Source organism: Arthrobacter sp. UYNi723, assembly GCF_054057635.1.
Genome location: NZ_JBSRZM010000001.1, coordinates 284,025 through 340,777, shown reverse-complemented (window position 1 = coordinate 340,777; position 56,753 = coordinate 284,025). Strand labels below are relative to the sequence as shown.

At 65.1% G+C, this 56,753-nt stretch carries 49 protein-coding genes and 2 tRNA genes (2 of these 51 cut by a window edge); 23 read left to right on the top strand and 28 right to left on the bottom strand.

Annotated elements, in window-relative coordinates; all coding sequences use genetic code 11:
- Window positions 1-1,238, top strand: partial view of a hypothetical protein gene (locus tag ACVWY0_RS01545; protein ID WP_485835147.1) — the 3' portion only. 157 nt of this gene lie to the left of the window's left edge; 1,238 of the gene's 1,395 nt are visible here — the last part of the coding sequence; the start codon falls outside the window, past its left edge; the stop codon is at window positions 1,236-1,238.
- Window positions 1,239-1,246: 8 nt separating this feature from the next.
- On the opposite strand, the gene ACVWY0_RS01540 is transcribed toward ACVWY0_RS01545, so the two are convergent.
- Genes ACVWY0_RS01540 through ACVWY0_RS01525 form a run of 4 tightly spaced genes read right to left on the bottom strand, consistent with a single transcriptional unit; the run spans window position 1,247 to window position 5,149 of the window.
- Window positions 1,247-1,984, bottom strand: a complete 738-nt coding sequence (locus tag ACVWY0_RS01540; protein WP_485835146.1) for an HAD family hydrolase — start codon at window positions 1,982-1,984, stop codon at window positions 1,247-1,249.
- The gene (gene gltX / locus ACVWY0_RS01535) at window positions 1,984-3,498 is read right to left on the bottom strand and encodes a glutamate--tRNA ligase (protein ID WP_485835145.1); all 1,515 of its coding nucleotides are present in this window, start codon (window positions 3,496-3,498) and stop codon (window positions 1,984-1,986) included. The genes ACVWY0_RS01540 and gltX overlap by 1 nt, the downstream gene beginning before the upstream one ends.
- Window positions 3,499-3,518: 20 nt before the next feature.
- Window positions 3,519-4,295: a fumarylacetoacetate hydrolase family protein gene (locus ACVWY0_RS01530; RefSeq protein WP_485835144.1), complete on the bottom strand. Its 777-nt coding sequence runs from the start codon at window positions 4,293-4,295 to the stop codon at window positions 3,519-3,521.
- Between the two features lie 56 nt (window positions 4,296-4,351).
- Entirely contained in the window at window positions 4,352-5,149 is a 798-nt protein-coding gene (locus tag ACVWY0_RS01525) for an MBL fold metallo-hydrolase (protein ID WP_485835143.1), read from the bottom strand.
- Between the two features lie 94 nt (window positions 5,150-5,243).
- Between ACVWY0_RS01525 and ACVWY0_RS01520 the strand changes: the two genes are divergently transcribed.
- Window positions 5,244-5,846, top strand: a complete 603-nt coding sequence (locus ACVWY0_RS01520; RefSeq protein WP_485835142.1) for a hypothetical protein — start codon at window positions 5,244-5,246, stop codon at window positions 5,844-5,846.
- A 100-nt stretch (window positions 5,847-5,946) separates the two neighbouring features.
- Here ACVWY0_RS01520 and ACVWY0_RS01515 read toward each other — a convergent pair whose 3' ends face one another.
- The 12 genes from ACVWY0_RS01515 to ilvD form a co-directional block, all read right to left on the bottom strand.
- Window positions 5,947-7,059, bottom strand: a complete 1,113-nt coding sequence (locus tag ACVWY0_RS01515) for a branched-chain amino acid aminotransferase (protein WP_485835141.1) — start codon at window positions 7,057-7,059, stop codon at window positions 5,947-5,949.
- A gap of 112 nt (window positions 7,060-7,171) precedes the next feature.
- On the bottom strand, window positions 7,172-8,224 hold the full coding sequence (locus ACVWY0_RS01510; protein WP_056349215.1) for a 3-isopropylmalate dehydrogenase: 1,053 nt from the start codon (window positions 8,222-8,224) through the stop codon (window positions 7,172-7,174).
- Between the two features lie 43 nt (window positions 8,225-8,267).
- Window positions 8,268-8,948 (bottom strand): class F sortase, encoded by a 681-nt coding sequence (locus ACVWY0_RS01505; protein ID WP_485835140.1) that lies wholly within the window; start codon window positions 8,946-8,948, stop codon window positions 8,268-8,270.
- A gap of 114 nt (window positions 8,949-9,062) precedes the next feature.
- Window positions 9,063-9,890, bottom strand: a complete 828-nt coding sequence (locus tag ACVWY0_RS01500; protein ID WP_485835139.1) for a hypothetical protein — start codon at window positions 9,888-9,890, stop codon at window positions 9,063-9,065.
- A gap of 269 nt (window positions 9,891-10,159) precedes the next feature.
- Window positions 10,160-11,719 (bottom strand): methionine--tRNA ligase, encoded by a 1,560-nt coding sequence (gene metG, locus ACVWY0_RS01495; protein ID WP_485835138.1) that lies wholly within the window; start codon window positions 11,717-11,719, stop codon window positions 10,160-10,162.
- A gap of 34 nt (window positions 11,720-11,753) precedes the next feature.
- Window positions 11,754-12,509: an ABC transporter ATP-binding protein gene (locus ACVWY0_RS01490; RefSeq protein WP_160671852.1), complete on the bottom strand. Its 756-nt coding sequence runs from the start codon at window positions 12,507-12,509 to the stop codon at window positions 11,754-11,756.
- Entirely contained in the window at window positions 12,506-15,301 is a 2,796-nt protein-coding gene (locus ACVWY0_RS01485; protein ID WP_485835137.1) for an ABC transporter permease, read from the bottom strand. Before ACVWY0_RS01485 ends, ACVWY0_RS01490 begins: the two co-directional genes overlap by 4 nt.
- 204 nt (window positions 15,302-15,505) lie before the next feature.
- Window positions 15,506-17,095 carry a phosphoglycerate dehydrogenase gene (gene serA / locus ACVWY0_RS01480; RefSeq protein ID WP_485835136.1) on the bottom strand — a complete coding sequence of 530 codons (1,590 nt, stop codon included), beginning with the start codon at window positions 17,093-17,095 and terminating at the stop codon, window positions 15,506-15,508.
- 124 nt (window positions 17,096-17,219) lie between these two features.
- Window positions 17,220-18,245, bottom strand: a complete 1,026-nt coding sequence (gene ilvC / locus ACVWY0_RS01475) for a ketol-acid reductoisomerase (RefSeq protein WP_459308906.1) — start codon at window positions 18,243-18,245, stop codon at window positions 17,220-17,222.
- A gap of 99 nt (window positions 18,246-18,344) precedes the next feature.
- The gene (gene ilvN / locus ACVWY0_RS01470) at window positions 18,345-18,857 is read right to left on the bottom strand and encodes an acetolactate synthase small subunit (protein WP_160671864.1); all 513 of its coding nucleotides are present in this window, start codon (window positions 18,855-18,857) and stop codon (window positions 18,345-18,347) included.
- Window positions 18,858-18,859: 2 nt separating this feature from the next.
- A complete protein-coding gene (locus tag ACVWY0_RS01465) occupies window positions 18,860-20,767 on the bottom strand; it encodes an acetolactate synthase large subunit (RefSeq protein WP_485835135.1) in 1,908 nt (635 codons plus the stop codon).
- 378 nt (window positions 20,768-21,145) lie between these two features.
- Window positions 21,146-22,867 (bottom strand): dihydroxy-acid dehydratase, encoded by a 1,722-nt coding sequence (gene ilvD, locus ACVWY0_RS01460; protein WP_485835134.1) that lies wholly within the window; start codon window positions 22,865-22,867, stop codon window positions 21,146-21,148.
- Between the two features lie 208 nt (window positions 22,868-23,075).
- Between ilvD and ACVWY0_RS01455 the strand changes: the two genes are divergently transcribed.
- The 3 genes from ACVWY0_RS01455 to ACVWY0_RS01445 all read left to right on the top strand — a co-directional run bounded on the left by ACVWY0_RS01455 (window position 23,076) and on the right by ACVWY0_RS01445 (window position 25,431).
- Window positions 23,076-24,098 carry a sunset domain-containing protein gene (locus tag ACVWY0_RS01455; RefSeq protein WP_485835133.1) on the top strand — a complete coding sequence of 341 codons (1,023 nt, stop codon included), beginning with the start codon at window positions 23,076-23,078 and terminating at the stop codon, window positions 24,096-24,098.
- Window positions 24,052-25,239 carry a PQQ-dependent sugar dehydrogenase gene (locus ACVWY0_RS01450; RefSeq protein WP_485835132.1) on the top strand — a complete coding sequence of 396 codons (1,188 nt, stop codon included), beginning with the start codon at window positions 24,052-24,054 and terminating at the stop codon, window positions 25,237-25,239. The genes ACVWY0_RS01455 and ACVWY0_RS01450 overlap by 47 nt, the downstream gene beginning before the upstream one ends.
- 116 nt (window positions 25,240-25,355) lie before the next feature.
- A tRNA-Lys gene (locus ACVWY0_RS01445) sits at window positions 25,356-25,431 on the top strand.
- Window positions 25,432-25,893: 462 nt separating this feature from the next.
- Here the strand turns inward: ACVWY0_RS01445 and ACVWY0_RS01440 are convergent.
- The 3 genes from ACVWY0_RS01440 to ACVWY0_RS01430 all read right to left on the bottom strand — a co-directional run bounded on the left by ACVWY0_RS01440 (window position 25,894) and on the right by ACVWY0_RS01430 (window position 28,368).
- A complete protein-coding gene (locus tag ACVWY0_RS01440; RefSeq protein WP_485835131.1) occupies window positions 25,894-27,588 on the bottom strand; it encodes a family 16 glycosylhydrolase in 1,695 nt (564 codons plus the stop codon).
- A 3-nt stretch (window positions 27,589-27,591) separates the two neighbouring features.
- The gene (locus ACVWY0_RS01435) at window positions 27,592-27,756 is read right to left on the bottom strand and encodes a hypothetical protein (protein WP_485835130.1); all 165 of its coding nucleotides are present in this window, start codon (window positions 27,754-27,756) and stop codon (window positions 27,592-27,594) included.
- Window positions 27,757-27,912: 156 nt separating this feature from the next.
- Window positions 27,913-28,368, bottom strand: coding sequence for a MarR family winged helix-turn-helix transcriptional regulator (locus ACVWY0_RS01430; RefSeq protein ID WP_252565262.1), 456 nt, complete (start codon window positions 28,366-28,368; stop codon window positions 27,913-27,915).
- A 95-nt stretch (window positions 28,369-28,463) separates the two neighbouring features.
- Here ACVWY0_RS01430 and bcp point away from each other — a divergent pair, with 95 nt between their 5' ends.
- The 8 genes from bcp to ACVWY0_RS01390 all read left to right on the top strand — a co-directional run bounded on the left by bcp (window position 28,464) and on the right by ACVWY0_RS01390 (window position 38,524).
- Window positions 28,464-28,937 (top strand): thioredoxin-dependent thiol peroxidase, encoded by a 474-nt coding sequence (gene bcp / locus ACVWY0_RS01425; RefSeq protein ID WP_485835129.1) that lies wholly within the window; start codon window positions 28,464-28,466, stop codon window positions 28,935-28,937.
- A gap of 160 nt (window positions 28,938-29,097) precedes the next feature.
- Window positions 29,098-29,179: transfer RNA gene (locus tag ACVWY0_RS01420), tRNA-Leu, on the top strand.
- A gap of 249 nt (window positions 29,180-29,428) precedes the next feature.
- On the top strand, window positions 29,429-30,100 hold the full coding sequence (locus tag ACVWY0_RS01415) for a fasciclin domain-containing protein (protein ID WP_485835128.1): 672 nt from the start codon (window positions 29,429-29,431) through the stop codon (window positions 30,098-30,100).
- A gap of 196 nt (window positions 30,101-30,296) precedes the next feature.
- Window positions 30,297-31,919, top strand: a complete 1,623-nt coding sequence (locus ACVWY0_RS01410; protein ID WP_485835199.1) for an ABC transporter substrate-binding protein — start codon at window positions 30,297-30,299, stop codon at window positions 31,917-31,919.
- A gap of 79 nt (window positions 31,920-31,998) precedes the next feature.
- Window positions 31,999-33,501 carry a malate:quinone oxidoreductase gene (locus ACVWY0_RS01405; protein WP_485835127.1) on the top strand — a complete coding sequence of 501 codons (1,503 nt, stop codon included), beginning with the start codon at window positions 31,999-32,001 and terminating at the stop codon, window positions 33,499-33,501.
- A gap of 79 nt (window positions 33,502-33,580) precedes the next feature.
- Complete coding sequence (locus ACVWY0_RS01400; RefSeq protein WP_485835126.1) at window positions 33,581-36,832, top strand: efflux RND transporter permease subunit; 3,252 nt, start codon at window positions 33,581-33,583, stop codon at window positions 36,830-36,832.
- Between the two features lie 112 nt (window positions 36,833-36,944).
- Complete coding sequence (locus tag ACVWY0_RS01395; RefSeq protein ID WP_485835125.1) at window positions 36,945-38,054, top strand: LLM class flavin-dependent oxidoreductase; 1,110 nt, start codon at window positions 36,945-36,947, stop codon at window positions 38,052-38,054.
- On the top strand, window positions 38,054-38,524 hold the full coding sequence (locus ACVWY0_RS01390; RefSeq protein ID WP_485835124.1) for a MarR family winged helix-turn-helix transcriptional regulator: 471 nt from the start codon (window positions 38,054-38,056) through the stop codon (window positions 38,522-38,524). The genes ACVWY0_RS01395 and ACVWY0_RS01390 overlap by 1 nt, the downstream gene beginning before the upstream one ends.
- Before the next feature lie 75 nt (window positions 38,525-38,599).
- On the opposite strand, the gene ACVWY0_RS01385 is transcribed toward ACVWY0_RS01390, so the two are convergent.
- Both ACVWY0_RS01385 and ACVWY0_RS01380 read right to left on the bottom strand, forming a co-directional pair.
- A complete protein-coding gene (locus tag ACVWY0_RS01385; RefSeq protein WP_485835123.1) occupies window positions 38,600-39,406 on the bottom strand; it encodes a transglutaminase-like domain-containing protein in 807 nt (268 codons plus the stop codon).
- Between the two features lie 70 nt (window positions 39,407-39,476).
- Entirely contained in the window at window positions 39,477-40,292 is an 816-nt protein-coding gene (locus ACVWY0_RS01380; protein WP_485835122.1) for a hypothetical protein, read from the bottom strand.
- 94 nt (window positions 40,293-40,386) lie between these two features.
- On the opposite strand from ACVWY0_RS01380, the gene ACVWY0_RS01375 reads away from it, so the two are divergent.
- Genes ACVWY0_RS01375 through ACVWY0_RS01365 form a run of 3 tightly spaced genes read left to right on the top strand, consistent with a single transcriptional unit; the run spans window position 40,387 to window position 42,463 of the window.
- The gene (locus ACVWY0_RS01375) at window positions 40,387-41,049 is read left to right on the top strand and encodes a DUF1684 domain-containing protein (RefSeq protein WP_058932062.1); all 663 of its coding nucleotides are present in this window, start codon (window positions 40,387-40,389) and stop codon (window positions 41,047-41,049) included.
- A 54-nt stretch (window positions 41,050-41,103) separates the two neighbouring features.
- Window positions 41,104-41,952 carry a fumarylacetoacetate hydrolase family protein gene (locus ACVWY0_RS01370; RefSeq protein WP_485835121.1) on the top strand — a complete coding sequence of 283 codons (849 nt, stop codon included), beginning with the start codon at window positions 41,104-41,106 and terminating at the stop codon, window positions 41,950-41,952.
- Between the two features lie 19 nt (window positions 41,953-41,971).
- A complete protein-coding gene (locus ACVWY0_RS01365) occupies window positions 41,972-42,463 on the top strand; it encodes a GtrA family protein (RefSeq protein WP_485835120.1) in 492 nt (163 codons plus the stop codon).
- Between the two features lie 129 nt (window positions 42,464-42,592).
- Here the strand turns inward: ACVWY0_RS01365 and ACVWY0_RS01360 are convergent, their stop codons facing one another.
- The 6 genes from ACVWY0_RS01360 to ACVWY0_RS01335 all read right to left on the bottom strand — a co-directional run bounded on the left by ACVWY0_RS01360 (window position 42,593) and on the right by ACVWY0_RS01335 (window position 49,183).
- Complete coding sequence (locus tag ACVWY0_RS01360) at window positions 42,593-43,750, bottom strand: cysteine desulfurase family protein (RefSeq protein WP_485835119.1); 1,158 nt, start codon at window positions 43,748-43,750, stop codon at window positions 42,593-42,595.
- Between the two features lie 7 nt (window positions 43,751-43,757).
- Window positions 43,758-44,630 (bottom strand): carboxylating nicotinate-nucleotide diphosphorylase, encoded by an 873-nt coding sequence (nadC, locus tag ACVWY0_RS01355; protein ID WP_485835118.1) that lies wholly within the window; start codon window positions 44,628-44,630, stop codon window positions 43,758-43,760.
- Window positions 44,623-46,464: an L-aspartate oxidase gene (locus ACVWY0_RS01350; protein WP_485835117.1), complete on the bottom strand. Its 1,842-nt coding sequence runs from the start codon at window positions 46,462-46,464 to the stop codon at window positions 44,623-44,625. Before ACVWY0_RS01350 ends, nadC begins: the two co-directional genes overlap by 8 nt.
- Before the next feature lie 52 nt (window positions 46,465-46,516).
- Window positions 46,517-47,839: a quinolinate synthase NadA gene (gene nadA / locus ACVWY0_RS01345; RefSeq protein WP_485835116.1), complete on the bottom strand. Its 1,323-nt coding sequence runs from the start codon at window positions 47,837-47,839 to the stop codon at window positions 46,517-46,519.
- On the bottom strand, window positions 47,836-48,546 hold the full coding sequence (locus tag ACVWY0_RS01340) for an NUDIX hydrolase (protein ID WP_252565260.1): 711 nt from the start codon (window positions 48,544-48,546) through the stop codon (window positions 47,836-47,838). Before ACVWY0_RS01340 ends, nadA begins: the two co-directional genes overlap by 4 nt.
- A gap of 157 nt (window positions 48,547-48,703) precedes the next feature.
- Window positions 48,704-49,183: an Lrp/AsnC family transcriptional regulator gene (locus ACVWY0_RS01335; protein WP_485835115.1), complete on the bottom strand. Its 480-nt coding sequence runs from the start codon at window positions 49,181-49,183 to the stop codon at window positions 48,704-48,706.
- A 175-nt stretch (window positions 49,184-49,358) separates the two neighbouring features.
- Here ACVWY0_RS01335 and ACVWY0_RS01330 point away from each other — a divergent pair, with 175 nt between their 5' ends.
- The 7 genes from ACVWY0_RS01330 (at window position 49,359) to ACVWY0_RS01300 (ending at window position 55,934) form a co-directional block, all read left to right on the top strand.
- Entirely contained in the window at window positions 49,359-50,738 is a 1,380-nt protein-coding gene (locus ACVWY0_RS01330; protein WP_485835114.1) for an amino acid permease, read from the top strand.
- A gap of 197 nt (window positions 50,739-50,935) precedes the next feature.
- Window positions 50,936-51,985, top strand: a complete 1,050-nt coding sequence (locus ACVWY0_RS01325; RefSeq protein WP_485835113.1) for a thiamine pyrophosphate-dependent enzyme — start codon at window positions 50,936-50,938, stop codon at window positions 51,983-51,985.
- Window positions 51,986-52,091: 106 nt separating this feature from the next.
- Window positions 52,092-53,075: an alpha-ketoacid dehydrogenase subunit beta gene (locus ACVWY0_RS01320; protein ID WP_485835198.1), complete on the top strand. Its 984-nt coding sequence runs from the start codon at window positions 52,092-52,094 to the stop codon at window positions 53,073-53,075.
- The gene (locus ACVWY0_RS01315; protein ID WP_485835112.1) at window positions 53,068-53,397 is read left to right on the top strand and encodes a biotin/lipoyl-containing protein; all 330 of its coding nucleotides are present in this window, start codon (window positions 53,068-53,070) and stop codon (window positions 53,395-53,397) included. The genes ACVWY0_RS01320 and ACVWY0_RS01315 overlap by 8 nt, the downstream gene beginning before the upstream one ends.
- 4 nt (window positions 53,398-53,401) lie before the next feature.
- Window positions 53,402-54,229 (top strand): alpha/beta fold hydrolase, encoded by an 828-nt coding sequence (locus tag ACVWY0_RS01310; protein ID WP_485835111.1) that lies wholly within the window; start codon window positions 53,402-53,404, stop codon window positions 54,227-54,229.
- An 84-nt stretch (window positions 54,230-54,313) separates the two neighbouring features.
- Window positions 54,314-55,195: a serine hydrolase gene (locus tag ACVWY0_RS01305; RefSeq protein WP_485835110.1), complete on the top strand. Its 882-nt coding sequence runs from the start codon at window positions 54,314-54,316 to the stop codon at window positions 55,193-55,195.
- Between the two features lie 91 nt (window positions 55,196-55,286).
- Window positions 55,287-55,934: a phosphoribosyltransferase gene (locus tag ACVWY0_RS01300; protein WP_485835109.1), complete on the top strand. Its 648-nt coding sequence runs from the start codon at window positions 55,287-55,289 to the stop codon at window positions 55,932-55,934.
- A 104-nt stretch (window positions 55,935-56,038) separates the two neighbouring features.
- Here the strand turns inward: ACVWY0_RS01300 and ACVWY0_RS01295 are convergent, their stop codons facing one another.
- Window positions 56,039-56,753, bottom strand: partial view of an MFS transporter gene (locus tag ACVWY0_RS01295; RefSeq protein ID WP_485835108.1) — the 3' portion only. Its footprint extends 620 nt past the window's final position; only the last 715 of its 1,335 coding nucleotides appear in the window; the start codon falls outside the window, past its right edge; it ends in the stop codon at window positions 56,039-56,041.

The following is a 56,753-nucleotide window of genomic DNA, read 5'->3' as shown; positions in this document are numbered from 1 at the left end:
CGGGCCAGGCCTCGGCCGGCGCTGAGCAGCTCAAGGACGGCGCCGGTCAGCTGGCGGCCGGCGCGGGCATGGCAGACACCGGTGCCGGCAAGCTCTCCTCCGGCGCCGACAAAGTCTCCCTGGGTGTCAGCGAGAAGCTGGCCCCGGGCGCTGAAAAACTGCAGTCCGGTGCAGACCAACTCGCCGCTGGCGCTGTCAAGATCGAAACTGACGTCAACAACAAGCTCGCGCCCGGCGTGTACAAAGTGGACGATGGCGCCCGAAAGCTCGCCGCCGGAGCCACCCAGCTCGCCGCGGCACTGACGCCTTCGGCCGCCGGAAACGCCGAGAACAACCTGGCGGACGGCGCGACTGCACTGAATGCAGGTGCGGGCCGTCTGGCCTCCGGAACCGGCGAGCTGGCCGCCGGAACGGCCCAGCTGAAAGGCTACCGGGGAGCGAACAACTCCCCCGAGGCAGGCACCGGCACGGCGGCCTTGGCACAGGCCCTTGAGCTGCTGGAAGCGGCAGCGTCGGACCCGCTTCAGGGGCTGGTTCCACTGTCCGTTGTCAAGGACAAGATCGCCAAGATCACCGCTGGAGCCCACAAGCTCGACGCCGGAGCGCAGCAACTGCAGGCTGGCGCGGGGAAGCTCAATGACGGAGCGGCACAGTTGCACACTGGAACAGGGCGCCTCACCGCCGGCTTCGCCACTCTGGGTGAAAAGCTCAACAGTCGCGATCCCAACAACCCTGGTGTTGTGCTCGGTACCGAACTGCTGGCCGCCGGAACTGCCCAGATCCGCACCGGCATGGACGGCGTGCCCGGCAATGCCGACCGCCCGGGCCTGATCAATGCCGTCGCCAAGATCACGGAGGGCAGCTCACGGCTGGCGGACGGCACGGTGGCGTTGAATGCCGGGATCAAGGGCGATCCGGCCGATCCGTCAAACCCCGGCCTGCTCCACGGCTCCCAGGCACTGGCTGCGGGCGCTTCGGAGCTGGCCACAGGCAACACCAAGCTGGCCTCGGGATCGACAGAGTTGGCGACCGGTGCCGAGAAACTTGCTGATGGCAATGCCCGGATTGCGGATGGCACGGACACCCTGTACTCCAGCGCAGCGGCCATCTCGCCCACCAGTATGGTGGGGAAGTCGGATACCGCCGTTGCCCTCGGCCTGGTTGCTGTGCTTGTGTTCGGATCCGTGGGCATCTACATGGTGCTGTGGAACAGGCGAAGGCTGCAGTCTGCGGAGTAAGCGGACGGTCAGCCCAGCAACTGCCCCAGCGAGGTGATCTTGTGACCGGTGAAATCCGGCGCCGGCTCCCCCACCCTGTCGAGCCAGACCCCTATCAGGCCCGCCGCCGTCGAACCTTCAGCGTCCAGCATCCTGTTGTCCCCCACATAGAGGGTCTCCTCCGGGACAGTCCCCAACAGGCGGACGCCTTCGAGATAGATGGCCGGCTCGGGCTTGGCCACTCCGACGGTGTCCGTGCCAACCAGGCGCATAACGCGTTCCAGGCCGGCGCCGTCGAGCTTGGCCCGCTGGTAGTCGTGCACGTTGTTGCTGACGGCACCGTAGGGGATGCCGGCCGCGTCCAGCAGGTCCAGGAGCGGCAGCACGTCCTCAAAGGCACGAACATACGTGGGCTGCAGCCGGCTGTAGGCCGAGAGCCACCGGTGCGACTCTTCGCCGTCGGCAAGATCCACCCCGAAGTGCCCCAAGGCCGCCCGCCCCCGCAGGAGGCGCTGGTCGTTAAAGGTCAGCTCCCCCGCCAGGTACCTGTCGTAATAGTGGGTGGTCTCATGCGTGAAGATCCTGCCGAAACGCTCCCACGAGGTCTGGTCCAGGCCGGGCAGGAGGTGCTCGCTGACCTCGCGCAGGGCTGTGGTCATGGCGTATTCGAGGTCCACCAGGGTGTCGTCGATGTCGAACAGGACGCCCCGGATGGTCCCGAAGCGCGTCTTCAGGACTCCGTCAGCGGTGGTGCCCGTGGCAGACATCAGCCGCGGAAGGTGCGGAGCCGGCTCAAGGACGAGTCCTTGCCCAGGATCACCATGGATTCGAAAAGCGGCGGCGAGATCCGGCGCCCGGAGATGGCCGTGCGCACAGGACCGAAGGCCAGCCGCGGCTTCAGCCCGAGGTCCTCCACGAGTGCCTGCTTCAGTGCCGTCTGGATCTCCTCCGGGTTCCAGTCCCGAATGGGCTCAAGGGCAGCAAGGGCGGCGTCGAGGACTTCGGTCAGGTTGGCGGGCAGGCCTTTGCGGGCGTCGTCTGCGACGTCGATCGCGTCGTCGGCCTTGAACAGGAAGGCGAGCATTTCCGGGGCCTCCCCCAGCAGGGTGATCCGCTCCTGGACGAGGGGTGCGGCCTCGGTGAGGATCTCTTCCTCCCGGTCCGTGAGGATCTCCCCCACCAGGTCCGCGGCCCTGAGGTACGGCACCAGGCGCGCACGGAAATCGGCCGCCTCAAGCAGCCGGACGTGCGTGCCGTTGATGGCCTCTGCCTTTTTCAGGTCAAAACGTGCCGGGTTGGCCAGCACATCGTGGATGTCGAAGTGCTCCACGAGCTGCTTGACGGTGAAGATGTCCTCGTCGGCGCTCAGGGACCAGCCCAGAAGGGACAGGTAGTTCAGCAGGCCTTCGGGAATGAAGCCGCGTTCGCGGTGCAGGAACAGGCTGGATTCGGGGTCGCGCTTGGAGAGCTTCTTGTTGCCCTGGCCCATGACGTAGGGAAGGTGGCCGAACTCCGGCATGTACTCGGCCACGCCGATGGCGTGGAGGGCACGGTACAGGGCGATCTGGCGGGGCGTGGAGCTGAGCAGGTCTTCGCCGCGCAGCACGTGCGTGATTCCCATCAGGGCATCGTCCACGGGATTTACCAGCGTGTACAACGGCGCGCCGTTGGCACGGACCACCGCGAAGTCCGGCACGGAGCCGGCCTTGAACGTGATCTCGCCGCGGACGAGGTCCTTGAACGTGAGGTCCTCGTCCGGCATCCGCAGGCGCAGCACGGCCTGGCGGCCTTCTGCCTTGTACTGGGCCAGCTGTTCCTCGGTGATGTGACGGTCAAACCCGTCATAACCCAGCTTGGGGTCGCGGGAAGCCGCACGGTGGCGGGCTTCGATTTCAGCCGGCGTGGAGTAGGACTCGTAAATGTGGCCGCCGGCCTTCAGCCGAGCGATGACATCCTGGTAGATGTCGCTGCGCTGGGACTGGCGGTACGGCTCGTGCGGGCCTCCCACCTCGACACCTTCGTCCCAGGTGATGCCCAGCCACTTCAGCGCATCCAGCAGCTGGTGGTAGCTTTCCTCGCTGTCCCGCGCCGAGTCCGTGTCCTCGATGCGGAAGACCAGGGTGCCCTTGGTGTGCCGGGCATAGGCCCAGTTGAACAGCGCCGTGCGGATCAGGCCCACGTGCGGGGTGCCCGTGGGTGACGGGCAGAACCGCACCCGGACCGGGGTTTCGGCAGTGACGGACGGGATGGCGGCAGGGTTCAGCGCGGAGGCAGTAGTCATAATGGTTCCAACTTTACCCGTCAGCGGCGGACCACCGGGTTGGACAGGCGGCCGATGCCCTCGATCTCCACGTCATACCGGTCCCCTGCGGTGACGACGTCGACGCCGGCCGGGGTGCCGGTCATGATGACGTCCCCGGGGAGCAAGGTGAAGGCCTGGGACACGATGGAAACGATTTCCCGGACGCCGCGGATCATCTGGCTGGTGCTGCCGTCCTGGCGCAGTTCGCCGTTGAGCCAGCCCTTGATGGCCAGGTCTTCGGTGTCCAGCTCGGTCTCGATCCACGGTCCGAGGGGTGCCGACGTGTCGAAGCCCTTGGCCCGGGCCCACTGCAGGTCCGTTTTCTGGACATCGCGGGCGGTGAGGTCGTTGCCGCAGGTGTAGCCGAAGATGACGTCGTCGACGCGGTCTTCCGGGACGTCCTTGCAGATCCGGCCGATGACCACACACAGCTCGGCCTCGAACGAAACTTCGTCGGAGAATTCCGGCAGCACAATGGGGTCGCCGGGGCCGATGACGGAGGTGTTCGGCTTCAGGAACAGCAGCGGCTGCTGCGGGACTTCATTGCCCAGCTCGGCGGCGTGCTCTGCGAAGTTGCGGCCCACGCCGATCACCTTGCTGCGGGGAATGATCGGCGCCAGGAGCCGGACGTCTTCGAGCTTGTGCTTGACGTGGGTGCGCTCCACGCCGTTGAAGAAGGGGTCGCCGTTGATGACAGTGATTTCCTCACTGCCGGGCTCGCCTTCAACAACGCCGTAGAGGGGATCGGAATCGACTACAAACCTGGCAATACGCATGGTGGCTAGCCTACCGTCTTGAGCGGCGGCAGCTGCCCTTGCGTCACGCCGTACTGTCAGGCGCCCGGGAGCCCACGGAGGTAGTCGAGCTGCGCGGCCACGGACATTTCGGCTGCCCGCCGGACGGAAGGGTCGACGTCGGCGTACACGGCGTCTGCCACGTCCGCCACCGCGGCGTCCCCGCCGAGCCGGACCAGCGCTGCGCGGATCTGTGCCAGCCGCTCCTGCCGGTGCTCGCGGTAGGCGCGGGTAATGGCTGCAAGGGAGGGAAGCACCGGCCCGTGGGCCGGCAGGACGGTGGCCGGGCCGAGGGCTTCGAGCCGGTCGAGGGACCGCAGGTAGTCCCCCAGCCTGCCGTCCGGGTAGTCCAGCATGGTGGTGCCGCGGCCCAGAATGGTGTCGCCGGTCAGCAGAGAGCCATGCGGGCCGTCGTCGGGTAGGAAGAAGCAGACCGAATCCGAGGTGTGGCCAGGCGTGGCCAGGACCTGGACCGTCACGCCGGCCGCCTGGATGGTTTCGCCGTCCTGCAGGGGCTCGCCGCCGCCGTGGCAGTGCCGGGGATCGGCCGCGCGGACCGGGGCGCCCGTGAGCTCGTGGAGCCGCTGGGAACCCGCCGTGTGGTCGGCGTGCCGGTGGGTCACCAGAATAAATTCCACGGGGCCCACGTCCGCGAGGCGGCGGAGGTGGGCCTCGTCGGCAGGGCCCGGATCCACCACCACGGATGTACTGGCGCCGGGGGCGGAGATGACATACGAATTCGTGCCGTCCAGGCTCATGGGCCCGGGGTTGGGTGCCAGGAAGAAGGCCGTCAGTGGACTGGCAGCGAGTGGAGTACCGCTCGAGGTGAAGTTCACTGCACCATCTTCGCATTAGGCCGGCACGGAATAACCTCACCCCCGCGGCAGGTTATGGCTGCTGAAACCACCGCCCAGAGAGACAGGCACACCCATGAGCACTTCATCCAGCATCTCGTTGTCCGACCTGTTGTCCGGCGCCGACGCCGTGGGGCACGACCACGCGCTGACGGAGAAGAACAGCGGCCTGCAGCACATCCACAACCACGCGACCGGCGCCATTGTCTGGTTTCCCACGTGGCGGAAGTTCCGTGAAACCACCGACTGGCGCGAGGAAGTCGATGCTTTCGCCGAGGACTTCAGGTCGGGTTCACGTCCGGTGGAAAAAGGGGCGTCCAATTTCCTGGCCGCAGACCTCGACTCACTCCTCAAGCGCGCCGCTGCCTCCAGCGACGCAAACATTTTTGTCCAGGCGAACCTTACGAAGCACCTGACCCGGACCTGGGCTGTGGCCGACGCCGTTGCGGAGGCAGCGGGGACGGATCTGCCCACCGGCGGCAGCAAACAGTCCATCTTTGCCGACTATCCCTACGACGTTTACGCTCAGGACGGCGGTGCCTTCGCCACCGCACTCTGGAACGACGTCATCGATGCCCGCCGCAACCGCGCCCTGGCCGACGAAGCGGCGCGCAAAGCCCTGAAGCCGGTCTCGCGCAAGGCCCTCAAGAATGCGGCCCGGAAGGCCGCCCGCCGCTGAGGGTGCCTGGAAACAGCAACGCGGGGTCACTTAACGCCCATCCCGATGCGGTTATTGGGCGCTAGGTGACCCCGCGTTGCGGTGGTCAGGGTTGTGGCGGTCAGGCCAGGCGGGTCAGCCAGCCGTGGGTATCCGGCGCGGTTCCGGTCTGGATGCCCAGGAGCTGTTCGCGGATGGCCATGGTGGTCTCGCCCGCCTTCGCGTCCTCGGAGCCGATGAATTCGGTGGTGTCCTTCAGGACACCGATGGGCGTGATGACCGCTGCGGTGCCGCAAGCGAAGACCTCGGTGATCTCGCCGGAGGCCACGCCCTCGCGCCATTCATCAAGGGTGATCTTGCGCTCGGCGACCTCGCGGCCCATGTCGTTGGCCACCTGGATAACGGACATCCTGGTGATTCCTTCCAGGATGGTTCCGGTGAGTGCAGGAGTCACGAGGGATCCGTCCTTCATCACAAAGAACACGTTCATGCCGCCGAGCTCTTCGACGGCGTTGTCGTTGAACTGGTCCAGGAAGAGGACCTGCTTGCAGCCGTTGGCTTCGGCTTCCTGCTGGGCGATCAGGGAGGCTGCGTAGTTGCCGCCGCACTTGGCCGCACCGGTGCCGCCGCGGCCTGCGCGGGCGTACTCGCGGGAGATCCAGATGGACACAGGCTTGAGCTCGCCGCCGAAGTAGTTGCCGGCAGGAGAGGCGATCACACGGAAGGACACCTCACGCGCTGCCCGGACACCCAGAAAGGCCTCGGTGGCGATCATGAAGGGGCGCAGGTACAGGGCCTCGCCGTCACCGGCGGGAACCCATGCCTTGTCCGCCTGCACCAGTTCCCGGATGGCGCCGAGGAAGTATTCCTCGGGCAGTTCCGGAAGTGCCAGGCGTCGTGCCGACTTGTTCAGGCGGGCCGCGTTGGCCTCCGGACGGAAGGTCCAGATTGAGCCGTCAGCGTGGCGGTATGCCTTGAGGCCTTCGAAGATCTCCTGGCCGTAGTGCAGCACCGCGGCAGACGGGTCCAGCGAGATGGGTCCGTAGGCCTCAACGCGCGCGTTGTGCCAGCGACCCTCACCTTGCTCGTCCACACTGTAGTCGACGACGGCCGTGTGGTCGGTGAAGTAGTTGCCAAATCCTGGGTTGGCCAGGATGGCTGCACGCTCTTCAGCTGACTTCGGGGTTGCCGAGAGCTGCTGGTTAAATTCGACGCCATGGGCGGTCTGAGTCATGGTTCCTCCACGATCGGCTGCCTTCCGAATGCGGTTCAGCACTGAACCGCAGGGCAGCATTTGGTGATTCGAAACTAGCTTACGCCGGTTAACCGAGTCTCAAGAGCACGGTTTAGAGCGCTGCGGCGATGGCGTCCCCGACGGCGCTGGTACTGCGGGCGCCGCCGTCGCGGGTTTCGACGTCGGCGATCACCGCAGCTTCGATCCGGCGGGCCGCGGCGGTGTAGCCGAGGTGGTCCAGCAGGAGCACCGCCGACAGGATGGCCGCGGTGGGATCTGCCTTCTGCTGTCCGGCGATGTCCGGGGCCGAACCGTGGACAGGTTCAAACATGGACGGGGCCGTGCGGTCCATGTTGATGTTGCCGGACGCCGCCAGCCCGATGCCGCCGGTGATGGCTGCAGCGAGGTCAGTGAGGATGTCGCCGAAGAGGTTATCGGTGACAATGACATCGAAGCGTGAGGGGTCGGTGACCATAAAGATGGTGGCCGCATCAACGTGCAGGTAATCGTGGGTGACCTCGGGGAATTCCTGGGCCACCGCCTCGACGGTGCGCTTCCACAGGTGGCCGGCGTAGACCAGGACGTTGTGCTTGTGCACCAGGGTCACATGCTTGCGTTCCCGGGCGCTGGCGCGGCGGAAGGCATCGCGGACAACGCGCTCCACGCCATATGCCGTGTTCAGTGAGACCTCGGTGGCCACCTCGTGGGGTGTGCCGGTGCGAAGCGAGCCGCCGTTGCCCACATATGGACCCTCGGTTCCCTCACGGACGACGATAAAATCGATGGTGCCGGGATTGGCCAGCGGACTCCCGACTGTTCCGTACAGCCGCGACGGCCGCAGGTTGACGTAGTGGTCCAGGCTGAAGCGGAGCTTGAGCAGCATCTCCCGCTCGATGATGCCGGACGGAATCCGGGTGTCGCCGGGGGCGGCGCCGACAGCACCGAAGAGGATCGCGTCCCGTGTACGCAGGTCGGCGAGGACCTCGTCCGGAAGGGTCTCGCCGGTGGCCAGCCAGTGCTCGGCACCGAGCTGGTAGTGGGTCTGTTCTAGGACAACGCCTTCAGCGGCGACAGCCTTTTCGAGTACCTTCAGTGCCTCGGCAATGACCTCTGGGCCAATGCCGTCACCGGGAATGACAGCGAGATTGATCGTGGATGCGCTCATGGTCCAAGAATATTAAGACGATCCGCATGGCGGACAATCAGTCTCATTTGCTGAGACGCAGGAGTGGGTCCTCCGGTGAGGCCACCACCACCACGTTGGTGCCCCAGAAATCATCCGTATAACAGGAAATCAGGACCAGCCTGTTGGGTGCCACTTGCCAGATGGGGCTGTCCTTGAGGCCGGACTTGACGTAGGTAGTCACCGAATCCACCACGTAGGCCACTTCGCCCGTGGCTGTGGCCACTGTCAGCCTGTCACCTGCCGCCGCCTTGGTACTCAGCCGGTTGAACGGCGCGTCCCTGTCCACCCAGCTATGGCCGGCGATGTAGGTGGTATTGACCGAGCCCGCTCCGGGCACACCGTAGGGCGACAGCCAGTAGCCGTCCATGGTGGGCGGCGGCACGATAGTTTGAGTGGCCTGGTCCTCGCCGGTGGGTTTGAGCGGATGGACCACCACATCGATGTCAGCGGCCGGGTACACCAGCCGCTGCGGCGGCGACGCTGCCGGACCGGCCGGGACGGGCGTGCCGGTATCCACCGAGGGTGTGGGGGTGGCTGGCACTGGAGTCGGGGCCGTCGGCTGCACAGCAACCCCGGTCACCGTCGGCGACGCTCCCGGCCCGGCCAGGAGTGGCAGAAATGCGAACGCCAGGTAGGCCAGCACTCCACACAGCGCCACAAAGACAATGCTCTTGGCGGTGAAGAGCCTTCCATCGCTGTCCATCGTTACCCGCTGTCAGTCGGATTTGCCCGGTTTGCCGGCAGGCGCCGTGCCCTTTGTGGCCACGGCGCCTGCCGGTGATTCAAACAGCGCCCCTGCGGGCGCCAGTAGCCGGCGTCATTCCTTCCGGTGCCGGGATACGGTACCGCTGGCTGCCAGGGTCTTGCGGGCAGCCACTCCCGCTGCAGCGAGCAACATCACGACGATGCCAGCGGCCCAGGGGGCGATGGAAACGTCAGTCGAACCTGCCATTGCAGTCTGGACATTGAAGCCAGGGTTGTTGGCGGCTACGGCACCTTGACCCGCCGGAGCACCCACAACAGCACCTCTGGGAGTTTCGCCCGGCGTCACCGGCGTAACAGCAGGCGGGACCACCGGAGGAACAACAGGCGGCACGTCTGGCGGTACTATTGGCGGCACCGTTGTGGGAACGCAGCCGTTGTTAAAGGTTGCCTGCCCCTTAGCCGTCCAGTTCTGGCCTGCAGGCAGCACGTTGCCGTTGTTCGGCGGGATGATGTCTTCAGTGTGCTGGTGGTTGGCGTTGGCGTGGCCGTTGAGCCCCTGCAGGGCGATCGTAATCGGCCGGTACGGGTTCGTGTCGGAGCCCGTGGCGTGGCAGATGCTGATCTTGTGATCGCCGTGGCCGTTACCCTCGCCTGGTGCGGCGCAGCCTGCATTCCAGATGCTTGCCTTGTCAAGGTTCTGGCCTCCGGGTAGGACTTTCCCGTCGTTGGCCGGAATGATGTCCTCCTCGTGCTGGTGGCCCACGTGGGCGTTGAGCGCGTTGAGGCTGATGGTCACCGGCCTGTAGGGATTGCTTTCCGAGCCGGTGGCGTGGCAAATGGTGATCTTTTTCTCGTCCTCAGAAGGCGACGCGGTGGCCGGCGCAGTGGCACCCAATAGCGCAAGACCCGCGACACCAAAAGCGGCAAGGATCCGTTTCATTTCCGTCTCCATCCATTGTCTGGTCCAAACTGATCAGACAGGTGGAAGAACGGCGCCATCCCCGACACGGAGGGCTAAAGGCAAACGGACAGCATCGGGGCGACGGTTCTCCCAGATGCGAATCATCAGTTTGCTAACCAGATAAGGCTAGACAGACGGACACCGTCATGTCTCCAGTACTCAGTACCCGCCTTACAAGGCGGGCCCTACTGACCGGCCCCGGAACCGTACTCAGTCCGCGTACCGGCAAGTAGCCAGCAGGGACATACCTAGGCTTCGGCCGGCTCCTCGTACTTGGGGAAGACGGGCGCCGGGGCCGGCAGCGGCGTTCCGGCGACAATCGGCGTGGTGAGCGAGGAGAACTGGCGGGATCCGCCGTCGGGCTGTCCCAAGGTGTCCAACAGCGCGGCAGTGGCGGTGGGCATCACTGGCTGGGCCAGGATGGCCACGATGCGCAGCACTTCCAGCGTCACGTACAGCACGGTGTTCATGCGTTCGACGTCGGTCTTCCGCAGCACCCAGGGGGCCTGATCGGCGAAGTAGGCGTTGGTGTCCCCCAGGACGCCCCAGATGGCCTCGAGTGCGCGGCTGAATTCCTGCTTTTCGAAGGCGGCCCGTGCCGTCTCGAGGAGCCCGTTGGCCTGCGCCAGGATCGCGGTGTCTTCAGCCGTGAACGCACCCGGAACCGGGACCCGGCCCTCACAGTTCTTGGCCACCATGGACAGCGAACGCTGCGCCAGGTTGCCGAAGTTGTTGGCCAGGTCCGAGTTCATGCGGCCCACGATGGCCTCATGGTTGTAGCTGCCGTCGGCGCCGAACGGGACCTCGCGGAGGAAGAAGAACCGTACCTGGTCCAGCCCGTACTGCGCCACGAAGTCCGCCGGCGCCACCACGTTGCCGAGGGACTTGGACATCTTCACGCCGTTGTTGTGCAGGAAGCCGTGGATCATGACGCGCTTGGGCAGTTCGATGCCGGCGCTCATCAGGAACGCCGGCCAGTAGATGGCATGGAACCGTGAGATGTCCTTGCCGATCACATGCACATCGGCGGGCCAGAACTTCTTGAAGGACTCCGAGTCGACGTCCGGGTAGCCGACGCCGGTCAGGTAGTTGGTGAGCGCGTCCACCCAGACGTACATTACGTGCTTGTCGTTGCCGGGGACGGGGACACCCCAGTCGAACGTGGTGCGGCTGATCGACAGGTCTTCGAGGCCGCGCTTGACGAAGCTGATGACCTCGTTGAAGCGGGACTGCGGTGCACCGAACTCCGGCTGGGCCTCGTACAGCGCCAGCAGCCGGTCCTGGTAGGAGGACAGCCGGAAGAAGTAGCTCTCCTCAGCCGTCCACGTCACCTCGGTGTCCGTCTCCTTGGAGTACCGCACGCCGTCGTCCTTGACCAGGGTGTCGTCCTCCACGTAGAAGGCCTCGTCCCGGACGGAGTACCAGCCCTCGTACTTGGACAGGTAGATATCGCCGTTGGCTTCCATCTTCTTCCAGATGGCCTGCGACGCTGCGTAGTGGTCAGCGTCCGTGGTCCGGATGAAGCGGTCGTAGGTGATCCCCAGCGCGGCGTGGGCAGACTTGTAAATTTCCGCGTTGCGGTCCACCAGCTCCTTGGGCGTGACGCCTTCCTTCTCGGCCGCCTGCGCAATCTTCATGCCGTGCTCATCTGTGCCCGTCAGGAACATCACGTCAAAGCCATCGAGCCGCTTGAAGCGGGCCATGGCGTCGGTGGCGATGTACTCGTAGGCATGCCCGATGTGCGGAACACCGTTCGGGTAGGTGATGGCCGTGGTGATGTAGAACGGGGTTTTGGCTGTTGCGCTCACGTGCGGACGTTACCTTTGGTGCGAAGGGGCAGGGCTAGATCAGTTCAGTCAGCGTGTCGCTCAGGCGGACCAGTTCGTGGTCGTGTGAAGCGACCAGTACTGCGATGCCGTCCGAGGTGGTGTCCTTAAGGATGCTGATGATGCGGTTGGCCGAGGCCCTGTCCAGGCTGGCTGTGGGCTCATCAACCACCAGCACACGCGTGCCCAGAATCAGGGCCCGGGCGATCGCCACACGCTGGCGTTCACCACCGGAAAGCTGGGCCGGACGGTGCCGCATCCGGCGGCCCAGGCCCACCAGGTCCAGGAGGTCCTTGGCCATGTCGCGGCGCTGGTCCACCTCGCCGTCGGGCACGGCCGGCAGGAGGACGTTCTCGAGGGCGCTCATGCCGTCGATCAGGGCGCCGCCCTGGTCAACGTAACCGATCAGGGCCCGACGGCGGTCGGCGATTTCGTCGTCGCCCATGCTTTCGAGGGAATCACCTTCCCAGAAAACACGGCCCGACGTCGGCAGGGTCAGTCCCGCGCCCACTGTCAGGATGCTGGTCTTGCCGGATCCGCTTCGGCCGGCGACGCAGTGCATCTCGCCGGCGTGCAGCGTGAGGTCGAAGCCCTCCACAACACTGACGGCTTCGGCACCGCCCTTGCCGCCGCCGTAGCGGATGGTGATGTCGCTCAGTTCCAGCGGGGTCCCGTGGTCCGCGGCCTTGACGATGGTGTTGGCACGGGTCTGCAGGGGCGCCTCAGCCAATCCGGACCTCCGGCTCCGGTGAACATTCGTCTCGTTTGTCATTGGACCACTTTCGTTGCAATCGGTATCCAGCAAAGTACAGCCACGAGGCCGGCGACGCCGGCCCATAGCGCGGCATACGGGGCAAGGAGGAGCCCGATGCCCAGCGCGCCCAGGACGCCCAGCGGCAGGGCCACCGTGCCCACCAGCGCGTTTTCGAAGAGACGGACCTGGCGGAGCATGTCCGGGTTCCAGCCCATGGCCTCAAGGATGCCCAGGTACTGGCGTTTGGCGTTGAGCTCAAACCGGCCGGTAACCAAGGTCAGGACCAGCCCCACTGCGACGCCGGCGAGTGCCAGGAGCATGCTGGGCATCGCCACGCTTGCTGCGGCCAGCCCGCTGAGGGCGCTCGCTCCGGCGGCACGGGGGATGTCGATGAGCAAGGCAACCAGTCCGCCCACCGCGGCTCCGAACACGCCGACTGCGACGGCCAGGGACAGGGTGTTGAACTTGTTCGTGCTGAGCTGCCGGTTGGCAAAGGTCAGCGGGGAGTCCACCGGGATCAGCCGCTCGTCGTGCTGCGGTTCCTGGTCCACCTCATCACGGTGACGCAGCTGTTGGGCGGCGAAGAAGGCCGCTGCCGCATACAGGACCAGGACGGAGGCCGAGACGATGGCTGTGGTCACGCTCCAGCTCACCAGGCTCAGGACGATCCCGGCTACCGCGAGCAGCGCAGCGCCGACACCGAATTCCTCGAGCACCCAGTTCCTGATGCGCACCTGGGTCCAGCCCATGGCGCGGAGGGTCCCGGCTTCACGTTTGCGTTTGCGGATGTAGCTGACGGTGGAGGCGCCGGTCAACAGCGCGGCTCCGCACAGCGTGAGGAAGAGCAGTGTCACGTTGGTCCCTGTCAGGGAGCCGGAGACTGCGTCCGCTGCGTTCTGCCGGACCCAGGACTGCTGGACAGTGCCCAGCGCTGACTCCTTGCCGGCGTCGTCCTTTGAGTATCCGGGGACAAAAATGCTGGCGTCCTCACGGGCGGAACCGGCCACAACAGTAGCCTCAAGACCCATGTCGCGGATCTCGCTGGCGAGCTTTTCGACGTCGGGCTGGGCTTCCTTCCAGCTGCCAGGAGCCTTGGCGCGGACACGCACAGCATCGATCACTGCCGCGTTGTCCTTGTAGCCGCGGGCTGCCGCCAAGCCGTAGAAGTCGGTGATGGCGCCGGCCGACTGGCTCGCCAGTCCGGTGGCACTGAGTGAAGGCTTGAGTCCGGTAGCGGAGACCGACTTGCCTTCGGCGTCCTTGGTGAGGGTAAACGGAGTGGGGTCGTACCCACCCAGCGGAAGGCGGTTGACGTCGCCGGCGGCCTTCTCGACAGCCGCGGGGTCGAAAGTCCCGTAGACCATGGCCAGCGGAGCCGCGAGCTTCTCCCCTATGGCCAGGTCTTCCCGGTAGGACCGTTCATCCACGGGTTCACGCTGCGTCTGGTCCACCGGGGCGCCGTTGGCACCCTTCTCCGGCAGGCGGTTTACGGTGACCCAGTCGCCGGGAACGGCGGTCTTCTGGACCGCACCGTTGGCCGCGGCCTCGCCGTCGGTGTACTTCGGCGCGGCAGCGAAGTCGGTGCTCCACGTAGCCGGAGTGTAGAGCCCCTGGTTGAAGTTTCCGGCGCTGCCCAGGAGACCGGAGTGATCGGTGGAACCGGGCCAGGACAGAGCGAACGGGTCCTTGGACACAAACGGCAGGTAGTCCTTACCGAGGGAACGCGTGGCGGTGCCGACGTCCTTGACAACCTTGCCCGCGGCGTCGATCTCCTCGATGTTCACGTTGTACTTAAGGTCCAGGGAGGTGCCGGAACGGACAACCAGGGGAATGGCCTGCGAGTCAGCGGTCAGCTGTCCGCTGCGCTTCGCCTGCTGGTACTGCGTCATGAGCGGTGCCCAGTACTTGAGCTTGACGCCGAGGAAGTCAGGGCCCTCGTTGAGCTCTTCCAGGCTGATGCCGTTGGTGAAGAGGCTCTCGAAGTGGCGGCCGATCGCTCCGGCGTTCCGCGCGTCAGCGGGCGGGGCCTTCTCCAGCGGGGCGAGGAAGTCGCCCGCCGAGCCAAGCAGTGCGCGCTCGGAGACGGGGTCGACGGCGACCACGGACTCGGTCACTTCGGGAGACAGCGGCAGTGACACCGAAAGGTTGAACAGGTTATGTTCGGAGCCGCCGGCTGGAGCCGGGAATTTGATGCCCGTCTCGCCTGCGGGAGGTGCGATCCGGATGCTGGTGCCCCCGGCCGTCTGCTCTTCGATCAGGCGGGCCTTGCCCAGGCTGCCCTCGGCGGTGGACTTGAACAGGGTCTGCTCGGAGACACCGTCGGAGCTGACGGCGCTGGCGGTCAGGCGGTACTTCTTGGGGGTGTCGCCGAGAACGGACTCAGCAGCGGGCCATTTGCTGGGATCTGTGGCGCCGGCGGCCTGGTCCGTGGTCGCTGTGCCTGCCAGCCCGGAGTTGTAGCCCAGGTAGTCCATGGCGTCGAGCCGTGGCGCTTCCAGGTTCTGCGTCACGCGGGACACCAGGCTGATGGGGGCCGCCACGGACGTTCCGGAAAGCTTCCGGATGTTCTCGAGCTGGTCAAAGCCGATGCCGCCGCCGCCGTTGGCGATCTCCGGCTGCATCAGCGCCCCAGAGCCTGCCTTGGCCTGGACCAGGACGTCGTAGAGACCCCGCGAGTTCTCATCCACCGTTCGGTTGAGTGCGGCCTGCGACTGGCCTTGGACGAGGACCGACAAGCACATGGCTGCGATCAAGATGGCCGCGGTCAGCAGCAGCACTTTGCTTCTGATGAACCTCTGGACGGCGTTCATTGGGCTCCCTGAAACCTGGATTGCGTGCGCACACCGGGATCCGCAGGCGGCGGATATATAGGATTTCCTGCCTGGTGTGCAAAAAGTATTGGCCGGTCTGCCGGCGTGGTCCTGAAACAGGACCTAGCCATTGTAAGCAGACCGGCCAATCATACGTGGCCGACGTTAAGGTTCGGTCACGCGTAGTTGATGGCGGTGCGGTTCTTAGTCCTCGAGGTCCACTTCGCGGACCATTTCGGCGCCGATGCCTGCCTTGATGGCGTCAAGCACCTGCTGCGGAACGGAACTGTCGATGGTCAGCAGTGCCAGAACCTGGCCGCCTTCCGCCTGCCGTGCCACCTGCATGCCGGCAATGTTGATATTGTTCATGCCCAGGATGTGTCCGATGGTTCCGATCACACCCGGCCGGTCGGCGTAGGCCACCACCACGAGGTGCTCGCTGATGGGGATCTCAACGTCGTAGCCGTTGACGCCGACGAGCTTCTGGATCTGCTTCGGACCCGTGAGCGTACCTGCCACGGAGATCTGGCTGCCGTCGCTCAAAGCACCCCGGATGGTGAGGACGTTGCGGTAGTCCTCCGCTTCCGCCGTCGTGATGAGGCGGACGTTGATGCCGCGCTGTTCGGCGATGACCGGCGCGTTGACGTAGGAAACCTGCTCGGTCACCACATCGGCAAAGATGCCCTTGAGCGCGGCAAGTTCCAGGACCTTGACGTCCAGCGCCGCGATCTCGCCGGCCACCTCGACGTCGATCTGGGTCAGGGAGGCGTGGGTCAGCGCGGTGAAGATCCGGCCCAGCTTTTCGATCAGCGGGATGCCCGGACGGACATCGGAGGCGATCACGCCGCCGGCCACGTTCACGGCATCCGGTACGAGTTCGCCGGCCAGCGCCAAACGCACGGACCTGGCAACCGAGACGCCTGCCTTCTCCTGGGCTTCATCGGTGGATGCACCCAGGTGCGGGGTGACCACCACGTTGTCCAGGGCGAAGAACGGCAGGTCCGTGCTGGGTTCCTTGACGAAGACGTCCACGGCTGCGCCGGCGATCTGGCGGTCCTGCAGGGCCGCGTAGAGCGCCTCTTCGTCCACGAGGCCGCCACGGGCCACGTTGACCACGTAGGCGGTGGACTTCATCTTGGTGAACGCGTCAGCGCCGAGCATGCCGACGGTTTCCGGCGTCTTGGGCATGTGGATGGTCACGAAGTCCGACTGGCTCAGCAGCTCATCCAGGGTGACGAGCTTGACGCCGAGCTGCGCGGCGCGGGCAGAGGTGATGTACGGATCATAGGCGAGGATCTCGGTGTCGAAACCCTGGAGGCGGGCAGCAACGAGGGCGCCGATGCGGCCCAGGCCGATGATGCCGATCTTCTTCTCGAAGAGTTCAATGCCGGTGTACTTGGAGCGCTTCCATTCACCGTCTTTCAGGGCGGAGCTGGCCTGCGGGATGTGGCGTGCAAGGCTCAGGATGTGGCCCACCGTCAGTTCCGCTGCCGAAATGATGTTCGACGTCGGGGCGTTGACCACCATCACGCCGGCCTGCGTGGCGGCTTTGATGTCGACGTTGTCCAGGCCAACGCCGGCGCGGGCGATGACCTTGAGGTTCTTCGCGGCGGCAATGGCTTCGGCGTCCAGGTGGGTGGCGGAGCGGACCAGGATGGCGTCCACGTCCGCGATGGCGGCGAGCAGCTGGGACCGGTCGGAGCCGTCAGTCTGGCGGATCTCGAAGTCCGGGCCGAGGGCCTCGATGGTGGCGGGCGAAAGTTCTTCGGCGAGCAGTACTACGGGTTTTGACACGAGTGATCCTCTGCGTTGCAGTCCTTGGGATGGAACAAGTCTAGGCGGACGGAAAGGCCGGGCTCACATTGTTAAGTGAACCCGGCCTCATGATGGCACCCCGAGGGGCACCCGCACAGCAGACTTAGCGGGCTGCGGAGCCCTCTACGTAGTCCTCGTCCGTCTGCTGCCAGGCGAACAGGGAGCGCAACTCGCGGCCAACGGCCTCGATCGGGTGCTGCTCAGCCTTGGCACGCAGGGCCTTGAACTCTTCGCCGCCGTTGTCCTGGTCGTCGATGAAGCGCTTGGCGAACGCGCCGCTCTGGATGTCGGCGAGGACAGCCTGCATGTTTTCCTTCACGTCGGGGGTGATGACGCGCGGGCCGGAGACGTAGTCGCCGTACTCTGCGGTGTCGGAAACGCTCCAGCGCTGCTTGGCGATGCCGCCTTCCCACATGAGGTCAACGATGAGCTTGAGCTCGTGAAGAACCTCGAAGTAGGCGATCTGCGGCTGGTAGCCGGCTTCGGTCAGGGTTTCGAAGCCGTACTGGACCAGCTGGGACACGCCGCCGCAGAGGACGGACTGCTCGCCGAAGAGGTCGGTTTCGGTCTCTTCCGTGAAGGTGGTCTTGATGACGCCGGCGCGGGTGCCGCCGATGGCCTTGGCGTAGGACTTGGCCAGGTCCCAGGCTGCGCCGGTGGCGTCCTGCTCCACGGCGATGATGTCCGGGATGCCTCGGCCGGCTTCGAATTCGCGGCGCACGGTGTGTCCCGGAGCCTTCGGGGCGATCAGGATGACGTCAACGCCCTCCGGTGCCTCGATGTAGCCGAAGCGGATGTTGAAGCCGTGGGCGAAGGCCAGGGCCTTGCCCGGGGTCAGCTTGTCCTTGATGGAGTCGTTGTAGATCGAGCGCTGGTACTGGTCCGGCGCCAGGATCATGATGACGTCGGCCCATTCGGCGGCGTCGGCAACGGTCAGGGCCTTGAAGCCGGCTTCTTCGGCCTTGGCGATCGACTTCGAGCCTTCCTTGAGGGCGATGACAACCTCGACGCCGGAGTCGCGCAGGTTCAGCGCGTGGGCGTGGCCCTGGGAGCCATAGCCAACAATGGCGACCTTGCGACCCTGGATGATCGACAGGTCGGCGTCGTCGTCGTAGAACATTTCAGTCACTTGGGTAACTCCTCTTGAGTGGATTCACTGGGTACTTCGTCTGTGGGTGTTGCGGTACTGCACGGGCATTGCGCCGCGGTGGGGCCACGCCCCGCCTTGCTAAGCGCTGCGCAACGCCCTGTCACTCATGGAGCGGGATCCCCGTCCAACGGCCAGGGTGCCGGACTGCACAATTTCGCGGATGCCGAAGGGCTCCAGCACTGAAAGCAGCGCCGTGAGCTTTTCGGGATGGCCTGTCGCTTCAATGACCACGGAGTCTGTGGAGACGTCAACCACTGAAGCGCGGAACAGGTCTGCAGCCTGGGTCACCTGCAGACGAGTTGCGGCATCCGCACGTACCTTAACCAGGATGTGGTCTCGCTGTACGGAAGATTCGGGGGTGAGCTCAACAATCTTGATCACGTTGACCAGCTTATTGAGCTGCTTGGTGACCTGTTCAATAAGGTCACCATCGGCGTCGACGACGACGGTCATCCGGGACATGCCCGGAACTTCCGTCGGGCCCACGGCCAGGGAGTTGATGTTAAAGGCGCGCCGGGCGAAGAGGCTCGCGACGCGGGTTAGTACACCGGGCTTGTCTTCAACCAGAACGGACAGTGTGTGGCGGGTCATGTTCAGTCCTCCTCTTCCCATTCCGGGGTCATGTTGCGGGCAACCTGAATCTGGTCGTTGCTAACGCCGGCGGGCACCATCGGCCACACCATGGAGTCGGGGCTCACTACGAAGTCGATGACCACGGGGCGGTCATTGATTTCGAGGGCCTTCTGGATGGTGGCATCGATATCCTCGTCCCGCTCACAGCGGAAGGAAGCACAGCCGTACGCATCGGCCAGCTTGACGAAGTCCGGGATCCGGACGGTTTCGTGGCCCGTGTTCAGGTCCGTGTTGGAGTAGCGGCCCTCATAGAAGAGGGTCTGCCACTGGCGCACCATTCCCAGCGAGGAGTTGTTGATGATGGCAACCTTGATGGGGATCTTGTTGATGGCGCAGGTGGCCAGTTCCTGGTTGGTCATCTGGAAGCAGCCGTCGCCGTCGATGGCCCAGACCACGCGGTCCGGTGCCCCCACCTTGGCGCCCATGGCAGCCGGTACGGCATAGCCCATGGTGCCGGCGCCGCCTGAGTTCAGCCAGGCGTGCGGGCGCTCGTACTTGATGAACTGTGCCGCCCACATCTGGTGCTGGCCAACGCCGGCAACATAGATGCCTTCGGGACCCGTCAATGCGCCGATGCGTTCGATGACGCGCTGCGGGGCGCTGAGCCCGTCCTCCGGCTCGGTCCAGCCCAGCGGGTAGGTTTCCTTAAGGTTATTAAGGAACGCCCACCACGTGGTCAGGTCCGGTGTGCCGGCGGATTCAAACTGTGAGCGGACCGCTTCGGTCAGTTCGGGGATGATTTCCTTGACGGATCCCACGATCGGCACGTCGGCGGTACGGTTCTTGGAGATCTCGGCGGGATCAATATCCGCGTGGATCACCTTGGCGTTCGGCGCGAAGGACTTCAGGATGCCTGTCACACGGTCATCGAAGCGGGCTCCGAGCGTGATGAGCAGATCGGACTGCTGCAGCGCGGTCACCGCAGAAACGGTGCCGTGCATGCCCGGCATGCCCACGTGCTGCGGGTGGGAATCGGGGAAGACGCCGCGTGCCATCAGGGTGGTGACTACCGGGGCGCCGGTCAGTTCAGCCAGCTCGCGGAGTTCCGCGGAGGCATGAGCCTTCACCACGCCGCCGCCCACGTAGAGCACGGGTTTGGTGGCCGCAGCGATCAGCTTGGCTGCTTCGCGGACCTGCTTGTTATGGCCGCGCGTCACCGGGCGGTAGCCGGGGAGGTCGATTTTCGGCGGCCAGGAGAAGGTCATCTGACCCTGCTGGGCGTCTTTGGCGATGTCCACCAGGACGGGTCCCGGACGTCCGGACGAGGCCAGGTGGAAGGCCTCCGCCATAACGTGCGGGATGTCGTTGGGGTCGGTCACCAGGAACGAATGCTTGGTGATCGGCATGGTGATGCCAACAATGTCGGCTTCCTGGAACGCATCGGTGCCAATCACACCGCTGGAGACCTGGCCGGTGATGGCCACCAGCGGCACGGAATCCATGTGGGCATCCATGATGGGGGTAACGAGGTTGGTGGCACCGGGGCCCGAGGTGACGATACAGACGCCCACCCGGCCGGTAACCATGGCATAGCCTTGCGCGGCGTGGCCGGCTCCCTGTTCGTGACGGACCAGTATGTGATTCATGCTGGAGGCCATCAAGGGGTCATAGGTAGGCAGGATAGCGCCACCAGGCAAACCAAAAATATCGTCGACGCCGAGTTCTTCGAGCGATCGGACAATAGCTTGCGAGCCGGTCATCACCGTTGGGGGTACAACGTTGTTCGGCCCAAGGACAGGAGAGACAGCGGCAAGATCAGCGACGACGGCGGCCTGGTCAGCCGTTCGGTCGGCGCGTTCCGGAGCCTTGGGGGCTCCAGCGGACTTAGTAGCCATCAGCGAGGGGCTGATCGGCGATCCTTTGCTCATCGGACTCTTCCTTGTGGATCATCTGTGTACTTGGAAATGCGGAAATAAAAAAACCCCTCAGCCTGGCGGCTTTTCGAGGGGTTGCGCGTGACGGTTCGTTACCAGTCGGGCTAGTGAGCCACGCGCTTGGTAAGGACGACGGCTGCATCTGCAGCGGCGCAGCTGGTAACGAATGCGATCATGCGTTCAGTTTTCCCTCTGTGTGAGATACATGTCAACGAGGACTGTGCGCATCTCACAGTGTGGACACCATTGTCCACTGGTTGGCCACGTTCCCCAACTGGGTCGCAGTAACTGTCGTTATGAGCGCTCATAACGACAGTTACTGCTACCCAGTTGGGCTCAACCAGCGGCCGGAGGTTGAGGAACGAAACCGTGCTACCCGCAGTATGCGCCGGTGGAGGCGCTGTGGACCAGCTTGGCGTACTTGGCGAGCACTCCCTTGGTGAACTTGGCCGGAAGGGGCTCCCAGCCGATCTTGCGGGATTCGAGCTCGGCCTCATCAACCAGCAGGTCGAAGCTGCGGGCTGCGATGTCCACGCGGATCCGGTCCCCGTCCTTGACGAAGGCGATGGGGCCGCCGTCGACAGCCTCCGGTGCCACGTGGCCGATGCAGAGGCCGGTGGTTCCGCCGGAGAAGCGGCCGTCGGTGAGGAGCAGGACGTCCTTGCCCAGCCCCGCGCCCTTGATGGCGCCCGTGATGGCGAGCATCTCGCGCATGCCGGGGCCGCCCTTGGGGCCTTCGTAGCGGATGACCACAACGTCGCCGGCCTTGATCAGGCCCTCATCCAGGGCGGCCAGGGCACCCTGCTCACGCTCGAAGACGCGGGCGGTGCCCTCGAAGACGTCGGCGTCGAAGCCGGCACTCTTCACCACAGCACCCTCGGGAGCCATCGTGCCGTGCAGGATAGTGATGCCGCCGGTCTTGTGGATCGGGTTGTCCATGGCACGGAGGATCTTGCCGTCCAAATCCGGCGGGTTGATCGCGGCGAGGTTCTCGGCCACGGTCTTGCCCGTGACGGTGAGGCAGTCGCCGTGCAGCAGGCCGGCGTCGAGCAGTGCGCGCATGATGACCGGCACGCCGCCGATCCTGTCCACGTCGGTCATGACGTAGCGGCCGAAGGGCTTGAGGTCTCCCAGGTGCGGGATCTTGTCGCCGATGCGGTTGAAATCGTCAAGGGTCAGCTCGACTTCGGCTTCGCGGGCGATGGCCAGCAGGTGCAGGACGGCGTTGGTGGAGCCACCGAATGCCATGGTGACGGCGATGGCGTTTTCGAACGCCTTCTTGGTCATGATGTCCCGGGCGGTGATGCCAAGGCGGAGCAGGTTGACCACCGCTTCGCCGGACTTGCGGGCAAATTCATCACGACGGCGGTCGGCCGACGGCGGGGCGGCGGAGCCGGGGAGGGACATGCCCAGGGCTTCGCCGATGCAGGCCATGGTGTTGGCGGTGTACATCCCACCGCAGGCGCCTTCGCCGGGGCAGATGGCCTTTTCAATACGGGTCAGGTCTTCGAGGCTCATCTTGCCGGCGGCACAGGCCCCGACGGCTTCGAAGGCGTCAATGAGGGTGACTTCCTTTTCGGAGCCGTCCTCAAGCTTGACCCAGCCCGGCATGATGGAGCCGGCATACAGGAACACACTGGCGAGGTCCAGGCGGGCGGCAGCCATCAGCATGCCCGGCAGGGACTTGTCACAGCCGGCGAGCAGGACCGAGCCGTCGATCCGCTCCGCCTGCATGACGGTTTCCACGGAGTCGGCAATGACCTCACGGGAAACGAGCGAGAAGTGCATGCCTTCGTGGCCCATGGAGATGCCATCGGAGACGGAAATGGTGCCGAACTGCATGGGGAACCCGCCGCCTGCGTGGACACCTTCCTTGGCGCCCTGCGCGAGGCGGTTCAGGGAGAGGTTGCAGGGAGTGATTTCATTCCAGGAACTCGCAACGCCGATCTGGGGCTTCGCGAAGTCGTCATCGCCCATGCCGACGGCGCGGAACATGCCGCGCGCAGGCGCCGCGTGGATCCCGTCGGTGACGACCCGGCTGCGGGGCTTGATGTCGATCTTGTTCTCGGTTGCTGTTTGGGTGTCCTCACTCATGGGTCAAAGTCTATGACTCCGATCGGGACGCCAACGACCCGAACAGCCCGTTTGGCCCATTTTCAGGAATATTTCGATCAAATGGTGGACTCTCGTCTCAAATTTTGAGACGGGCCCTTACCGGTCCGCCGGAACCTAGACAGTCCCGTTCGCGCCGACGTACCGTCAGGGAACGGCAACCTTGCCATCCGGACTGAAGGGCCCTGCTATGGATTTTGTCTTCTGGATTATCCTCATTGTGCTGATCGTAGGCGTTGTGTGGTGGCTGCTGAACCGCAGCAGCTCCTCGAGTACCGGCGACTCCACGCCGATCCGGACGGACGGCGCCCTCGCCGGCGGAAGCGCAGCCGCCTCGGCGGAAGCCGCCGGCACGGCGGGCATCCCCAGTGCTGCGGGCTTCGGCGCTGCTGAGCCAGCGCCACCGACGACGGCGGACGAGGCGCCCGTGCGGTCCAGCACGGAAGAATCCCAAGAAGCCGGCGGTGGGCACAAGGCCGGTGGTGAAGAAGTCAGCATTGAAAAAGACACCAGCGTCGGGCAGAACGTCGTCGCTGAACCCGACGTTGCCGGTTCCACGCATACCGCCTCAGCTGCTGCATCGGAACGCGTGTCCTCCGAGGAACTGTCATCCCCTAAGGAGCAGGCTGGCCCAGAGGAAGTGTCTTCCCCTGAAGAGCCGGCTGGCCCTGAGGAGCTGACAACCCAGGAGCCCGGCAGCCAGGAAAGCGCGGGCCGGCAGGCAGACGACGCCGAGTGGGAAACCCAGTGGTCAGAGGCAAGCGCGCCAACCCAACCCGACGCCGGTCACCGGCCGCCTAGCGAGGGCTCTACCGTTATCGCGGACTCCCCGCTGGCGGAGGCGTCACCGGCCCAGGACGCCGGATACGTCCATCACACGGAATACACCGACCCCCACGCTCCTACGCTGCCCGGCGCCGAAACGGCTGCTGCCGAAGCCGTTGAAGCCGGAGCGGAAGCGGAGACCTCCGACTCAGCACCGGAACCGACCGGGCATCTGGCCGCGGACCAGCCCTACGGCGCAGGTTCCGCGTCGCCCGGCCCGGATGGAAGCGGTCCGGCGGATTTCGAGGTCAAGGCCGACGCCGGAACAATGGTCTATTACGAGGAGGGGCATCCGGACTATGAGCAGACGAAAGCCGACGTCTGGTTTGAGTCGGCGGCCCATGCGGAAGCTGCCGGCTTCCGCGCCCCGCGGCGGACGCGAATCTGACCGGACGCAGGCGGACTTTCGGGCCTTCGCGGCGGCCAAGCCCACTGCGGGCGCCTTCGCAGTGTGCCTGGCCGTGCTGCTGTCGGGCTGCACGGGGGACGCCAACGATGCCCCCACCGGCAGTATCACAGGAACCGGGACCAGCACAGGAAACGGGATCGGGACCGGCCCGGGTAACGCCACGCCACCGGAGGTTGTGGCACGCCTCGATCTCCAGCTCGACATTCCCTGGGCCGCGGTATTCCTGCCGAACGGAACCGCCGTCGTCTCCGAGCGTGACTCTGCGCTGCTGAAAGCTGTCCGGGATGGCAGGGCGACCACCATCGGCCAGGTCCCCGGCGTGGCTCCTGGCGGTGAGGGAGGCTTGCTGGGACTAGCCCTCTCCCCCGGCTTTCCGTCCGACAACTACCTTTACCTGTACTTCACCTCGGCACAGGACAACCGCATCGCCCGGCTGAAGCTGACGGAACAGCCTGACGGATCCCTGGACCTTGGCGACCCTGAGGTGGTCTTTTCCGGAATCCCGAAGGCATCAACCCACAATGGCGGCCGGATCCGCTTCGGCCCGGACGGGTTCCTGTACGTGGGCACAGGCGACTCCCAGCGCCGCGAACAGCCACAGGACCGCAACGCCCTGGGCGGGAAGATCCTGCGGCTGACTCCGGAGGGTGACCCCGCACCTGGCAACCCTTTCGACAATGCCGTGTACAGCCTGGGGCACCGAAACGTCCAGGGACTGGCCTGGGACAGTGCCGGCCGGCTCTGGGCCAGCGAATTCGGCCCCGACGTCAACGACGAGCTCAACCTCATCGAGCCGGGAGGCAACTACGGTTGGCCCGCAGTAACCGGGGCACCGCACCGGGATGGCTACCGGGACGCGAAGGTGGTGTGGCCTTCGACGGCGGACTCCTCACCCAGCGGCTTGGAAATTGTCGGGTCGACCGCCTACCTCGGCGCCCTGCGCGGCCAACGCCTCTGGACGGTGTCCCTGTCCGGTGAGGAGGCAAGCGCTCCTGTGGCCTATTTCACACGGGAATACGGCAGGATCCGGGACGTCATCCGGACTCCCGACGGCGGCTTCTGGCTGCTTACTAACAACAAAAACTCTGATTTTGTGCTGGTTCTGGCCCCTCCCGGCTGAACCTGGGGAGCATCGGGGCCTCGATTTCACATGGGTCGGAAGTTCGTGTAGAGTTTCATGTCGTTGCGGAGATCAACCGGGAAAGAAAAAGCCCGGAAGGTCACCACATAAGAGATGCACCTCTAGCTCAATTGGCAGAGCAATTGACTCTTAATCAATGGGTTCCGGGTTCAAGTCCCGGGGGGTGCACCAAAGAAACCCCGTCTTCACTGGCCACAAGCCGTGAAGACGGGGTTTCCTTTTGCCCCTCGATCGCTGTGGGGCATTTACGGGCTGATTTACTCCCTGCTGCTCCGGGGAAAGAGCTGGGACACGCCGCCTTCACAGCCGACTGCCGCGAGACTCCGAATCCAACCACCTTTGGCTTCCTTGGCACCACGTATGTCCGCCAAAGAGCCACTCAATCCTTCCGGAATACGCCATTATCGCGGCCGAGTCGGATCGATAGAGCAAGCCAGCACCGCAACGGTGGCCCCGAAAGCCTCCCCCGGAGTGGGTCCCCGCCAAGGCCTGGGCTTCCGCAAAGCCAAGTCAGCGGACTATCTACTGGGCAGGATGAAACGCAAAGAAACCACTTACACGGAACACTAGCGTGCGGAATGTGGCGGTACGTCCCTCACGGTGCCCGAACCGGCGGTGATCGGAACCGAGGAATTAGCCAGGGCTTCGGGACCCGCTGTCAGTCTGCATTCCGCCAGAAACGGGACGGAATTCCCACGTATAAGAGCCGTCAGCCTTGAGGCTCATCCGTAGGTGACCCCATGTGTCGCTAAACTTCCGCTGCACATATGAGGGGTTGCTGGTGAACGCCCGGAGACCGATTCCACCAGTGGACACCTGAAATTGTTGCATCCCGTCCGCAACGCACTGGTCCGCGTTGTTAATCGGGCAGGTCCGCTCATAATTGTGCTGTGAGCCGGACAGCAACACACGAACGCGGTTCGCCCAGAACACGTCAATCCACGGCTTCGCCTTAGAGAAGCGGGTATGGCTCGACGTGTTGCTGGTGAAATACGGATCATGGTAGATAACCGCCAGATGCTTTCCAGCGGCCTTCGCCGCTTTCAGGTCGGCATCCATCTCCGAGGTCATCGCTTGCGCCCGCGTAGCGTTATAACGCCATGTGGCCGTAGGCGCTACAAGAATGTGCCAGTTGCCCTTGTCGAACGAATACCAATCAAGAGCGTCTTGGAACCGTACAACATCGGAGCTAGTCGCGCTCTTCACCGTGGACACGCACTGCCCATCCATGTAGCGGTCAACGTCGTCATTCTCGCCGGATTCAACATCATGATTCGGGCCAGCGGTCCAGTACGTCTTGGCCTTAGCGGGACCCCACAACTGGTTGTAAGCCTCGAGCGCGGTACAGGTGCCCTTGTCATACTGGAAATCGCCCAGCGCAAGGAAGTTGTCCAGCGAACCGTCGTTGAGACCGGCGATGATACTAGCCGCGTTCTTACCACTGTGCGACGTGGCCGACGTGTTACCCGCAGGGTTTATGTCCCCGGTGGCGGCGAACTCAAACGACTCATCGGATGGCGGCGGCAGGGCAGCGGGAGTTGGATCGCCTGCCGCATAGACGCGAACCCAATCCACTCGCATCTCGCCAGCGCCGTTATCAGTGCTGTCTGGCTCCCAGTCCAGTTGTAGCGTCTGGTGCATCGAACCGGGAGGCTGGTGCGCGGGGTCGTTGTCCTCAAACCACTTCACCCCATCGATGTAGCCGACGATCCCATTCGGAGACCAGTCCACTGCGTAGTTGTGGAACTGTGAAATGTCCAGAGCCTTGAACGCCGACGTCTGCGAGTTCGAACATCCGTAGTGGTAGAAGAACTTGATGACGTTCCAGTCACCGGTCTTCTCTGCGTAGTTAACTTCGCCCTCACACGGCCAAATCCCACTATCCGGCCACAGGAGCGACACCATACGGTACTCATTGTCACCCGAACCCGCCGCGCGGACCTCCCACCGGCCGTACTTCTGGCGTCCAAACTTCGCGCTCATTCCAGCGGTCGTGCCGTCCGGTGTTCCAGTCATGACCATTTTGGAACCGTCTACCGTGACCTGCTGGGGACTCCGAATGCCATTCCCCGCGTGCCCGGCACTGTTGTACACGGACCACTTCGCGGCGTCCGGTGCGCCGGTATAATTGAACTCGTCGCCAGCGGTCGGCGTGCCCCAGTTCAGATCTGTCGCGGCCGAGCCTGTCGTTGGCGTAGCAGGCGTCGGCGTGGCTGATGCTGATGTGGCGGCCGGCGCCGCCGTCGTTACTGCCGGCTGAGCTGAAGGGGCCGAGCAGCTAGCCAGGAAGATTGCCGCCACCCCAAGCGCGACCAAGTGTTTCCGCATACGTCAGATGATAAGGGCATCGCGCGCGGAGACCAATGGCCAGATGCCGCTGGTGATGTTGAAGAGTTCATCAAGGAACTCCCCCGAGTCAGCGGTTTCCAGGACAAGGTCCTGGAGGCGGGAGACGATCCAGCCCTCAGCCGCTGCAGGACTTTGTAAAGCGACCATCGATGCACCTCCTGAAAGTGCGCCCTGAACCGCTGCAAAATCACGCGGCCAAGACGCCCCCTTCTGGACGTTTCAGGGTACAACCTAAAAAGGCACCACCACTGCGGAATTTTGCAGTAATGGTGCCAGTCAGATTTACCGGATACCCGGGATTTCCTAGCCCAGCGGGGCGCCGTCCACCAAGGCCCGGGTTGACGGCGAGGCGAACTGGCTGGCCAGCTCCCGGACCACGGCCTGGAGCTCCTGCCGCAGGGCGTCAGGGTCAATGGTTGCCGCGGCGAGCACCGAGCGTTCCATCTCAACGGCTGCGGCTGCGGCTTCCCGGCCACTGTCCGTGAGGGACACCACCTGGCTGCGGCGGTCCGAGGTGCTGCGGACGCGGGCAATGTGGCCGTGGGACTCCAACCGGCTCAGGGTTTTACCCATGGTCTGGGCCTGAACGCGCACATATTGGGCGAGTTGGGCCTGTGTCATCGGCCCCTGTGCTGAGAGGACTTCGATAGCGATCACGCCGGCGTGCGTCAGTCCGATGGCGCTTAGCTTTTCGTTCCAGGAGTGTTCAACGAGGCGTGCCGCAGTGGACAATAGGCGCCCAGTGGGCCAGCGATCCATGTCAGGCATACCAGCAAGTATAGCTAAGGCTGGTTAGCACCGGTCCTGGATGCTTACTAAAATGGTGTGTTCCGCCTGCAACGAGGAGATTAACAGTGGCTGACAGACTCTTGACCGGTGACGTAGCGCCCGGCTTCATCCTGAAGGACTCGTCGGGTAAGGACGTCAGCCTTGCTTCCCGTCACGGCGGCAGCACCATCGTCTATTTCTACCCGGCCGCCGCCACCCCCGGCTGCACCAAACAGGCATGCGATTTCCGCGACAGCCTGGCGTCCTTCACGTCGGCCGGCTATCGGGTCCTGGGCGTCTCCCCCGATTCTGTGAACAAACTTGCTGCCTTTGCCGCCAAAGAAGACCTTAGCTTTCCGTTGCTTTCGGACAAGGACCACGCCGTGGCCGAGGCCTATGGCGCCTGGGGCGAAAAGAAGAACTACGGACGGACCTATGAGGGACTGATCCGCAGCACCGTGGTGATCGATCCCGACGGCAAGGTGGCTCTGGCCCAGTACAACGTCCGGGCCACCGGCCACGTGGCAAAACTGCGGCGCGACCTCAAACTGGACGCGTAGGGCACTACCCCGGGGGAACAGGCGGCCGGAACAGTCGGCAGGAACCGGCTGACCGGAACCCCGCCTGCCCGAGGCTACAATGGAAACTGGCATCCGCCGTCGTACGTTTTTATCCTTTGGCCAACTGGCCGATGGCGAAGACAGCGGCAGCAACTGCCAAGCGCGAGTGGTGAAATTGGCAGACACGCAGGATTTAGGTTCCTGTGCCTTCGGGCGTGGGGGTTCAAGTCCCCCCTTGCGCACACTGATACAGAGATCCCGGGCCCATGGGCCCGGGATCTCTGTCATTTAACTGCCGCCGGCCAGGGCGTTCTCCCCGGTTTGGCATGAAATTAAAAAACTCTTGGTGATCCACCCATCCGCTTCCGCGCGCCGGCCGAATACCCATTGAGACACCAGCCAAGGGCAGGTGCCCAACAGTCGGAAAAGGCCACGCGGCAGGCACAACGTCTGCGGCAGGCAAGAAATCGGCACAAACAAGGAGAACCGAAATGCAGTCATTCAAGCGCACATCCTTCACCGTCGCAGGCGTTGCAGCTGCAGCCCTGCTGAGCCTCACAGCCTGCGGTGGAACCACAACGACGGCCCCGAGCTCCTCCGCTCCGGCCGCCACACCGTCGGCGACCAAGATGGCTCCGTCACCGTCCGCCAGTGCTGCTTCCATGGATCCGGCCGCAAACCTCGTTGGCGCAGGCTGCGCCGGCTACGCCGAGAAGGTCCCCACCGGGGCAGGATCGGTTGCCGGGATGGCCCTTGACCCGGTAGCTGTCGCGGCATCCAACAACCCCATCCTGACCACCCTCACGGCAGCTGTCTCCGGCAAGCTGAACCCGAAGGTTGACCTGGTTGACACCCTTAACGGCGGCGAGTTCACGGTCTTCGCTCCGGTGGATGACGCCTTCGCCAAGATCGATGCCGCCACCATTGAGACGCTCAAGACGGACGATGCCCTGCTCAGCAAGATCCTGACCTACCACGTGGTCCCCGGCCAGATCACCCCGGACAAGATCGCCGGCACACACGCCACGGTCCAGGGCGGATCAGTCACCGTGACCGGCAGCAAGGATGCCCTCATGGTTGACGGCGCCAGCGTGATCTGCGGCGGCGTCCAGACCAAGAACGCCACCGTTTACCTGATCGACTCGGTGCTGATGCCCAAGTAGTCCGGCTTTCAAGCCCAGGGGCCTGTTCCGCAACCGGAACAGGCCTCTGGCGTGTGTCCAGGGAGCACCGGGGTGTGTCAACTAGACTGTGTCCTTGGCCCGCAGTCCGCGGCGCCGGCCAGAAGCAGCCAGAGGTGATAGACGAGTGCCCAGCAGTACTTCGCGGCGAACGGTCATCAAGACCGGCGCCGTTTTTATGGCGTTAGGCCTGACCTCCTGTACCGGCAACCCACCGCCTTCGCCCTCGGCAACGTCTCCTTCGACGGCGCCCGCCGGCGCTGAACCCACCGAAACGTTCACGTTCGGCACGGCGTCCCAGCCCCTCGGCCTGGACCCCGCGCTCTCGAGCGATGTGGAAAGCTACCGGATCACCCGGCAGATCCTCGAAGGCCTGGTGGGTGTGGACCAGACCACGGGCAAGCCCACGCCGCTGCTGGCAACGGAATGGTCCGAGGAAAACGAAGGCCGCTCCTACACGTTCAAACTCCGCAGCGGCGTCTCGTTCCAGGACGGCACGCCCTTCAACGCCGACGCCGTGTGTGCCAACTTCAACCGCTGGTTCGCCTTCTCGGCGGAACTGCGGCGGCAGGCGCCGGGAAGCTCTTTCAAGAGCGTGTTCAAGGCACATTCCGACGATCCTGCGCTCTCCATTTTCAAGAGCTGCACGGCCCTTTCCGCTGACACTGTCCGGATCGACCTGACCCAGCGCTTCACCGCGTTCCTCCAGGCGCTCACCCTGCCGGCGTTCGCCATCGCATCCCCGGCCGCCCTGACAGCGGGCACGGCGGATGTCCTGGATCAGACCCGTGGCGGAAACCCGGTCTCCCGGTTCGCCACCAACCCCGTTGGCACAGGACCGTTCAGCCTGGCCGCCTGGGACGAGGCGAGTGTCCGGCTCATCAGCCACAAAAACTACTGGGGTGACCGCGGGCAGATCTCCACCATTAATTTCGTCACGTACGACCACCCCCAGACGCGGCTTCAGGCCCTCCTGGACGGCAAGATCGACGGCTACGACGCCGTCACTGTGGGCAATTTCGATCAGCTGGTCAAGCGGGGCATGCAGATCGTCCAGCGTGATCCTTTCTCGGTGATGTACCTGGGCATCAACCAGGAAATTCCGGTCCTGCAGAACGAAAAAGTGCGGCAGGCCATTGAGCTGGCCATCGATAAGGAAACCCTGATCCGCAAGTTCTTCATCGACAACACCGCCAAGGCCTCACAGTTCGTTCCTCCGAAGATCAGCGGTTTCAATAATGACGCTCCCGCGCTGGGCCACGATCCTGTCAAGGCCAAGGCCTATCTGACCGAAGCCGGCTACATCGGGGAAGAGATCAGGTTCTACTATCCGCTTAACGCCACCCGCCCGTATCTGCCCACGCCGGAGAAAATCTACGCAGAAATCAGCAGGCAACTGACCGCCGTCGGGTTCAACATTAAGCCTGTCCCGGTGGACTGGTCCGAGGGCTACCTCCAGAAAGTGCAGTCACCCGGGGACCACGGGCTTCACCTACTCGGCTGGAACGGCGCGTATGCGGATGCCGATAACTTTGTGGGCCCGCTGTTCGGCGAAAAGAACGGCGAATTCGGCTACCAGGACCCGCAGGTCTTTTCCAAGATCAACCGCGCCCGCGGCCTCCCTGCCGGCAAGGAACGCGACGAGCAGTACCACACCATCAACGCCCAGATCGCGGCCACTGTGCCGGCGGTTCCCATCGCCTTCCCCATCTCGGCACTCGCACTCTCGGACCGCGTCAGCAGCTACCCGGCGTCCCCGGTCCTGAGTGAAGTTTTCACAAAGGTACAGCTAAAGCCTTGACGGCCCGGCCCAATTTCAGTATGCGGGCCGCCCGGGGATATTCTTTGACAGCCAGAGCCGCTGCTATCGGAGACTGATTGTGACCTTCATATCCAAGACCCAACATGCCGACGTCGTACTGATTGGCGGCGGCATCATGAGCGCCACGCTCGGGGCATTCATCAAGCAGCTTGAACCGAACTGGACCATCTCCCTGTTCGAACGCCTGGATCAGCCCGGGCTGGAAAGCTCCGACCCCTGGAACAACGCCGGAACGGGACATGCCGCCCTGTGCGAGCTCAACTACTCCCCCGCAGCCAAAGACGGCTCGGTGAACCCGGCCAAGGCCCTGCTCATCAATGAACAGTTCCAGCTGTCCCGCCAGTTCTGGTCCCATCTTGTGGAAGAATCCCTGATCGGCTCGCCGAAGGGCTTCATCAACACCGTCCCGCACATGAGCTTTGTCATCGGCGAGGACAACACCAAATTCCTCAAGACCCGCTACGAAGCGCTCAAGCCCCACACGCTGTTCCGCAGCATGGAGTACTCCGAGGACCACGCCCAGATCGCCAAATGGGCGCCGCTGATCGTCAAGGGCCGCGACCCCAAACAGCGCATCGCCGCCACCCGGGCAACGGAGGGGACCGACGTCGACTTCGGGGCACTCACCCGTGAGCTGACCACCTATCTCGGGAACAACGGCGTCGAAATCAATTACGGCCATGACGTCAGCGGCATCTCCAAAGCGGCCGACGGCGGCTGGGACCTTTCGATCAAGCACCCGGCTTCCGGGGAACACGGCAAGATCCACGCCAAGTTTGTGTTTGTGGGCGCCGGCGGCGGCGCGCTGCACCTCCTCCAGGCCTCCGGTATTCCCGAAAGCAAGGGCTACGGCGGGTTCCCTGTGTCCGGCCAGTTCTTCCGCTGCACCGACGAAAAACTCTCCGCCCAACACAGCGCCAAGGTCTATGGCCAGGCTTCGGTGGGCGCGCCGCCCATGTCGGTCCCGCACCTTGACACCCGGTACGTCGACGGGAAGCGTTCGCTCCTGTTCGGCCCCTATGCCGGCTTCTCCACCAATTTCCTGAAGAACGGCTCGTACCTTGACCTGCCGTTGTCCATCCGGCCCAGCAACATCATCCCGATGCTTGCCGTGGCCAAGGACAACATGGACCTCACCGCGTATCTCGTTAAAGAGGTGGCCAAGCGCCACGGCGACAAGGTGGAAGCGCTGCGCGAGTACTACCCCGAAGCCAAGGACGGCGACTGGGAGCTGATCACCGCCGGCCAGCGTGTACAGATCATCAAGAAGGACCCGAAGAGGGGCGGCGTGCTGCAGTTCGGCACGGAAGTCATCGCCGGCCGCGACGGCACCATCGGGGCGCTTTTGGGTGCGTCGCCGGGCGCGTCCACAGCGGTGCCCATCATGATTGAACTGCTGCAGAAGTCCTTCCCCAAGGACTTCAAGGGCTGGCAGGGCAAGCTCAAGGACATGATGCCGGGCTACGGTGTGAAGCTGGATGAGAATCCGGAACTGGCTGCCGAACTCGAGACGGCAACGGCCAAGGCATTGCAGCTGGAGAGCATTTCCGCCAACCACTGACGCCCGGCATTCCGGCCGGCAGGCCCGGCTGGACGGTCCGGTCCGCAGGAGTCCGTCAACACCACAGGAGAGACCCGCGATGTTCCGGCTGGCACAACTTTCATTGGCAAACCGGGCGCTGATCGCGCTGATCACCGTCTTCGCGACGGTGTTCGGCGTGATCACCATGTCATCGCTGAAACAGGAACTCATCCCCTCCATTGAGTTCCCCCAGATCACCGTCCTCTCCGCCATGCCCGGCGCCTCGCCCGAAGTGGTGGACAAACAGGTCAGCGCACCGCTGGAAACTGCCCTGAACGGCGTCGAAGGCCTGGAGTCCACCTCCTCGACGTCACGCAACGGCGTCTCGCAGATCTCCATGGTGTTCACCTACAGGACAAACCTCGACCGCGCCCGGAACCAGATCGACCGCGCCATCTCCAACGCCAAGCGCTCCCTGCCGGAGGACGTGCAGCCGCAGGCCATCGCGGGCAGCATCAGCGACTTCCCCATCGTGTTCCTGGCCGTGTCCTCGGACAAGCCGTTGAGCGAACTGAACGCGGACCTGGCACGCCTCTCCGTTCCCCGGCTCCAGAAGATCGACGGCGTCCGGGGAGCCGACGTGACCGGCGGCGCCACCCAGCACATCGAGATCCTCCCCCGCCCCGAGGCGATGGCTGCCAAGGGCGCCACGATCGAGTCCATCCGGAACGCCCTCGGCAACAACGGCGCACTGATCCCGGCCGGGACCATCCAGGAGCAGGGCAAGACGCTCTCCCTCCAGATCGGCAGCCCGGTGGATTCCCTGGACGCCATCAAGGCACTCCCCCTGGGCGGAGCGAAGGATGCCGCGACGATCGGCACGGTGGCCGAGGTCAGCCTGCAGGACAACGAACGGACCTCCATCACCCGGACCAACGGCCAGGAAACACTGGCGGTGTCCGTGACCAAGAAGCCCGAGGGCGACACCGTGGGAATCTCCCACGCCGTGAACGACTCGTTGGCGGCCCTTGAGGCCGAGCTGGGGTCCAACGCAAAGTTCACCGCCGTGTTCGACCAGGCCCCGTTCATCGAGAAGTCCATCAAGGACCTCACCACCGAGGGCCTGCTCGGGCTGGGCTTCGCCGTCGCCGTTATCCTTGTTTTCCTGATGTCAGCCCGCTCCACCCTTGTTACGGCGGTCTCCATTCCGCTCTCGCTGCTGATCACGTTCGTTGGCCTGTCCGCGACCGGCTATTCACTGAACATCCTGACCTTGGGCGCGCTGACCATTGCGATCGGCCGGGTGGTGGACGACTCGATTGTGGTGATCGAAAACATCAAACGCCATCTCAGCTACGGGGAGGAGAAAGTCCCCGCGATCCTCACCGCTATCCGGGAGGTGGCCGGCGCCATCACCGCCTCCACCTTGACCACCGTGGCGGTCTTCCTGCCCATTGCCTTCGTGGGTGAGCTCGCCGGCGAACTCTTCCGGCCCTTCGCCCTGACAGTCACCATGGCGCTGCTGGCATCCCTGCTGGTATCGCTGACCATCATTCCGGTCCTGGCCTACTGGTTCCTCAAGAGCCCCGCCGGTTCCGCCGCCGCCGGTTCGCCCGTTGCAGGTTCGCCCGCCGCCCGCGAAGCTGCCGCCCGTGTTGCCGCCGCCGCCCGTGCCCAGGCTCAGGAAGCCGAACAGAAGAGCAGGCTGCAGCGCGCCTACCTGCCCGTCCTCAGCAAGACCCAGAAGCACCCGGTGCTGACCCTGGTCGCCTCCGTTCTGGTGCTCGGCGCCACGGCCGCCATGACGCCGCTGCTGTCCACCAACCTCCTCGGCGATTCCGGCCAGAACAGCATGACTGTCCGCCAGTTGATGCCGGCGGGCACAAGCCTGGCCGACACCAGCGCAGCGGCCGTCAAGGTCGCGGACGTCCTCCGCGGCATCGAGGGTGTCAAAAATGTCCAGCTCACCTCCGGAAACGCGCAGGCGGGCTTTGCCGCCCTGACGTCCTCCGGCGCCGCCAACTCCACGTTCACGGTGGTGACGGATGAAAAGGCCAACCAGGCAACGCTCCAGGAAACGGTCCGGACCGAAGTAGGCAAGGTGGCCGGTTCCGGGAAGATTACCGTGGGCACCCAGCAGGGAGGCTTCGGGACATCCTCCACGGTGGACATCACCATCAAGGCGGCAACGTCCGAGGACCTCCGCACAGCCAGCGAGGCCATGGTGGAAGCAATGGCTGGCGTGCCGGAAACCAGCGAGGTGACAACCAACCTCGCTGCCAGCCAGCCGGTAGTCCAGGTCAAGGTTGACCGGGCCAAGACCGCGGCGGCCGGATTGAACGAGGAACAGGTGGCCGGCGTCCTGGCTGCCACCATCAGCCCCATCCCCGCCGGTACGGTCCGGATCGACACCAACGATTTTCCGGTCCAGATCGGCAAGGGCACCCGGTTCACCAGCATCGACGCGGTGCGCAACATCGCACTCCCTGCATCCGGCGCCCCCGTCACGCTGGGCAGCATCGCGTCCGTGGAACAGGTGGACGTGCCGGTCTCCATTACCGCCAGCAACGGCCAGCGGACCGCCAAAGTGTCAGTCACGCCGTCGGGCTCCAACCTCGGTGCGGTGAACGCGGAGGTGCAGAAGCGCCTCACGGAGGTCAGCCTCCCCGCAGGGGTCACCGCCGAACTCGGCGGCGCCACCACCCAGCAGGCCGAGTCCTTCCAGCAGCTGGGCCTGGCGCTCCTCGCCGCGATCGCGATTGTCTATGTCATTATGGTGGCCACCTTCAAGTCGCTGATCCAGCCCCTGATCCTGCTGGTGTCCGTTCCCTTTGCCGCCACCGGCGCCGTGGCCCTGCTGCTGGCCACGGGCGTTCCCCTGGGCCTGCCGTCGCTGATCGGCATGCTGATGCTGGTGGGCATTGTCGTCACCAACGCCATTGTGCTCATCGACCTCATCAACCAGTACAGGCAGCCACGGGACGGCCGCGGCGGGATGAGCGTGGCGGACGCAATCACCCATGGCGCCAGGCAGCGGCTCCGCCCCATCTTGATGACCGCGCTGGCCACCGTTTTCGCCCTGACACCCATGGCGCTTGGCCTGACCGGGGGCGGCGGCTTCATTTCCCAGCCGCTGGCCGTGGTGGTGATCGGCGGCCTGGTCTCGTCCACAGCGCTGACCCTGGTGCTGGTTCCCGTGCTGTACCGGCTCGTGGAGGGACGGCGGGAAACAAAAGCACTGCTCCGTGCCATGCAGCAGCGCCCGGAGTTTGCGGCAGCGGACGACGTCGATGCCGAGTTCCGCGACTGGACCACCGGCATGGTGCCCCGCGTCAGTGGCCGCCGTGCCGCTCCGGGCGACCCCCTGTAACACCTGGAATATTCTCGTCGGGGAGGCGTTATACCCGTTGATACATGCAAACGCATGAAAATCGGGTATAGTGGAATCAAGCCCGGAGAGTCCAGGAAACGGAAGGCACACCATGCAGATCGGCGTATTCAGCGTCAGTGACATCACCACTGACCCCACCACCGGCCGGACGCCCACGGAGAACGAACGCATCAAAGCAGCCGTGGCAATCGCTAAAAAAGTCGAGGAAATCGGCATGGATGTCTTCGCCCTCGGCGAGCACCACAACCGCCCGTTCTTCTCCTCCTCGCCCACCACCACGCTCGCGTACATCGCCGCGCAGACCGAGCGGATCACCCTCTCCACTGCCACCACGCTGATCACCACCAACGATCCGGTCAAGATCGCCGAAGACTTCGCCATGCTGCAGCACCTGGCCGACGGCCGCGTGGATCTGGTCCTTGGCCGCGGCAATACGGCTCCGGTGTACCCGTGGTTCGGCAAGAACATCCAGGACGGCGTGGAACTGGCCATCGAGAACTACAGCCTGCTGCGCCGGCTGTGGGACGAGGACACGGTGAACTGGTCAGGCAAATTCCGTACGCCGCTGCAGAACTTCACCTCCACCCCACGCCCGCTCGACGGCGTGGCCCCCTTTGTATGGCATGGCTCCATCCGCACTCCGCAGATCGCCGAAGTGGCCGCCTACTACGGCGACGGCTTCTTCGCGAACAACATCTTCTGGCCGAAGGAGCACTACCAGCAGCTGATCAGCCTCTACCGTGAGCGCTACGAGCACTACGGCCACGGCAAGGCGGACCAAGCCATCGTGGGCCTCGGCGGCCAGTTCTTTATGCGGAAGAACTCCCAGGACGCCGTGAAGGAATTCCGGCCTTACTTCGATAACGCGCCCGTCTACGGCCACGGCCCGTCGCTGGAGGACTTCACCTCCCAGACACCGCTCACCGTGGGCAGCCCGCAGGAAGTCATCGAAAAGACCCTGACGTTCCGCGAGTACTTCGGCGACTACCAGCGCCAGCTGTTCCTGATCGACCACGCAGGCCTGCCCCTGAAGACAGTGCTGGAGCAGCTTGACCTGTTCGGCGAGGAAGTCCTCCCGGTCCTCCGCAAGGAATACGCTGCCCTCAAGCCCGCCCACGTGCCGGATCCGCCCACGCATGCCGGCCGCGTTGCCGCCCTGATGGCTGCACCGGCGCCTGAGACCGCCCCTTCGGAGGCGTGATGGCTGCCGACGGAAACGAATCACCCATCCGCCTGGCGGCGGAAACCTGGGAATCCCTGTTCCGGGCGCAGGTTGCGGTCATGCGCAGGCTGCAGGCCGGTCCTGCCTTCCGAAAGGTGGCCATCAACGAGTACGACGTGCTGTTCACGCTCTCCCGGTGTCCGTCCGGCTGGCTCCGGCTCAATGAACTCAATGACCATGTCCTGCTGAGCCAGTCGAGCCTCAGCAGGCTGGTTGAGAGGCTGGAAAAGCGCGGGCTTGTGGTCCGGATGGCGGCCCCCGACGACGGCCGCGGCGTGCTGCTGAAGCTCACCGAGGAAGGGTCCGCCCTCCAGAAGGAGATCGGCCGGGAGCACGTGCGGGACATCTCCAGCCTGGTGGGGCCGGCCCTGACGGCTGCCGAGCAGAGGGAACTCCAGCGGCTGACCGAGAAACTCCGGCATTCCGTGGGGGCGCGGCCGGCAAAGTAACTGCCTGGGAAATACCTTGCCGGGAAGTAACTGACCGGGAAGTAACTGACCGGCCGAGGCCGGGCGCTACGGGAACTAGCCCAGCATGACCAGCTTGGCCGGATCTTCCGGCGGCAGCTGGCCGTTGACCACCGCGCTGACGCGCAGCTCTTTCAGCGTGAGGCGCCCGCCCACGGTGGACAGGAATGCGGTGTCCGAGGAGTCCCGGCCGGCGGTGATTCGCAGCATCGACTCCCGCGGGGCCAGCCCCGTGGGATCGATGACGTGCCAGGCGCCATTGACATGTGCCTCGGCTACCGCGTGGAAATCCATGGGGCTCAGCCCCGGCGCGTACACGGCGGTGAGCCGGGCCGGGACGTCCTTGGAACGCAGCAGGGCGATGGCCAGGTGCGCGAAGTCCCGGCACACTCCCCTGCGGTGCAGGAGGGTTTCCACGGCGCCGTCAGTTCCCCTGGAGGACCCGCTGATGTACCGCAATTCCCCGAAGACCCAGCTCCGCACGGCCTGGAGCAGTTCGGCGCCGTGCAAGCCGCCGAATTCGGCATAGGCCGTGGGCAGGAGCCGGTCCGACTCCGCATAGCGGCTTGGCCGCACGTAGCGGATGAGCTCAGCCAGGGTGGCTTCTTCGGGAACGGCCTGCCCGGCCACCGCCGCTGAGTACTCAACGGTGACCTCGGCGGGTTCAGTGAGCTCCATGTAGTGCAGGCGGCCGCCATGATGGTCCGCGAGTTCCTGCAACGGAACCGGCTGCCCGTCGGCCGTGACAGTCAGGGATTCATCAAACGAGGTGTAGCCGGGATTCCTGGCTACAGCGATGGCCAGGGCTGCCTTCGTGTCGGCGATGGTCCTAAAAACCATACGTGCTGAAACGGTGCGTTCCATGTATCTCCGGGGTGTGGGGTAGTGGCAGAACTTCCCGCGCTGGCCCGGGGTGGAGGGGCAAGGGGCAGGACTAGTTTTTGATCTCCAGAGACATTAGCATCCGTTGGACGTTCGCGAATTCCGAGCTCTCGTCCACGTACTTTTCGGCCTGGCCCAGGGTGTCAAACGCCTTCGCCGGGGCCACCTTCTCATCCGGGGCGAAGGCCTTCAGGACTCCGAGGTCACCGAACGAGTAGTCCCCTTGTCCTGCCGGGCCACGGACCACATTCCGCAGTTCGCAGGCCTGGCCGTCAGCCCCGCCCACAATGTTGGTGAGGCCGTAGGAACCGAAGTAGCGGTAGCCCTGGATGACGCGGAACACCACGTGCGGGGCGATGGTGCCTTCCCCCGTCAGGCTGGGAAGCTCCACCGGCACGCTGCTGATCACAACATACGGTTTCCGGGCAGTCTCGGGGCACTCGGACGACGACGGCGGCAGTCCTGTCCGCAGCGTGGCCACCACCGTGCCGTCCTGCTTTTTCACCTCGATCTTCAGGGCACCCGGCAATGTCCCGTCCTCGGGCGTGACGGATTGGGCGATCCATTCCTCCGGCAGATCGAAGCTGACGGTCTTCGCCGGATCGGTAAAGGTCTTCCAGGCAGCAGCTGTTGCGGCCGGGCCGGGTGCTGCGGACGTCGACGCACCCGCTGTGGCAACAGGATCCGACGACGGGGAACCGGTAGCGCCGGCGGTTGAGCTCGTACTGGCGCCTGGGCTGGCCGATGTGTCCGGCTGCGCCGTCCACGCTGAATCGCTGTTACCGGGCGCGCTGCAGCCGGCCGCCAGGCCACCGGCCATCAGCAGCGCTACCGTCCGCACTCCCCACATTGCCGCCTTGTGTGTCATGCAGCCAGCCTATCGGCGGGCGACTGTGGACAAGGGCCGGAGCCTCGTGTCGCCGTCGGACATTCCCCGCGCGCAAGGGACTAGGCTGGTGCCTATGGCGGATGAGCAGTACGGCGCGGACCTTGAGAGCCTGGCGGACATCTCCGCCATCGACATTGCGGACTGGCGGCTGCGGACGTTTGCCCTGTACGACACGGTACGGAAAGTTGCCGCTGAAGATCCGGCGGAGGCCCATTCCCTGTGGCGGCATGAACGCGACCGTATGTTCGCAACGCATCCGGCCTCGGCCCTCAGCGCTAGGGACAAGTCGCAGTTCTCCGGCCTGAAGACGGCCGATTACGATCCCATCTACCGCTTCTATGTGCCGCTGACCCTTGAGGGAGCCGGCCGGGAAATGACCGTGGAAACCGCCACCGACGGCGTGGTCCGGTTTGTCCGGCTGGGCACGTTCGATCTTCCCGAGCTGGGCCAGCTCGGCGTGTGGAAGTTGCACGGCTACGGCGGCGGGATCTTCGTTCCGTTCCGGGACGCCACGGCCGGCCAGCCCGGTGGAACCTACGGCGCCGGCCGGTACCTCCTGGACACCATCAAGGGCGCGTTCCACGGGGTCCATGGCTCGGGGGCGGGCGCGGAGTTTGTCCTGGACTTCAACTTTGCCTACAATCCGTCCTGCGCCTACAACGAGGCCTGGGCCTGCCCGCTGCCCGGCCCGTCCAACCGCCTGGCCGTGGAGATCCCGGTGGGCGAGCTGTACTGAGCCTGCCGGAGCCGGCCACCGGCCGCCGGCCGCCGGAGGACGTAGGATGTCATCATGACTGCCAGCGCCCCCCGCCGCCTTGCCCGCGTCCGCCCCCTGTCCCCGGCTGTTGCCGACGAACATTTCTTCGTGGCCAATGACGCCCCCGACTTCGGCTCCGACGCAGGCCGGTCCTGGACAGTTGTTGATTCCCCCTTCGAGGCGTCCCGCGCGAACGCCAACCACCCGGCCCGGCCCGGCTGGGAAGCCGGCACTGCAGTAGACCAGGACTCGTTCACCTTCCTGGCGCCATCCGTCCCCTTTAACGTCTTCGGCATGGCGCACAACACCGGCCCGGCCGGCCGGGACCTCCCCCCGCAGGCCTTCCACAAGGCGGCATCGAGCGTGATCGGCCCGGGCGAGGCCATCGAGCTGAGCTCCACGGTGGGTTACGTTGACCCGGAAGCCGAACTGACCGTCGTCGTCGGGCGCACCGTCCGTGGCCTGACGCTGGAAACTGCCCGGAGCGCCATCCTGGGATTCACCATCGGCAACGATGTCTCGGCGCGCGATCTGCAGAAGTCGGACGAGCTGTGGATCAGCGCCAAGAGCCAGGACACCTTCACTCCCGTGGGCCCCTGGATTGTGACGGACCTCGACGACTCGGACCTGTCCATCAGCATCGTCCACAACGGCACCGAACTGAAGGCCGCCAGCAGCACCGAACTCGGCTGGAAGGTGGACGAAATCCTCGTGTACCTCAGCTCCTTCATGACCCTGCACGCCGGCGATCTGGTCCTCACCGGCTTCCCGGCGGAATGTGCCCGCATCCACCCCGGAGACACAGTGGTGTGCCGGGTGGAGGGAATTGGCGAGCTCAGCAACCCGGTGAAGGCTGCGTCCTGGGAGGAACCACCGGCCTAACATGTGTCAGGATTGACCCATGGAGACCCCTGCTGCGCCCGCCGCCCAGCTGACGCAGCAGCCCACGCGCGGTGCGCCGGCCACCAAGCATTACCGCGGAATCTTCAGGTTTCCGCTGGTGCGGCAGCTCCTCCGCTTCACGGGCGTCGGCATCATCTGCACCGCCACGTCCCTGGCGCTCTATGCGTTGCTGCGCCCCTGGCTGGGACCGCAGCTGGCCAACGCGGCCGCCCTGGTGCTGACGTCCTTGATGAACACGGCACTGAACCGCAGGCTGACGTTTAAGATCTCCGGGCAGCGCCGGATGGCCCGCGACCACCTCAACGGCATGATCGTCATCGCCGTGGCGCTGGTCATTACCGGCGGCAGCCTGGGCGTGCTGCATTGGCTGCACCCGGACGCCACCGTGTCCGATGAGCTGTGGACCACCACACTGTCGGGCTTCGTGGCCACCGCCGTGCGGTTCACGATGCTGCGGCATTGGATCTTCCGCCGCGCCCGCCACATCTGAACCGCTCCCGCTGCCCTGTCCTCCCCTCCCCTCCCCTCCTCTCCTCTCCCCCAACTGAGTAGCGCTATCTGTCGTTTTGAGCCTCCAAAACGACAGATAGCGCTACTTAGTTGGGCAGGTTGGGGATCGCTAGCTGCGGCCGAGGGTCCGGACACTCCCGACGGCGGTGCCCACGGCTGCCGCCGCCTGTTCCAGGTCCTTGGCAGTCACTGCTGAGGTGAAGCTGAACCGCACGGCTGTCTGCGCGACTTCGGCGTCGTAGCCCAGCGCGGTCAGCACCGGCGACGGCGCATCCGAACCCGCGGCGCATGCCGAACCACTCGAGCACACCACACCCTGCCGTTCCAGCTCCAACAGCACGGATTCGCCGCTGGTACCGGGGAAGCAGAACGACGCTACTGACGGCAGCCGTTCCGTCCGGTGCCCGGTGAGCAGGGCTCCCGGGACCGTGTCCAGGATGGTGGCGATGAAGTCTTCGCGGAGCCCTGCCACTCGAGCCGCCAGTTCCGGCCGTTCAGCGTGGGCGAGCGTCAGGGCGGTAGCCAGCGCCACCGCACCTGCCACGTTTTCGGTTCCCGACCGCCGGCCGCGTTCCTGCCCGCCGCCGTGCACCAGGGGCTCGACGCGGGTCCGGCCGCGGACGTAGAGCACGCCGCAGCCCTTGGGCGCACCCAGCTTGTGGCCGGAAATACTCAGGGCATCCACGCCCAACCACTTGACATCCAGGGGCAGCCAGCCCGCGGCCTGGACGGCGTCGGTATGGAACGGGATCCCCCTCGCAGTGGCCACTGCAGCCAGTTCGGCAACCGGCTGGATGGTGCCCACCTCGTTGTTCGCGTACATGATACTGACCAGAGCGGTCTCCGGCCGGAGCGCGGCCGCGAGCGCCTCAGGCGTCACCCGGCCGGCGCTGTCCACCGGAACCACATCCACGGCGAACCCGTGGAACCGCTCCAGGTACCGCGCGGACTCCTCCACGGCAGGATGTTCGACGGCGCTGATCACCACGCGGTTGAGCCTCGGGTCCGCGGCCTGCCGGGCCAGGGCGATGCCCTTGAGCGCGAGGTTGTCCGCCTCCGTTCCGCCGGACGTGAAGGTGACGTCGCCCGGGCGGCAGCCGAGCACCTTGGCCACGGCGGCGCGGGCGCCTGCGAGCGCAGCCGCAGCGGCCTCACCCAGCGTGTGGTGGCTGGAGGGGTTGCCGAACTCGCCGCTCAGGTAAGGCCACATGGCCTCGAGTACTTCGCGGCGGACAGGCGTGGTGGCGGCGGCGTCGAGGAAGATCATGGCGGTGTCAGCCGGCCCTCAGTTCGACGTCCAGCCCTAGGTCCAGTGCGGCGACGCTGTGGGTGAGACCACCGATGGAGATGACGTCAACGCCAGCCGCGGCGATATCCGCGACGGTGCCCAGGTTCACGTTGCCGCTGGCTTCCACAATGGCGCGTCCGTCCACCTGCTTGACGCCGGAGCGGAGCTCATCGAGGGTGAAGTTGTCCAACATGATGGTGTCCACACCGGCGGCAAGGACAGGTTCGATCTGCTCGGCGCTGTCCACCTCCACTTCGAAGTGCGTGGTGTGCCCCAGCTGGGCCTTTGCCGCGGCGAGCAGGGCGGTGAGCTTGGCGGGGTCTCCCCCGGTCATCACGGCCAGGTGATTGTCCTTGGCCAGCACGGCGTCGGACAGGCTGTAGCGGTGGTTGGCTCCCCCGCCGCAGCGGACGGCGTAGCGCTCCAGCACGCGCAGGCCGGGGGTGGTCTTGCGCGTATCGGTGATGCGCGCTTTGGTACCTTCGACAAGCTCCACGAATTCCGCGGTCTTCGTGGCGATGGCGCTCATGCGCTGGACGAGGTTCAGCCCGACCCGTTCGGCGAGCAGCACCGAGCGGGCGTTGCCGGTAACACGCGCGAGGTGGGTGCCGGCGTCGAACGCTGCACCGTCGGCAAGCAGCAGCTCCACCTCGGTGCCCGGATCCACGAGCTTCATGGCGTCACGGAACACGGTACCGCCGCTGAACACGCCCGGCACCCGGGCGTTGAGCACTGCCGTGGCGCGGGCGTCAGCCGGGATCAGCAGCTGGGAGGTGATGTCGCCGCTGGGCGCGTCCTCGGCAAAGGCCCGTTCCAGGATGTCCCGGACGGGTGCTGCGGGGAGGGTCAGGCTAGTCATTAACGAGGCTCGCTTTCCGGCTCATGGTGTAACGCTTGTCAAAATGTTCGACGGCGGCCGTTCCCGGCACGCTGTCGCTGCGGTAATGCGCCCCCAAGGATTCCCGCCGCTCCCGCGCGGCATGCACGAGCAGCTGCGCAGCCAACAAAAGATTGGCATCCTCATGCTCCCGCGGATCGAAGGAATCAGGAACAGTAACCGGATCGCCAGCAGAGGCCCAGGCCCCAAGCAAGCCAGAAGCCGCCCTAAGCAACCCGCCATCACGAAGCACCCCAGCGCTAGCAGTCATCAAGCGCCGAAGAGCCACCCGGGAAAACGGCCCGGCCTCAACAAACGAAGTCTCAACAGGCCCCGGCGCTGGAATGGCCTCAAACTCCCAAGCGATCGGTGCTGGCAACGCGACTGTTTCGGCACCCAAGGCGACAGTTCCGTCGTCGTCCGAGGGTGTTCCGGAAGCGAGCGTCAAGGGGAGGCCGCTAGCGGCCGAGACAGCGAGCGGAGGAAGAGCGTCGGGCGACACCCAGGCCGAGACAGCACGCGGAGCATCGGTGTCCTGCGACGGGAGGTTCCCAAGGAACGCAGCAACAGCCCGCCGCCCAAAGACAAGACCTTCGAGCAAAGAGTTACTGGCAAGCCGGTTGGCCCCTTGAACGCCGGTGCAAGCAACCTCCCCGGCGGCCAGCAACCCAGGCACCGAGGTCCGCCCGTAGAGGTCGGTAAGGACCCCACCCATCCAGTAGTGCGCGGCCGGTGCCACGGGGACGAGTTCGCGGGTCCAGTCGACGCCGGCTTCGCGGGTGCGTTGGGTGATGGTGGGGAACCGCTTGGCCAGGTAACCCTGGCCGTGGCGGGTCTCGACCACCATGGCGTCAAGGAACACGTGCCCGTTGGGATCCCCGAGGGTGGCCAGGTGCAGGGCGATGCTGCGGGAGACGACGTCGCGCGGGGCAAGCTCTGCGTCGGGGTGGTAGGCGGGCATAAAGCGTTCGCCGTGGGCATCCAGCAGGATGGCGCCTTCGCCGCGGACGGCTTCGGAGATCAGCAGCGGCTCAGCGCCGTTGCCTGCGGCCTCAACGGCATCGGCAGCCAGCACCATGGAAGTGGGGTGGAACTGGAAGAACTCCAGGTCCGCCACGGCGGCTCCGGCCCGCCAGGCGAGTGCCAGCCCGTCGGCCGTTGCCACGGCGGGGTTGGTGGTCTGGGCGAACAGCTGGCCGGCTCCCCCGGTGGCCAGGAGAACGGCATCGCCGTGGACGCCGAGTTCCCGCCCGACGTGGAGGAAATTCACGCCTGTCACGCGGCCCTCGCTCTGCGACAGGGACGTCACCTGGGCGTGCCCGATGACCTGGATCCGGCCAGCGGCCTGCGCATCCAGGACAGTCCTGATGAGTGCCCTGGCTACGCCGGCACCGGTTGCGTCGCCGCCGGCGTGCAGGATCCGCGGCGCGGAATGGGCGGCTTCGAGACCCAGCGAGGGGTCGCCGTCGTCGTCCATGTCAAAACGCACGCCGAAGCGTTCCAAGCCGGCGATATCCAGGCGGGCCTCCGTGCAGAGCACGCGGACGGCCTCCTCGTCGCAGTGCCCGGCCCCGGCCTTCAGCGTATCTGCGATGTGCGCGGCCACAGTGTCCCCGGGCGCGGGCTCGTCGAGGACGGCGGAGATGCCGCCTTGGGCGTAGTACGTGTTGCTGTCTGCGAGCGCACCCTTGGTCAGCAGCACCACTTCGGCGCCGGCGTCGGCGGCAAGCAACGCGGAGTACAGTCCCGCAATACCGCTCCCGACGACGATCAGCCGCCGGGGTGCCGGACCACCGGCAGGGCTCTCTGCGCTCATGAGGGGCTCGTTTCGATTTCCAGGGTACGGCGGGCGGGATTGCAGCTGCGGGCTACAGCGGACGCGAGGCGAGCATACGCTCGAGCGCGGTTTTGGCGTTGCCCTGCACGGAGTCGTCCACGCTGATGCGGTTGACGATGCGGCCTTCGACGAGTTCCTCCAGGACCCAGGCGAGGTAGCCGGGGTGGATCCGGTACATCGTGGAGCAGGGGCAGATCACCGGGTCCAGGCAGAAGATGGTGTGCTGCGGGTACTCGGCGGCGAGCCGGTTCACCATGTTGACCTCCGTGCCGATCGCGAAGGTGGTCGGTTCGGTGGCGGCTGCGATGGCCTTCTTGATGAAGTCGGTGGAGCCGGCGGAATCAGCGGCGTCCACCACCTCCATGGGGCACTCGGGGTGCACAATCACGTTGACGCCGGGGAACTCGGCACGGGCCTTTTCGATCTGCCCCACGTTGAAGCGCTTGTGGACAGAGCAGAAGCCGTGCCAGAGGATCACGCGGGAATCGAGCAGGGCCTGTTCGTCGTTGCCGCCCAGTTCCTTGCGCGGATTCCACATGGGCATCTGCTCCAGCGGCACACCCATGGCCTTGGCGGTGTTGCGGCCCAGGTGCTGGTCAGGGAAGAAGAGGACCCGCTGGCCGCGTTCGAAGGCCCATTCCAGGACCACCTTGGCGTTGGAGGAGGTGCAGACGATGCCGCCGTTCCGGCCGCAGAAAGCTTTCAGGGCGGCGGAGGAATTCATGTACGTGACCGGAATGACCGGAACCCGCCCCTCGGCGTCGGCCTCGGTACCGAAAATCTCTTCGAGCTGTTCCCAGCACTCCTCCACGGAGTCGGTGTCCGCCATGTCCGCCATGGAGCAGCCGGCGGCGAGGTTGGGCAGGATGACGGACTGTTCCGGGGTGGAGAGGATGTCCGCGGTCTCGGCCATGAAGTGCACGCCGCAGAAGATGATGGCCTCAGCGTCGGGCCGAGTGAGGGCGGCGTTGGCCAGCTGGAAGGAGTCGCCCACAAAGTCGGCGTACTGGATGACTTCGTCGCGCTGGTAGAAGTGGCCCAGGATCACTGCCCGGTCCCCGAGCTTTTTCTTGGCCGCGCGGATGCGGACATCGAGCTCGGCATCGCTGGCGAGCTTGTATTCCTCCGGCAGCTGGCCCTGGCGCGGCGTGGCGGCCGGGGCAACGTCCGCGCTGGAGGCGCCGGGTCCGTATGCAGGGGCACCCGCGAGGGCTTCGGCAAGGTCGTATTCCCACGGACCCTTGGCGAGCGCCGGGCTGCAGGTGGCTGCTGTTTTGCCTGCTGCCGCGCTGCGGGCCGCGCTTTCGGCTTGTTCGCGCGTGATCAGCTGGATGGCTGTGTTGACGCTGCTCATGGTGTGCTCCTGTTATCGGGGTCAAGGCCGGGGCGGCCGGTGAAGCGGTAAAGACGAGGCGGACGGTGCTTACCGCCCTGGAGGTATTCGCCGGTTTCTTCGATCTCCGGCGTGGATTTGAGCTGGCGGCCGAAGTTGGCCGGGTCCAGCCGGGTGTCCAGGACGGCTTCATAGACTTCCCGGACCTGGGCGAGCGTGAAGTACTCCCCCAAAAAGTGGTAGGCCACCGAGCCGTAGGCCAGCTTGTTCCGCAGGCGTCGGAGCGCGTACTCAACAATGGCGTTGTGGTCGAAGGCCAGGTCCCCCACCTTGTCTGCCCGGAACCACTTCACATTCTCCGATTCGTCGGCCAGGGCGGCCTCCGTGGGCTGGACCAGCGCCCAGTAGACAATCGACACCACGCGCTGGGTGGGTGAGCGGTGCAGCCCGCCGAACGCGTAGAGCTGCTCCAGGTAGCTCGGTGTGAGTCCGGTGGTTTCGCGGAGGTTCCGGGACGCAGCATCCTGCAGGGATTCAACATGCGTCAGCGGTCCGCCGGGCAGGGCCCAAAGATCCTTATACGGCTCACGAATCCTGCGGACCAGGGGAAGCCAGAGGGTAGGCCGGCCCGAGGATTCGCTGGGCCGCAGGGCGAAGATGACGGTGGAGATGGCGAGCGAGGGTGCAGCGGTGGCCCGCTCGGAGACGTTCGCTGAACTGCTGTACACGGTCACTCACCCGCTCCCTGCTTCTGGGCTTCATTGCCATCATCTAGTTATGGTCAATTTGACTAGAACTGATTCTACGGCCACCTTCCCCTGATTCAAAATGTTTCGCCGCCCAGTGTGACCGGATGAAGGCTCCTGTGACTGGTCCCCGGAGACCTTACTCCGGCTGCCTGGCGGCTGCGGCTTCGAGCAGGTTCAGTGTCCTGCCCTGGAAGTGGGTGTTGAGGACAATCACGGACGATGCGCGGAGCACGGTCCTGGTGGCGATCATCGCATCCAGAACACGCTGCAGATCCGGATTGGACCGCGCGGCGATCCTCGCCATGAGATCCGAACTGCCGGAAACGGTGTGGACCTCGATCAGTTCCGGGATCGCGGCCAGCGCCTCGGCCACCGCATCGTGGCCCAGGTCCTGGTTGATGGTCAGCGAGCAGAAGGCAACCACCGGGAAGCCGAACTTTGCCGGGTCAGGCCGGGGCACCCACGAGCTGATCACGCCGGCCTCCGTCATCCTGTCCAGCCTCGACTGGACGGTGGCGCGGGCGACGCCCAGGACCCTCGAGGCCTCCAGCACCGAGCCCCTCGGACTGTCGGTAAAGAATCGGACAATTTTGGCATCCAGGGCGTCAACATTCATACAATCTCCTTCGCGCACCGCCATTGGGTAAGCAAGTTGCTAGCCAATAGTCATCCGAGTGATTAGAAGTGCCACCATAGTTGCACAACGGCTGCCGGCGGGCCAGCAACTTAGGCGGTAAATTCAAGTGGTCCCTGCGGGGACACTACCCCCAACCCCAAGAAGGTTCACAGGCATGACGTTGAAGTCCACGGAAGTGCGGCCGGAATCCCGCCTCGGCCACACCATGAAACCCCGCCAGCTCACCATGATGGGACTGGGCAGCGCCATCGGCGCCGGCCTGTTCCTGGGTTCAGGGGCCGGTATCCAGGCCGCGGGGCCCGCCGTGCTGATCTCGTACCTGGTCGCCGGGACCCTCATCATCCTGGTGATGTGGGCACTGGGTGAAATGGCTGCCGCAAACCCCACCAGCGGCGCGTTCTCCGTCTACGCCGAGCGCGCCCTTGGAAAAACCGCCGGCGCCACCGTGGGCTGGCTCTGGTGGCTCCAACTGGTGGTGGTCATCGCCGCGGAAGCTCTCGGTGCCGCAGGCCTGCTGTTTTCTGTCTGGCCGGCTATCCCCGTCTGGGCCTTGGCCCTGATCTTTATGGTCGTGTTTACGGCCATCAACCTGACGGGCGTCAAGAACTTCGGCGAGTTCGAATTCTGGTTTGCCATCCTGAAGGTTGCCGCCATTGTGGCGTTCCTGGCCGTGGGGGCCGCCCTGCTGCTAGGCCTCCTGCCCGAGGTAGCTTCGCCCGGACTCGCAAACATCACCACTGATTTTGCTCCCGCCGGGCTTGGCGGAATCGCCACGGCATTGTTCGTGGTGATCTTTGCCTTCGGCGGAACCGAGATCGTGGCCGTGGCCGCCGCGGAAACGGAGGACCCGGAGCACAGCGTGGGCAAGGCGATCCGGACGGTGTTGTGGCGCATCCTGGTCTTCTACATCGGGTCGGTTTTTGTCATCGCGGCCGTCCTTCCGGTCTCCTCCGAAGGACTCGCCTCGCCATTTGCCGGCGTGCTCGACGCGGCCCGGATCCCGGGCGCCGGCACGGCGATCACCCTCGTTGCCGTCGTCGCACTTCTCTCTGCACTGAACGCCAACCTCTACGGTGCGTCCCGCATGGTTTACTCGCTCGCCGAACGCGGCGAGGCTCCCCGGTTCCTGGCCAGGCTCAGCGGCGCCAGCGTGCCCATGGTGGCGGTGGGCGTGTCCGTGGCGTTCGGTTTCTTCGCCACGGTTCTGGAGCTGCTGTTCCCGGACCGGATCCTGCCGGCCTTGTTCCAGCTGGTCGGATCCACGTGCCTGGTGGTCTGGGGCACTGCCCTTGTTTCGCAGCTGATCCTCCGGCGCCGGGCGGACCGGGAAGGTGCCGAACTTCCGCTGCGGATGAAGGGTTTCCCGGGCCTGACTATCTTCGGGCTGGTCCTCCTGGGCCTGATCTTCGCCGTCGGCTTCAGCGCGGACAGCAGCCGCGGACAGCTGCTGAGCACGTTCGTTCTGGTCGCCTGCCTCGCGGCAGCCTGCTGGCTCAGCGCCCGGCTGACCACCCGCGATCGCCAGCCCAAGTAGGTAGCGCTATCTGTCGTTTTCGGCGGTCAAAACGACAGATAGCGCTACCCAGTTGGGTGAAGGGCGAAAGACCGACGGCGGCTCGCACTGTACAAATTGCTGTGCTGTCAGTTGGAACACGGGACAGTTTTATACAGTCTGGGCAGCCCATACTGCGCTGATTGCCCACACATCCGCCGGTGACTAGGGTCACAGGCATGGACACACTTCCGCCGCCGGCTTCCGGCAACGCACCGTCGCCACTGACCCCGGGCCAGCTCCGCGAACTGTATACGCTCATGGTGGCCGTCCGGCACCTGGACACGTCCGCCGTCGCCTGGCAGCGGCAAGGCATCATCCCCGGCTACGCCCCCGAGCTGGGCCAGGAAGCAGCCCAGGTGGGCAGCGGCTACGCCGTGGACCTGTCCCGCGACTTCGTCTTCCCCACCTACCGGGAAATGGGCGTGGCCCGCGCCATGGGCGTGGACATGGTTGCCTACATGGCCACCCACAAAGCCACGTGGCACGGTGGCCTCTACGATCCCCTGGAATCCCGGCTCGCCCCGATCCAGGCGGTGGTGGCCGGCTCCGTGCTGCACGCCGTCGGCTGGGCCCACGGCCAAACCCTGGCCGCCGCCCCCGGCGACGAAACCGGCGCAGCCCTGAGCTACTTCGGCGACGGAGCCTCATCCCAGGGCGACGTCCACGAGGCCCTGAACTTCGCGGCCATCATGAAGGCGCCGGTGGTGTTCTTCGTCCAGAACAACGGCTGGGCCATCTCAGTGCCCACCGAACGCCAAGTGGCCGGCGGCTCCGTGGCCGCCCGCGCCGCGGGCTATGGCATCCCCGCAGTCACCGTTGACGGCAACGACGTGGTGGCCGTCGTGGAGGCGACACGGCGAGCGCTGGCACACTGCCGGGCCGGAAACGGGCCCGCCCTCATCGAAGCCATGACTTACCGCTGCGGACCGCACTCCACCTCCGATGACCCCGGCCGCTACCGCACTCTTAAGGAAGAGCACGACGACGGCGGCCCGGATCCGCTGGAACGCTTCCGTCAGGTCCTGCTCGCCGACGGTGTCGCTGACGAGGAGTTCTTCGCCGCCGCCCTCGCCGCGGCAAAAGCGGAAGAGAACCAAATCCGGGAAGGCCTCCAGGCCTTGGATCCCCGCCCCGGCAGCGAAATGTTCAGCCTGGTGTTCCAGGAAACCACGCCCGCCCTGCAGGCCCAGGCTGCCAACTGGCGGAAGGAGTCCGAGCATGTCTAACTCGGTCATTGGATTTCGACAGGCTCAATCACCGGAAGAACAGGCCCAAACACCGGAACGGCAGGCACAAACGCCGGAACGGCAGGCACAAACGCCGGTTGCAGTGATGTCCATGCAGCAGGCCCTGAACCGTGCCCTCGATGAGGTCCTGGCGGACAACGCCAAGGCCGTCATCTTCGGCGAGGACTGCGGCCGGCTCGGCGGAGTCTTCAGGATCACGGACGGGCTGCAGGCAAAGTACGGCGAGGCCCGGGTCTTCGATACCCCACTGGCGGAGTCCGGCATCCTGGGCATGTCCGTGGGCCTGGCCATGGCCGGTTTCCATCCGATCCCGGAGGTCCAGTTCGACGGCTTCGCCTACCCGGCCATCAACCAGATCGTCTGCCAGATCGCCCGGATGAACTACCGCAGCCGCGGCAGCCTGCCAATGCCCATCACCCTGCGCGTTCCCAGCTTCGGCGGCATCCGCGCCCCCGAACACCACGGCGAATCACTCGAGGCGCTCTTCGCCCACGTGCCGGGCCTGAAGGTGGTGTCGCCGTCGAACCCGCACGAGGCCTACCACCTCCTCAAGTACTCAGCCTCCCGCCCGGACCCGGTGATCTTTATGGAGCCGAAGTCCCGCTACTGGCAGAAGGGTGAGGTTGACGTCGCCAACGCCGATGCCGGCGGCGGCTCCCCCACCGGCGCCAAGGTCATGCGCGAAGGCCGCCACCTCACTCTTGTGGCCTGGGGTGCCATGGTGGCGCGCTGCCTGCAGGTGGCCGACCTGGCCGCCGAGGACGGCGTGGACATCGATGTCCTGGACCTGCGCTGGCTCAAGCCCATCGATGCCCAGGCATTGGTGACGTCCGTGGGGAAGACGCGGCGCGCCGTCGTCGTCCATGAAGCCCCACTGACCTCCGGCCTCGGCGCGGAGGTGGCCCAACTCATCACCCAGGGCTGCTTCGACACCCTCAAGGCGCCGGTGGAACGCGTGACGGGCTTCGATGTCCCGTACCCCTCCGGTGACCTCGAGGACGAATACATCCCCAACGTTGACCGGATCCTCAGCGGGATCCAGCGAGTATTGGAGTACCGCCGTGGCTGAAGTTTCCTTCCCGCTCCCGGACCTCGGCGAGGGCCTGATCGAGGCGACCGTGCTTGAGTGGCTGGTTTCGCCCGGCGATCAGGTAGAGCGTAACCAGCCGCTGGTGGAGGTGGAAACCAGCAAATCCGCTGTTGAACTGCCCAGTCCGCAGGCAGGTAAAGTGGTCCGTATCTTCGGTGGGGCAGGCGACAGGATCAATGTCGGCGAACCCCTGATCGTGTTCGAGGTGCCGGATAACACCGCCGGAATCGTGGGCACGGTCCCGAAGGACGAGGCACCGACGCGCCGGGTCCGCCTGAGCGCCGTACTTGATGAGGACTGACAGCATGAGCGGCAGGCACACCGGCGAGATGCATTCCCACACCGTTGAGGGCACTGACCCCCAACTTTTTGTCGAGGTGCACGATCCCCATGACGACGCCGGACTGCGCCCTGTGCTGCTGCTGCACGGCTTCTCCTCTTCCAGCAAACTCAACTGGCATGACACCGGGTGGGTGGCGGCCCTGCTGGAGGCCGGCCGCCGCGTCATCACCGTGGACCTACCAGGACACGGCCGCAGCGGCGCCCCCGAGGACATGGACTCCTACTCCCCCAGCCGGATCCGCGCGGATCTGCTGCAGATAGCGTTCGACGCCGGCGTGCGGCCATTGCACGACGGTGACCCCACCAGCGGGGTGGACGTTGTGGGCTATTCCTTGGGCGCCCGGCTCGCCTGGGAATTCGGCGCCACCCAGCCCGAGATCGTCCACCGCCTGGTCCTGGGCGGACCGAACATCGCCGATCCGCTGGCAGCCTTTGACCTCATCGCAGCGCAGAACTACCTCGCCGACGGGACCCCCATCGCGGACGAGTCCACGGCAGGCCTGCTCAAGATGGCCATGCTCCTGCCGAGCAACAACATCTTCGCGCTGCTGTCCCTGGTGGATGCCGTCAAGGCCGAGCCCTTCGATCCTGCCGAAGCCGTACCCCACATGCCGATGCTCCTTGTGGCTGGCGACCAGGATGAACGTGCGGCCACCATGCCGCAGCTTGCCGCACTCGGAATCCGGGCAGGGTCCATGGCTGAACAACTGACGTTGCCTGGCCGCAACCACACCAACGCCATCACCAGCCGGGCTTTCAAACAAGGCGCCATCGCTTTCCTGGGGGTCTGACCAGTGCGCAGCTGATCACTGCGCGGCTGATCCCTGACAGGGATTTCATAGCTCTCGCATAGGTTCCGCTGCTTGGATCGTCAGATGCACGATCCTTCCCAGCCGCGCGCCCGCCGCACGGTCGCCGCCCTACGCCGCCGTTCCGCCTTGGTGGCTGCCACCGGTTTCCTCGCCGTGGTCCTGATCGCTGCCGCCTACGTACTGGCCCCTGCCCGGCCCGGGCAGGGTGCGGCATCGCGCGCATCAATTGGCATCGACACCTTTGCAAGCTCCGCCCCGATTGACGCAGGCCTGGACGCAGCCATCGATGCCATCATCGGCGCCAACAGCCAGTACCAGGTGGGTGCTGCGCTGATGGCTACCGACGGCGGGGACGTGCACCAGTACGGCGTGGAGGAACCGTTCGAAGCAGCGAGCACGGCCAAGATACTGACCGCTGCGGCCTATTACCACCTCGTGGAGGAGGGTTCAGCGTCCCTCGATGAACCGCTGGGCGCGTTCACCTCGGAGTTCCAGATCCAGGCGATGGTCCAGGACAGCAACAACGAATCGTGGAGCCTGCTGATGGACGCCGTGGGCCTTTCCGAACTTTCGGAGTATGCCGCCTCCATCGACGTCACGTATGACCCCGAGGTGAATACGCTTTCGACCGCCGAGATGGCCCATATCCTGGCGGAACTGTTCGAGGGCCGGCTCCTGGACCAGGAGCATACGGAGCAGCTCCTGTCCTACATGCAGGACACCAACTACGAAAACCTCATTCCGGCCGCAGTTCCGGACGGCGTCACCGTATTCCACAAATACGGGCTGCTCGATAACGAACTCCACGACGCCGCCGTCCTCTCGATGTCCTCCGGCAGCTACGTGCTGGTGGTTTTCACGAAGGGTGCCGACCTGAGCGACATCCCTGAACGGACTGTGGTGATCCAGGAAATCACCAAGGCTGTTACCGCCGCCCTCTCGTAACTGAGCAGCGGTGGGAGGAAGTATCCCCGGTTCCCGGCGCGGCAGCAGAAGGTAGGCTGGAAGCGTGGCGGAGACAGCCGGAGAGGGAACAATGAGCACGCGTTTTGAAGACCGCACCGATGCCGGTGAACGGCTGGCTGCGGTGCTCACGCAGTTCCGGGAACGCCCCGACACCATCGTCCTGGGGCTGGCCCGCGGCGGCATCCCTGTGGCCGCCGCGGCTGCCAAGGCCCTGTACCTGCCACTCGGCGCCGTTCTGGTCCGGAAACTCGGCATCCCCGGCCACGACGAAACAGCGTTCGGTGCGCTGGCCTGGTCGGGAGGCCGGATAGTGCGCCTGCTCAACCGTCCCTTGATCACCCGCATTCTGGACCACGGCGTCCGCCAGGAGCGGCTGGACGAAGTGGAGAAACGCGAGAGGGCCGAGCTGCTCCGCCGGGCCGCGACTTACCCGGGGATCAGCAACGACCTCACCGGTCAAACAGTTCTACTGCTCGACGACGGCCTGGCCACCGGAGCCACCATGCGCGCTGCCGCCGAGGCAGCCCGTTCCGGTGGTGCGGCACGCGTCGTCGCCGCAGCGCCGGTGGGTTCGGTGGAAGCCTACACGGCCGTGTCGCGGGTGTGCGACGCCGTGCTGTGCCTGCATCTGCCGGGCAAATTCCGCGCCGTGGGCAGCTTCTACCGGCACTTCGAACAATTGGCCGATGAGGACGCCATCAGCCTGCTGAACCAGTAGGCCCGACGGCAACACCGGGCCCTCACGGCGCAACCTGGCCTCACGGCAGAACGGCGGACCCAGACCAGATGGCCCGAACCCGCCGTTCTGCGATGCGTACAACTTTAGTGGTGGCTGCTGACGCCGAGCGGGTTGCCCTTCGTCTCCTTGGCAAGCAGGACCCCGACAGCCGAAATCACGCAGAGGATCATGATGTAGATGCCGATGGATCCGGTCCATTTGGTGCTCTGCAGCAGAGCCTCGGCAATGGTTGCAGCGAAAGCACCACCCAGGATCGCACCGAACGCGTACCCGATGGAGATGCCCGAGTAGCGGACATTGGCCGGGAACATCTCGGCGTACATCGCCGACATGGGGCCGTAGGAGAGACCGAGGCCGATGGTCAGGACGAAGAGCGCCACGCCGTAAAGCCAGATGTTCCTGGTGTCGATCAGTGCAAACATCGGGATCATCCAGACGAAGATGATCGCATACCCGATCAGGAACGTCTTGACCCGGCCGATCCTGTCTGAGAGCCAGCCGCCGGCGAGCGTGAAGATCAGCCAGCCGAAGGAGGCGAGGGTGGTGGCGAGCAGGATTTCCGGGACCGGCATCTTCAGCGTCCTTGTGGCGTAGGAGATGAAGAAGGCGATCAACAGGTAGCCAGCGGCATTGTTGGCGATGAAGATCATGGTCGAGTAGAGGACTGGCCTCTTGTGGCTACGAATGAGTTCGCTGAGGGGCGCCCTGCTTTCGGCCTTGCGGGCCGCCATCTCCTGGAAGACGGGGCTCTCGGCCACGGCCCGCCGGATCAGGTATCCCACCACAATCAGCACGATG

What these genes read in the sequence shown, in the direction of transcription:
- ACVWY0_RS01540 (WP_485835146.1), bottom strand. Translation starts at nt 1,984, where the DNA reads ATGTCTGCCACGGGCACCACCGCTGACGGAGTCCTGAAGACGCGCTTC.
- gltX (WP_485835145.1), bottom strand. Translation starts at nt 3,498, where the DNA reads ATGACTACTGCCTCCGCGCTGAACCCTGCCGCCATCCCGTCCGTCACT.
- ACVWY0_RS01530 (WP_485835144.1), bottom strand. Translation starts at nt 4,295, where the DNA reads ATGCGTATTGCCAGGTTTGTAGTCGATTCCGATCCCCTCTACGGCGTT.
- ACVWY0_RS01520 (WP_485835142.1), top strand. Translation starts at nt 5,244, where the DNA reads ATGAGCACTTCATCCAGCATCTCGTTGTCCGACCTGTTGTCCGGCGCC.
- ACVWY0_RS01515 (WP_485835141.1), bottom strand. Translation starts at nt 7,059, where the DNA reads ATGACTCAGACCGCCCATGGCGTCGAATTTAACCAGCAGCTCTCGGCA.
- ACVWY0_RS01510 (WP_056349215.1), bottom strand. Translation starts at nt 8,224, where the DNA reads ATGAGCGCATCCACGATCAATCTCGCTGTCATTCCCGGTGACGGCATT.
- ACVWY0_RS01505 (WP_485835140.1), bottom strand. Translation starts at nt 8,948, where the DNA reads ATGGACAGCGATGGAAGGCTCTTCACCGCCAAGAGCATTGTCTTTGTG.
- ACVWY0_RS01500 (WP_485835139.1), bottom strand. Translation starts at nt 9,890, where the DNA reads ATGAAACGGATCCTTGCCGCTTTTGGTGTCGCGGGTCTTGCGCTATTG.
- ACVWY0_RS01490 (WP_160671852.1), bottom strand. Translation starts at nt 12,509, where the DNA reads ATGACAAACGAGACGAATGTTCACCGGAGCCGGAGGTCCGGATTGGCT.
- ACVWY0_RS01485 (WP_485835137.1), bottom strand. Translation starts at nt 15,301, where the DNA reads ATGAACGCCGTCCAGAGGTTCATCAGAAGCAAAGTGCTGCTGCTGACC.
- ilvN (WP_160671864.1), bottom strand. Translation starts at nt 18,857, where the DNA reads ATGACCCGCCACACACTGTCCGTTCTGGTTGAAGACAAGCCCGGTGTA.
- ACVWY0_RS01465 (WP_485835135.1), bottom strand. Translation starts at nt 20,767, where the DNA reads ATGAGCAAAGGATCGCCGATCAGCCCCTCGCTGATGGCTACTAAGTCC.
- ilvD (WP_485835134.1), bottom strand. Translation starts at nt 22,867, where the DNA reads ATGAGTGAGGACACCCAAACAGCAACCGAGAACAAGATCGACATCAAG.
- ACVWY0_RS01455 (WP_485835133.1), top strand. Translation starts at nt 23,076, where the DNA reads ATGGATTTTGTCTTCTGGATTATCCTCATTGTGCTGATCGTAGGCGTT.
- ACVWY0_RS01450 (WP_485835132.1), top strand. Translation starts at nt 24,052, where the DNA reads ATGCGGAAGCTGCCGGCTTCCGCGCCCCGCGGCGGACGCGAATCTGAC.
- ACVWY0_RS01440 (WP_485835131.1), bottom strand. Translation starts at nt 27,588, where the DNA reads ATGCGGAAACACTTGGTCGCGCTTGGGGTGGCGGCAATCTTCCTGGCT.
- ACVWY0_RS01435 (WP_485835130.1), bottom strand. Translation starts at nt 27,756, where the DNA reads ATGGTCGCTTTACAAAGTCCTGCAGCGGCTGAGGGCTGGATCGTCTCC.
- ACVWY0_RS01430 (WP_252565262.1), bottom strand. Translation starts at nt 28,368, where the DNA reads ATGGATCGCTGGCCCACTGGGCGCCTATTGTCCACTGCGGCACGCCTC.
- ACVWY0_RS01415 (WP_485835128.1), top strand. Translation starts at nt 29,429, where the DNA reads ATGCAGTCATTCAAGCGCACATCCTTCACCGTCGCAGGCGTTGCAGCT.
- ACVWY0_RS01410 (WP_485835199.1), top strand. Translation starts at nt 30,297, where the DNA reads ATGGCGTTAGGCCTGACCTCCTGTACCGGCAACCCACCGCCTTCGCCC.
- ACVWY0_RS01400 (WP_485835126.1), top strand. Translation starts at nt 33,581, where the DNA reads ATGTTCCGGCTGGCACAACTTTCATTGGCAAACCGGGCGCTGATCGCG.
- ACVWY0_RS01395 (WP_485835125.1), top strand. Translation starts at nt 36,945, where the DNA reads ATGCAGATCGGCGTATTCAGCGTCAGTGACATCACCACTGACCCCACC.
- ACVWY0_RS01390 (WP_485835124.1), top strand. Translation starts at nt 38,054, where the DNA reads ATGGCTGCCGACGGAAACGAATCACCCATCCGCCTGGCGGCGGAAACC.
- ACVWY0_RS01385 (WP_485835123.1), bottom strand. Translation starts at nt 39,406, where the DNA reads ATGGAACGCACCGTTTCAGCACGTATGGTTTTTAGGACCATCGCCGAC.
- ACVWY0_RS01380 (WP_485835122.1), bottom strand. Translation starts at nt 40,292, where the DNA reads ATGACACACAAGGCGGCAATGTGGGGAGTGCGGACGGTAGCGCTGCTG.
- ACVWY0_RS01375 (WP_058932062.1), top strand. Translation starts at nt 40,387, where the DNA reads ATGGCGGATGAGCAGTACGGCGCGGACCTTGAGAGCCTGGCGGACATC.
- ACVWY0_RS01370 (WP_485835121.1), top strand. Translation starts at nt 41,104, where the DNA reads ATGACTGCCAGCGCCCCCCGCCGCCTTGCCCGCGTCCGCCCCCTGTCC.
- ACVWY0_RS01365 (WP_485835120.1), top strand. Translation starts at nt 41,972, where the DNA reads ATGGAGACCCCTGCTGCGCCCGCCGCCCAGCTGACGCAGCAGCCCACG.
- ACVWY0_RS01360 (WP_485835119.1), bottom strand. Translation starts at nt 43,750, where the DNA reads ATGATCTTCCTCGACGCCGCCGCCACCACGCCTGTCCGCCGCGAAGTA.
- nadC (WP_485835118.1), bottom strand. Translation starts at nt 44,630, where the DNA reads ATGACTAGCCTGACCCTCCCCGCAGCACCCGTCCGGGACATCCTGGAA.
- ACVWY0_RS01350 (WP_485835117.1), bottom strand. Translation starts at nt 46,464, where the DNA reads ATGAGCGCAGAGAGCCCTGCCGGTGGTCCGGCACCCCGGCGGCTGATC.
- nadA (WP_485835116.1), bottom strand. Translation starts at nt 47,839, where the DNA reads ATGAGCAGCGTCAACACAGCCATCCAGCTGATCACGCGCGAACAAGCC.
- ACVWY0_RS01335 (WP_485835115.1), bottom strand. Translation starts at nt 49,183, where the DNA reads ATGAATGTTGACGCCCTGGATGCCAAAATTGTCCGATTCTTTACCGAC.
- ACVWY0_RS01330 (WP_485835114.1), top strand. Translation starts at nt 49,359, where the DNA reads ATGACGTTGAAGTCCACGGAAGTGCGGCCGGAATCCCGCCTCGGCCAC.
- ACVWY0_RS01325 (WP_485835113.1), top strand. Translation starts at nt 50,936, where the DNA reads ATGGACACACTTCCGCCGCCGGCTTCCGGCAACGCACCGTCGCCACTG.
- ACVWY0_RS01320 (WP_485835198.1), top strand. Translation starts at nt 52,092, where the DNA reads ATGTCCATGCAGCAGGCCCTGAACCGTGCCCTCGATGAGGTCCTGGCG.
- ACVWY0_RS01310 (WP_485835111.1), top strand. Translation starts at nt 53,402, where the DNA reads ATGAGCGGCAGGCACACCGGCGAGATGCATTCCCACACCGTTGAGGGC.
- ACVWY0_RS01305 (WP_485835110.1), top strand. Translation starts at nt 54,314, where the DNA reads ATGCACGATCCTTCCCAGCCGCGCGCCCGCCGCACGGTCGCCGCCCTA.
- ACVWY0_RS01300 (WP_485835109.1), top strand. Translation starts at nt 55,287, where the DNA reads ATGAGCACGCGTTTTGAAGACCGCACCGATGCCGGTGAACGGCTGGCT.